We start from the raw sequence: 57,671 nt of genomic DNA, 5'->3' as shown, positions 1-57,671 counted from the left end.
AGTGGGACACGGAGGCGACAAATTGCTTCTGGTCACGTCGGACGCGGAGGGCACGGACGGCATCCCGGTCGTCGTCGGTGATCTCCCGTAGGTGCACGCTCGGGGATCTCATGCCACACCCCTTCCGTCCGGCAGCTGCGCCGTCCCGGCCTACGTGAAGAGCCGCTACCGGGCGGCATTCCCGCGCATCCGCGTTGTCGAGGCCGCCAGGTCGGACGTCTTCGCAGCGTATTCGACCCAGGCGATCTGAGCGGGACTGGCACGCCGGGCTGTGACCGCGCCCAAGGCAGCTCCTGGGAGAGCAACCTGGCCTGACGCGGCGATGCGCATGCGTAGGCCCCTTCGTCATTTAGATGGGCTGACCTGGGTAATCGCTCGGCCGCGATCGGCTCCCCGTCGACCCGCGGACGAGCCGGATGCCGCACGAACGTGATCGCGAGAGGTTTCCTTCAAAACTTACCGAAAGGCTATTGACTTATGACATCTGGCGTGCATCGTGATTAGTAGGCCATAACACCGAAAGAGTTGCAAAGTCGATGAGGACGTCTAGCCGGCTAGTGACTTGGACAGGATGTGGTTCAGGCCCCCAGCAAGCCGGCGCGATACCGAGGCAACAGTGACGACTGAAGCTTCAGGACACGAGCAGTACTACTGGGGACTGTTTTTTTGCCCTCAAGGCGCGGCCACTGCACTGTGCTCTACCGCCACAGTCAGCCGACCGAGATCGGCTACTGCGGGGCACCGCCGATGAACCGACCCTCAGGCCCCTGGACTTGTCCCGGGGCCTCGCCGTGTGTCGGGGCTGACCTGGGCAGACGCCTCAAGATCCCGTCCACGCCTCGTCCACAGACCCTGGCATACGCCCGCTCCGGGCGACACACGCCTGCACATACGCGAAGACCCCGGCCTCAGCGTTTCCGCTGGTGACGGGGTCTTTGGGCACCTCATGTTGGGTGCCCCCGGCAGGATTCGAACCTGCGCACACGGCTCCGGAGCCCAGGTGAGGCAGTGAGGGCATTGGCGCCCTGACCTGCGGCGGAGACTTCGTCCGGGCAGAGGCTGAGCAAGATCATTACGCCCCTATTACGTGGGCGGCCTGTCGGGCGGTCGGTCCGGCCCGTATGGTCGAGGCATGATCTCGGGCAGCAACGGGGGACCGGACGGCGGCGGCACGGAGTTCACGGCGGACGGCCTGGCGCCCGTCCTCCAGGAGGCATGCGCGACGGCCGGAGTCGACGCCCGCGGTGCCGAGCTGATACGCCTCGGATCGAACGCGGTCTACCGCCTGACGTCGTTACCGATCATCGTCCGCATCGCGCGTGACCCGGCGGTGCTCGAAGCGATGGACCGGGCCGTGGGGGTGGCCCGCTGGCTGGAGACGCAGGACTTCCCTGCCATGCGCGTGCCGGCGTCGGTCGCGCAACCGCTCGTCATCGGCGGCCTGGTGGTGACCTTCTGGGAGAGCGTCCAGGAGAACGAGGAATACGCGACGGTCGCCGAACTGGCCGATCTCCTACGACGCTTGCACTGGCTCGAGGAACCCGAATCCCTACGCCTCCCGTACTTCGACCCGCTGGCCAAGCTGGCTGCGTCGCTGGAAGGCCTGGACGGCATCTCCGGGGAGGACCGGACGTTTCTGGAGGAGCGAGCAGCGAGCCTCGGCAAGGACTACGACCGGCTGGACTTCGTCCTTCCCTTTGGCATGATCCACGGTGATGCCAGCATCGGAAACATCCTCCGTCATCGGGACGGGCACGCGGTGCTCATCGACCTGGACGGCTTCGCGCTCGCCCCGCGTGAGTGGGATCTGATCCAGACGGCGATGTTCTACGACCGGTTCGGCTGGCACACCAAAGCGGAGTACGCGGAGTTCGTGCACCGGTACGGCTTCGACGTGATGAACTGGCCGGGGTACGAGACCCTGGCGGACCTGCGCGAACTGATGATGGTCGCCTGGCTCGGTCACCAGGTCACGACCAGTGACTCGGCCGCCGCGGAGTTCGCTCGTCGGGTGCGGTCCCTCCGCACGGGGGAGGGGCGAGACGAGTGGGGCCCGTTCTGAGGGCGCGGCGATCTGTGTTCAGACAACGACATGATCGCCTGAGGCGATCCACAGCCTGTGCTCTCTGACCTGCTCGGTAAACGTCCGCACGTCCGCACTCCCGCCGGCCACTGCGAGGTTCTGCCGGAACTCGGCAAGGTAGCTGACGCATCGTGCCGATTTGAGCTGTTCGCCCAGGTCAAGCGCGTCGAGTGCTACGCGACAAGCCTCTTCGATGTCCCCGGCGCGTAGGTGGGCGTCGGCGAGAACCATGGTCGCGAAGAAGTCGCTCCGGACGTGGCTGCCGCTCATAGCGTTCTCCGCGTGGGCGACGGCCTGCCAGGCGCTGTTGACGTCACGGAAGCAGTGGGCGGCCTCGGCAGCAAGCTCGGCCTCGTCGAAATAGCTGATCCACTCGGGCTCGTCGTCGTTGTTCCGGCTCTCCAGTGCCTTCGTGGCGGCACTCAAGGCGGCTTCGCACGCCCGAACATCTCCGGTCCGAGCAAGCGCGCGTGCCTCCATGGCGTGAAACTGGGCGCGAAGCGTGGGCGTGGCCACGGGAGAGATACCCATGAGAGCAGCACGGGCGAGTGTCGCCGCCTGCGTATATCGGCCGAGAAACGTCGCCTGATGGCTCATGGCCGACAGAATGCTTCCGGCGAGCCGGCGGTCATTGGCGTCCTGGGCCAACCGGAGAGCCTGGAGAAAGTACCTCTGTGCCAAGCCGTGCCGACAGGCGTCGTAAGACATCCAACCAGCGAGGAGCGTCGCTTCCGCCACGGTGGAGAACAGGGCCCGGCCAACCTGCTCGTTGTACTGCCCGCGTAGGAGCGGCGTCACTTCGGCACTGAGGTACTGGATAGCCGCGTGCCGGGCGTGGTCGCCGCCGAACCGGTCGTCTAACTCGGCGAACATGTCGGCGGTGGTCTTGATGGCGGCTACGTCTCCGAGACCGACACGCATTCCGTCCTGACGTTGCCGGGGAACGGCTGGCTCGGGCGCCACCAACCACCGGAGCGAAGCTTCGTTCCAGGCTGGTTCGGAGGGCTCGGCCTGGAGCAGGGGCTCATACCGGTTGAGATCTGCTCGCCACAGCTGACCGACGGCTTCGACGGCGTCCTCGGGGCTTGCCGGATAGCCGGCGTCCAAGAGCCCTGTGTCCCGCTCCCCTTCGTGGTTCAGCCCGAGTTGGGCGGCACTGAGGTCGTACGCCTCGCACAGCAGCGGACCGTAGAAGTCGTCCGGTGCGCTGTGCCCGTTCTCCCAGCTGGCGATACGGCGTTTCACGCTCGCATCCGACGGGAGTTGGTGGCCACGGCGTGTTGCGACCTGGCGCAGTTCGCGCACCAGCCGCGGCTGACTCCAGCCGCGACCCACACGGGCTTGCCGTAAGCGAACGCTGGTCGGCTCCATCGAAGACGTGACCGTTCCCTCCCCAGTGGCCCACGAGTGCGACTTTTGGGACGCGTGACTCCCTGTCCTTACGACCGAATGTACGCGCTGCTCATCGCTGAGCGCTGCCAGTAATGGGAGATCGCGAGCGGTTGCAACGTGACGGGGGATGACGCGTGCGCGGGTAGCGCGTCATCCCCCGTCACCTCTCGTCATCTGTCCTGGCCTGGGTGGTGACCCTGAGTCTGGACACAGGGCGGCATCGCGGCCGCAACTGAGTCTGACGGAGGTGAGATGACGTGCAGAGGATGACCAGGAGAGGCATTGAATGGCTCTCCGCGGCAGCTGACGATCCGGTGGGGTGCCGCGCTACGTGGGCCGACGACCCCCGTGCACCGTACATGCTGCCCACCGGCCGCTACTTCGACGTGGTGACGGTGGACCAGCGGATCGGCATCGAGGCCTTCGACCAGCTGCTCCGCCGGGGGCTGCCGTTCGGCCCCACCGTCCTCGATCACAAGGCACAACGTGTGGGCTTCTTCCTGGGCTCGCGGAGCCAGGAGACCTTCCTCCACTACCTCGCCCAGGAAGAGGGCACTGCACCCGCTTACCGCTACCTGAGCCGCGGATCGGCAGTCGTCGTCCCTGGCCCCATTCCCCTGCGCGGTGACCGTTACGAGTGGCTACGCGCCCCGGCCCGGCGGCCGATGGCCAACCCGCTCCGTCCAGTAGCCCTGGCGACCATGCTCGTTGCCTCCGCCGAGTTGCTTGCCCGGGTGGACCGGTACGGCGAGCGCTACCGGTCCGCGGACACCTTCGGCCTCTCCGCGATTGACGGGGCTTCCCTCGATGCGCCGGGATGACGCCACCGACCGGCACGACGCTGCTACCTGGTCACCGTTGGACAGCGACGGCTGGTACGCCGCGCGTAACGCGACCTCCGCTCTGAGGGACGCTTTGATCCGGGCGGGCCTGGAGAAGGACTTCCCTTATCTACGTGCGGAATTGAATGCCTTCGGCCACGGCTTGGTCGAACTCGGGCGCGTGTCGCCGGCCACCGCGGAGCGACTGGCGGAACTGCTGCGGTTGGCGCTGGCTTCGGGCTTGCAGCGTCTTGAGGAGAGTGGCGACGAAACGACCGAATTTCGTGAAGAAAAGGGCTGAACCATGACCGACCGATGGGGCGTAGTCGCCAAGCGTGCGGAGAACCTGATGCCCGGCGTCCCCTACGTCCGCGGCTGGGCCCAGGCTCGACGCAGCGCCGGCACCTTGGCTGAGCAACTGACAGCCCTGGGCCTGGAGTCGGACTTCTCCGGCCTCACGGCCGACGTGAACGTCTCGGGCGACGGCCTGGTACGCCTCGGCAGCATCCGTCCCGAGGCGGCGCTGATGCTGGCCGAACTGATCGTGTCGGGCCTCACGGCGGAGACGGCCACCCACGCTGATACGACGGCGGAGGGCGCAATGACTGCCCGCCGAAGTTCGTCCGCTGCCTGATCACTTCGACTCGGAATCTCCGGTTGGTTGCGGTCAGAGCGTGCTCCTGTGACCGGTCGGCTCGCCCCGTACGTCGCCGTTTCCCCCGGCGGATGACGTGCGGGGCCACTTGCTACGCGCTATGCCTCTTCGCCGTCAGTCTGCCGCTCGGCCGGGACCGGCGCCCCAGCGCCGCAGCCCGGACGAAGCGGCAGACCAGTATGTTCGGTGGATGGGCAGAGGAGGCAGGGCTCGTCCTCACGTGAGGACATCAGCTTGGGAAGCTGCGGCACTTCGGGACCTGTTAGGGCGTTGACCTCGGTGAACGGCTGGGCTGCGGCCGTGTCGGGCTTGGCTGCTTTCACCGTGATTCCCCGCTGTTCCCCGCTGGAACTGGTGCGGTTGTGGTGCGGGCCGAACTTGCCCGCTGCTCGACGGCGGCGGATGGACGGCGCGGCAAGTAAGCTCTGGCCCCGGGGGGAATCACTCCACCAGGGCCACCCCGTTGCCCGGCCATTGTGTCTCGGTGAGCGCGAGCGATAGGTGTGCGCAACTCCATCCGCTAGGTGTTCACCGGGGCAACGCTCGCGCCTGCGGTCCTGCCCGTCGAGTCTGCCCTGGGGGAAGAACGTGCTTCGCCTGATAGTGCCTTCGCTAACACCCCTAGATCCGACGGTTGACCCTCACGGCAGGCCCTGCCACGGTTGGGCGCCCGGAATGACGGATTCGATGGCGTTCGAGCTGAATCGCTACGACTGGGACGTGGCCCTGACACTACCGTTCAGCGCGTACCCCAACACAGAGCGGCGTACTTATGCGTTGTTTTGCTCCGACGGCATTGGGCGCTTCGCTGCCGAGATCCTCGGTACTGAGGAAGCGGCTGGACAGCAGGCACTCCAGGGAGTAGAGCTCCATTCAGGGCATCCCATCTTCGATGCCTTCGTAGGCGTACGAGCTCCCGTTGTGGCGGGGAGCCCGGTTGGATATTTCACGCCCAAGATCGCATGTTCCGAGCGCCGTCAGAGTGATGGAGTGCCATGCACGCGGGCCGCTCGCTGGGTTATCGCCGGGTGGGGACAGGAGGGTCTGGAACACGTCGCCGCCTGTGGCTACCACGCTGGCGATGCCCTAGATCACGTCACTGCCTTGTCAGTGAGTGACGTTACGGCACTCTGACGCCGCCCTTGCCAGCGCAGCCACTCTCATCTGGTGCCCGGCAGATTCGGATCTGCCGGGCACGTCTCCGGAGGGCGCTTGCGCCTCATTCTGGAGCGTAGGTCAGAGCTCCTCCATGACCGTGCACGGCGGGGTTACTGGCCCACAGGTAGTCCACGATGGTCCGGCCCTGGTTCGCCCGCCGCGCTACAAGGTGGGCTGCTGACCACTATCCGGTTGAAGTGTGATCGCAGCTTGTTCGTCCTGATACCTCAGTGGAGCGCTCCCGGGCCCAGCGACGCGCGGCCCAGTCAGACGAGGTGCAACGACTTCATTCCTGCCCCCTTGTCCCGCATCGGGTGATGACCGGCGCGACGCTGGCATCGCGCAACGGCCAACAGGGCAACGGTTTGGATACAGATGATCCTCAAGATCTTTACATGCGTGCCGCATCTTCACTTAACTGATGAGCCGTCTGGCGTATCAGACGGAACTAGGCTGGGAGACCTAGGGCCTGAGTGAGCGTTAGTTTCTGGGGTGGGATGTTCGTGACACGTTTGGTGTCGCTGCGTAGCGCGTGCGTGGCTCGTGATGATGTCCTTGAAGGTCTGTCGGCGGACAATCACTTCGCCGCACAACCGGACAAGGTGGTCCGGTGCGGAGCACTACCCGGTGTGCAGCAATGCGGCGGTGCCAGGGAGCAGGAGCTTCCGGTGCCGTTGACGCTTGGGGAGTTGGAGTCGTACCTGGCGAAGGCAGCTGACCTACTGCGGGGCAGTATCGATCAGGCGGACTTCAAGGCGTACATCTTCCCGTTGATGTTCTTCAAGCGGATCAGCGACGTGTACGACGAGGAGTACGCCCGCGCGCTGGAAGAGTCCGGCGGCGACCACACGTATGCGACGTTTGAGGAGAACCACCGGTTCGCCATCCCTGAAGGCTGCCACTGGGCAGACGTGCGCGAGCGCACCGAGAACGTCGGTGAGGCGCTCAAGGCCGCCTTTCGCGGGATTGAGCAGGCCAACCAGGGCACGCTGTACGGCATCTTCGGTGGCGCGACCTGGACCAACAAGGACAAGCTCCCGGACCGCAAGCTGATTGACCTGATCGAACACTTCTCGACCAAGACCCTTTCGATCTCCCAGGCCGCCCCCGACGTGCTGGGGCAGGCGTACGAGTACCTGATCAAGCGGTTCGCCGACCAGTCCAACAAGAAGGCCGGTGAGTACTACACCCCGCGCGAGGTGGTCGCGCTGCTGGTCAACATCCTCGACCCCCAGGAGGGCGAGACGGTCTACGACCCGGCCTGCGGCACCGGCGGCATGCTGATCGAGGTCATCCAGCACATCAAGACCCGCGGCGGTGACCCGAAGACCGTGCTCGGCAAGCTGTACGGCCAGGAGAAGGTACTCACCACCTCCGCGATAGCCCGGATGAACCTGCTGCTGCACGGCATGGAGGACTTTCACATCGAGCGTGGCGACACGCTGCGCGACCCGGCCTACTTCGACCACGGTCGGCTGGCCAGGTTCGACTGTGTGATCGCCAACCCGCCCTTCTCCTTGGAGAACTGGGGCCACAAGCATTGGGCCTCCGATCCGTGGGGTCGTAATGAGTTGGGTGGGGTGCCGCCGAAGGGGTATGCCGACTGGGCCTGGGTCCAGCACATGCTCACCTCCGCTGCACCCGCCGGAGGAAGGGTCGCAGTCGTTCTCCCAGGGGGCGCCCTGTTCCGCCAAGGCGCTGAAGGCCGCATCCGTGAGCACATCCTCAAAGGCGGCTTCGTGGAGGCCGTCATCGGCCTGGCACCCAACCTGTTCTACGGCACCGGCCTGGCCGCTTGCGTGCTGATCCTGCGTCGCCAGCGCCCCGTCGAGCAGCAGGACAGGGTGCTCTTCGTCAACGGAGAGATGCTCTTTAAGCGCGGCCGCAGCCAGAACACCCTTGAGCCCGACCACGCCGAGACTCTCCTGAAGGCATATCAGCAGTACGCCGACCAGCTCGGCCTGGCCGCGGTCGCCACCTTGGATGACATCAAGGCCAACGGCTGGAGCCTGAACATCCCGCTCTACGTCGAGCCGGCCGAGGTCGGCGAACAGATCACCCTGGAGCAGGCCTTGGCCGACCTGGAAACCGCACACGTGAAGGCCCGCGAGACCCGCGCAGCGCTGGAGGTCGAGCTGGCGAAGTGGGGGCTGGGCGCATGACCACGCCGAGCTCGAAGCGGATCACCCAGCGGGAACTGGAGTCCTACCTGTGGGGTGCCGCGGTGCTGCTGAGGGGGCTGATCGACGCTGGCGACTACAAGCAGTACATTTTCCCGCTGGTCTTCCTCAAGCGCCTCTCCGACGTCTACGACGAAGAGCACGCCGCCGCCCTGGAGGTGTACGGCGACGAGGAGTTCGCCGACCTCCCGGAGAACCACCGCTTCGCCATCCCCGACGGCGCCCACTGGGCCGACCTGCGCAAGATCACCAGCAACGTCGGCTCCGCGCTTAAGGCCGCCATGCGGGCCATCGAGTCCGCTAACCCCGACACCCTCACCGGCGTCTTCGGCGACGGCGAGTGGACCAACAAGGACCTGCTACCCGATTCGACGCTCTCGGACCTGATCGAGCACTTCTCGACCAAGACGCTGTCGGTGGCGAACCTGCCCGAGGATGAGCTCGGGCAGGGCTATGAGTACCTGATCAAGAAGTTCGCCGACGACTCCGGCCACACCGCCCAGGAGTTCTACACCAACCGCACCCTCGTGCACCTGATGACCAAGATGCTGGAACCTCAGCTGGGGGAGTCGGTCTACGACCCCACCTGCGGCACCGGCGGCATGCTCATCTCCACCGTCGTCGAGCTTAAGCGCCAGGGCAAAGAGTGGCGCAACCTGCGCCTGTACGGCCAGGAGCTCAACTACGGCACCTCGGCGATCGCGAAGATGAACCTCTTCCTCCACGGCATCGCCGACGGCCACATAGCCCACGGCGACACCCTCGCCAAGCCCGCCTTCCTCGACGCCCACGGCCGGCTGCGGACCTTCGACGTCGTCCTGGCGAACCCGCCCTACTCCATCAAGACCTGGAACCGCGCCGCCTTCACCAAGGACCCCTATGGCCGCAACATGTGGGGCGTCCCGCCCCAGGGCCGCGCCGACTACGCCTTCTTCCAGCACATCGCCAAGTCCCTTGACCCGAAGACCGGCCGCGCTGCGATCCTCTTCCCCCACGGCGTCCTCTTCCGCCATGAGGAGGCTGCCCTGCGCGAGGCCTTGGTCAAATCCGATCTGCTTGAGGTCGTACTCGGTCTCGGCGCCGGACTCTTTTACAACTCGCCGATGGAGGCCGTTGTTATCATCCTGCGCGCCACCAAGCTTGCTGAACGCCGCGGCAAGGTGCTTTTCATCAACGCCGTCGCTGAGGTCGCCCGCGAGCAGTCCCAATCCTTTCTCCGCGAGACCCACCAGGCCAAGATTCTCGATGCCTACCGATCCTTCACCGACACCACTGGCCTCGCCGCCGTCGCCACCCTTGACCAGATCGCCGAGAAGGGGCACAGCCTGGCCATCCCGCTGTACGTCGCGGTAGCACCATCTGCGAGGGAGACGACCGTCGAGTCGATCGACGTCGTCCTCGGCAACTGGCGAGCGTCCCAGGCTGCCGCGGACGCCGCGATCGACGACGTATTGGCCCTTGTCCGGCAGAAGGTCGCCCAGTGAGTCTTAACCTCGACAAGTCTACCTGGAAGCGCGTCACTTTTAACGACGTGGCGAAGAATCACAATAACTACTTCGTCCCCGAGCGTGATGGCGCGTTGCCCTTCGTTGCTGGCCCGCACATTGACCCCGGCGACATTTCGATCGTCCGGTACGGCTCGACCACTGATGACGACTTTCCGCCGACGTTCAAGCGCATGTTTCAGCCTGGCGACGTGCTGCTGCACTCGCGAGGCATTGAGAAGGTCGGCGTCGTAGATCGGAGTGGAGTCACCGGCGAGAAGCTTTTCGTGCTTCGTACACTCGATTCTGATGTTCTTGACCAGCGATTCCTGCCGTGGTTGCTGGCTTCCCAGACCGCGGCTGACTACTTTACGGCTAACTTCTCGGGCTCCGTCAATAAGTTCCTGAACTGGCGGCCACTCGCGGCCATGGAGTTCGACCTCCCACCCCTCGACGAACAGCAGCGCCTCGCCGACCTCCTCTGGGCGCTGGAGAGGTACAGGTTGAGCATCCGGGAGCGAGCTGCCCGCGCTTGGGATGCGGCGGCCGTGGCGTTTCGCCATGCTTGGGAGGCTGAACGCAAGGTTCCCGTCGGAGACATCGGCAAGTGTGTTACGGGTTCAACGCCTTCGAAGGCGAACGCCGACTACTGGAATAGTGCGGATGTTCCTTTCTACACGCCATCCGAGATCGATGGTGAGTTCATCGCGTCCGCTAGGCAGCGAGTGAGTCTCGCTGGCGCGAAAGCGGGCCGGATGCTGCCAAAGAATGCAGTTGCTGTCGCGTGTATCGGTGGCGATCTTGGCAAGTCTGCGGTCGTTATCGATCCGGGCATCTCAAACCAGCAGATCACGTCCGTCATCGGTCTACCGGCCGACGACGCTGAACTTCTGCAAGCCGTCCTGGCTCATCCACTTGGCCGTGCAGCGCTGAAGGCTCGGGAGACCACGACAATCGTGCGTAAGCTCAACAAGAGCGATCTCGTGAAGGTCAAGGTTCCATGGCCTGCGGATCGCACAACTCTGCACGCGGTGATCCGGGCAAGACGTACCGCAATCGTGAGTGCCAATGTTGAGGCATCTCGACTCGCCAGCCTTCGCAGTGGGCTCACCGCTGAGATCTTCGGAGGTGCCGAGTGACCTTCAACGAGGCGAACACGGTGCGCGACTTCGTCCGAGATCTGGTGGAGTCGGTCGATGTGGCGTTCGTGCCGGGAAGCCATCTGCCGCGGCGCACCGACGAGGTCCTGCTGGAGCCGCAGGTGCGGGAGGCGTTAATCCGCCTCAACCCGACCATCGAGGCGGATCCGCGGCTGGCCGAAGAGGTGATCTACCAGCTGCGCGCGATCCTGATCCCCGCGCGCTACACGCCGAATCCGGTGGTGGCGAACGAGGAGTTCGCGGCCTGGCTCATGGGGCAGAAGTCGATGCCGTTCGGGCCTGACGGTGAGCATGTGACCGTCAAACTGATCGACTTCGACCACCCCGGCGAGCGCGGTGCGAACAACTGGATCGTCTCCACCGAGGTGACCTACCGGGTCGGGCGGCTGGAGCGGCGCTTCGACCTGGTGATCTGGTGCAACGGCTTCCCGTTGGTCGTGGGGGAGGCGAAGTCGCCGGTGCGGTCGGCGTACTCCTGGATCGACGCGGCCGCGCAGGTCAAGGAGGACTACGAAGTCAACGTGCCGGCGTTCTTCGTGCCGAACGTGCTCAACTTCGCCACCGAGGGAAAGGACTTCCGCTACGGGTCGGTCGGGATGCCGGTGGAACTCTGGGGGCCGTGGCGGGCGGATGAGTCCAGTGACGACCACACGCCGGTGAAGGTGGGCCTGGCGGCGGTCAAGGAGGCGGTCGAGGGCGTTCTGGATCCGGATGCGATCTTGAACTTCCTGCGGTTCTTCACGCTGTTCGCGACCGATAAGAAGCACCACAAGATTAAGGTGATCGCGCGGTTCCAGCAGTTCCAGGCGACCAACCTGATCGTGGAGCGGGTGCTGCACGGGCGGATCAAGCAGGGGCTGATTTGGCACTTCCAGGGGTCGGGGAAGTCGCTGCTGATGGTGTTCACTGCGCAGAAGCTGCGCGCGATGGCGGGGCTGACCTCGCCGACGGTCATCATCGTGGTCGACCGGATCGACCTGGACACCCAGATCACCGCGACGTTCAACGCCTCCGACGTACCGAACCTGGTCTCCACCGAGTCCCGCAGGGAGCTACAGGAGCTCCTGGCGGCGGGGGCGCGGAAGATCATCATCACCACGATCCACAAGTTCGGCGAAGCACCCGGTGTACTGGACGCGCGCGCCAACATCATCGTGATGGTCGACGAGGCCCACCGCTCCCAGGAGGGCGACTATGGCCGCAAGATGCGCGAGGCGCTGCCCAACGCGTTCCTGTTCGGGCTGACCGGGACGCCGATCAACAAGCGCGACCGCAACACGTTCATGTGGTTCGGCTCCGAGGCCGACGAGCACGGGTATCTCTCGCGCTACTCCTTCTCCGACTCCATCCGCGACGGCGCCACCCTGCCGCTGCACTTCGAGCCACGCCTCTCGGAAATCCACCTGGACGAGGAGGCGATCACCACGGCCTTCGACGAGCTCGCCGCCCGTCACGGGCTCACCGAGGAGGAACGCACCACCCTGTCGAAGAACGCCGCCTCCCTGGAGGCACTGATTAAGGCCCCTGACCGGGTCCGCAAGATCGCCGCCGACATCGCCGAGCACTTCACCACCAAGGTCGAGCCGCAGGGCTTCAAAGCGCAGGTCGTGGTCTACGACAAGGCCACCTGCGTGGCGTACAAGGAAGAGCTCGACCGCCTGCTCGGCCCGGACGTGTCCACGGTCGTGATGTCCACCAGCCGCAGCGACAAGCCGGCGTGGAAGCAGTGGACGCCCGGTCGGGAGGAGCTGGAGCGGATCACCGCCCGCTTCAACGACCCGGCGGACCCATTGAAGATCATCATTGTGACCGCGAAGCTACTCACCGGCTTCGACGCCCCGATCCTCTACGCCCAATACATCGACAAGCCCCTGCGCGAGCACACCCTGCTCCAGGCAATCTGCCGCACCAATCGGGTCTACCCGCCCGCGAAGACCCACGGCCTGATAGTGGACTACCTCGGCATCTTCGACGACGTCGCCAAGGCCTTCGAGTTCGATGACAAATCCGTCCAGCAGGTCATCTCCAACATCGCTGTACTCCGCGAGCAGCTCGGCCCCGCGATCGAGGCTGCTCTGGCGTTCTTTCCGGGAGCCGACCGCACCGTCGGCGGCTTTGAAGGCCTGATCCAGGCGCAGACCGCGATCGACTCCGACGAGTCCCGCGACGCCTTTGGAGCTGCGTACAGTGTCGTTGCCCAGCTGTGGGAGACCCTCTCCCCGGACCCGATCCTGTCCGAGTACGAGTCGGACTACCGCTGGCTGACCGACGTCTACCAGTCCGTGCAGCCCACCGACGTCACCGGCCGGCTGGTCTGGCACACGCTGGGCGCCAAGACCCTCGAGCTCATAAACGAGCACGTCACCGTCGAGGTCCCCCGCACCGACCTGGAGACCATCGTCCTCGACGCGCAGGTCATCGAGGACCTGATGACCGGCAAACGCAAGGACATCGACCCCTTCGAGGTCGAGAAGTGGATCACCGCCCGCATCGCCAAGCACGTCGGCAACCCGGCCTTCATCGAGCTCGCCCAGCGGTTGAATGCTCTGCGGGAGAAGTACGCCCACTCCCAGCAGGCATCGCTGGAGTTCCTCAAGGAACTCTTCGCGCTGGCGCGAGACACAGTCGCAGCGGAGAAGGCCGCCGCCGAGGTGCCCCGCGAGGAGCGCGGCAAGGCCGCCCTGACCGACCTCTTCGAGTCACTCAAGAGTGAGGAGACCCCGATCATTGCCGAGAAGGTCGTCGACGAGGTCGACTCCGTCGTCCGTACCGTCCGCTTTGACGGCTGGCAGGGCACCAACGAAGGCGATCGCCTCGTCCAGCAGGCGCTCCGTAAGGCGCTCTACATCAAGTTCCAGATCCGCGACCAGGATGTCTTCGGGAAGGCACTGGGATACATCCGGGAGTACTACTAGCTGCTCCTAGTCCTGGTCGGGAAGGACCCATTCCGAGGGGTAGTCGGCGGACAGAGGGAGCGTCGCCAGCCCTCCTCTCCCCCTGTCTGGGCCGGACGGCGCTCTGTGCAGCCACAACTGATCATCGGGCGCCGTGACCTGCGGCCGCCTGAGCGATCAGCGTCCTGACCTGCTGTCGAGCTGTCGGCAGTTGTCGACGTTGGTCATCGCTGAGCGCCCTTCCACGGCCGGAGGACAGCCCGGGCGGGCGCTCTTCAGTTGAACTGGTGATGGCCTCCGATGCGTCGGGTCGCGCAGGGTTGTCGCACAACCACTCGGAGGTACTATTCTCTTCTTGCCAGACACGTAACTTCGGGGCGGGGAAAACGCGTTGAGCTCTACCTCTGAACAGAAGTCCAGCGAACACATCCTTCGGCAGCTGGTTTTCCCGGCCCGCTATGAGTCGTTGATCGAGTACGTGGGTGCAGAGGTGGCAAGGCTTGTAGTCGCTCCGCCTCGAACGACTTCTGACATGTTCGAAACCGCGGCACAGAGTATTCATGCCCGAGGAGAAGGGCTTTTCGTTCCCCTGTACGCCATCTCGGGAACGGGGAAAACCACCCTGGCAAACAGTCTCCGATCTTTCTTCCCTGGAAACTTCACTCCGACTGCTGCACACCTGGGTGAGGTGACCTTTGAAGCTCTCAAGGAAACGGCTCAGGAAGTTAGGCGTAATTCTGCGGCAAACGAGGATAAGATCATCCCGATCAACGTTGACCATCGCGAGAGTGATCCTGCTTCGTCGACAGAATTGGCAGCGATCAAAAGGTTCCTGCGCGAGCCAACCGTGGGTAAGAGGGCGCTCATTCTCTGGCCGGAGACCACGGAGTCTGTTGCGGCGGCTATGTCGCGGGACTACGAGGCAATTGCCGGACGCTCGTCCATTCCGCTGCCGGCGCATGTTGAAGGGCCGGTGCGTGACACCTGGACGTCGATCGCGAATCATACTTTGCAGCTGTCAAACGATGTTGATTCTCTCGAATTGATGGGCGTTGACCCCAAGGATTATGATCCCGCCGAGTTCCGCAGCATCGGTGAGTACCTGCGCCAAATCTCTGATGATTTCACACAGCAGCGACTCAGGCTTCTGCGAGCGACGAGGAAGCCTATCCGTCTGGCTGTCGTGATCGTGTCTTCAAGTGAGAACGCGGGCGTTCTCATGCATCTCACGAATAGCAGCAAGTTCGGCCTTCTTGACAGTAACGCACTCCTAGATGCCACTAAGGCGAGCGTCGTGGGTCGTTGGTGGCGAGAGCATCGCGGCCTCCTGACGCAGATGATCGTGCAGTTGGATGCCAGGGTATTCGGTATGCCGCCAGCGGTTAGCATTCCGGTCCTCCGTCGATTCGGCCCTGCCGACGTTCAGCGCGATCTTGAGACCCTTGGTGTGCGCGACCACGGGGCTACTTCGATTTCCAAGGCGCTCAGGCGCAGCGACTTTGGCAAGTACCTCAACGGCACGGTCACGCCAACGTACGAAACGCGTGGGACTCCGTCGGCGGTTTCCCTCCCGGCGTTTCAGCTCCTCGGTGAGCGCGGATTCACGGCTGGAAAGGACAAGGAGCTCAATAAGGCTGTTCTTGAAGGGATTAAATCTTTCCTTGATGAGGATAAGGTCGAGGCGTCTGCTTTTGCAGCTGAAACCAGTCTCGGGTTCGTTCCGTTGATCCCGGATAACTCCTTCACTGTGGGAGATGACTGCGTCTGTGTGGAATACACGTGGCGCAAGGGTGAGTTCCTGGCTAACGGGAAGCGCGGGGATATTGCAGCGTACATTCTTCAAAAGCTGCAAAACTATGCGCGTGAACTAGGGTATGTCGCCGAGTGAGACGCCCGCAGTTTTGATACCAAGGTCGGCGGAGTCTCAATGGCCGAGGCAACCCGCCTGCCGAATCGACGCCTCTCGATGCGAACTACGGGCGGTGCGGTCGTTGAGGGCTGTTCGGCTGACCATCCGTGTTCCTGTGGTCGGTGAAGGCTGGCTGCGGTCAGGTTGGTTGCTGTACTTCGCTGCTGTACCGTCGCTCCATTTCCCAGTGGGCCCACGGCCTGGCCTATGAGGTCCAACTCTGCCTCTGTGCTGCTCGTGTCGTGCTTGCGCATCAGCTGGTAGTGCCAGGTGTTCGGTGTCGGCGGCGTTAGGACGACGAGCGTGGGCAGGAGTGCATTTTGAGGTCTGATCGCGGTGTACCCGGCCGAGTGCCGCGAGTGAAGAGATGGTCGCAGCGCTCCGACGTGTGCCCGGGCTTTCGGCCGGGTGGTAGTCACCCCTCCTTCGCTGGGTCAATCCCGTAAAGGCCAGCGGCGGCCACGGCCTGCATCACGCCACAAGCCTCTTGTTCGTCGGCCGGGGCGGCCCACAGTGGTATCAAGCGTGACGCGGTGGACGAGGAGTCCATACGCAGGTAGTGGCAGGCACCGTTGATACGCAGAGCGAGAACATATACGTCGCCGCCGTCAGCCTTGCCGGAGACGGCGCTTACAGCGTCCCCGGCGGCAACCAGGCGCTTGTCCTTCAAGAAATCCACGGCGCCCTGTGGGGTATGCGCATACCCTGCGGTCGTCATCTGCCGGTACGCGAATGCGCCGGTGGGCTGCCGCGTGAGCAGCACGCCCATCTGCGCCGCGAGGCTGCCAGGCTTGCCGTCGGTCCGTGAAGCCGGGCACGTCATGTTGGACTGTTTCACGCTGTATGTGCCGACGCCGAATGTGTAGCGGTAGCAGCGGACCGGATAGGCATCCGCGGCGACAGTCCCCGTGCCCGGTGGTACCAGCCCCAACATCACCTCTGCCGTGTGGACGTTGCTGGCGGCCTGACTCTGCTCCGTGCCGGCACTCAGCAGCGCTCCGCCGTGTGCCTGGACCTGGGCGACGAGCGTGCCCTCGGTGAACTGCCCCCCGTAGGTCTGGCCCCCCGAGTAAAAGCCCGCGTTCAGGTCTCCACGTAGGCCCTCGGCAATCTCGGCGGCCTGTGCGTCGACGGCGGACGTGTCCGGAGCAGTGATCCTCTGATAGAGCAAGGTGCCGGCCACCCCCATGGCCCCGGCAACGAGTGCGGTCACCGTGAACGCCAGGACACGCAACTGGGCGCCGCGCTCCCACGCCCGCCCGGAACCGGGCCGTCTGTCCCGCTGGGCTCTCACAGCCTGCGTCGTCATGTCTCTTCCCCCTGTCGGCAGGGCGGCTCCGGATGCACCGGAGCCGCCGATATTCGCCCCTCCGGCGCCTTCACAGGGCGTCTGTGACACGCCGCGTTCTCCCTCGGAACCGATACGGACCGTTGCTGGCTGTAGCCAGGACACAATGGGCACCTCATCGGCCGTAGCCCGACGAACCTAGAGCCACCTGGTGACCGACAAGGCTGATCTCGACGCCATCCGCAGTGGCGCGGGGTCATTCACCGTGCAGTAGCGGTCCCGTCCTCCAGTCCCGTGATGCTCGGCATGGAAGACCGTGGCGGGACGCTGGAGCCCTCGGACAGATCACTTCGGCATCGTGTCCTTGCAGCTCTCCGAAGTTTTCACCACGTAGAAGACCACCGGGTAATCGGTGATCTGCTGGTACGGGCGCGGCTGGGAGCTGCAGATCTTCCACACATCGGGATCGTCCACCGGACGGCCCTGTCCGCTCGCGTCCTTGAAGGTCATGTCGAGTTCGGAGCTCATCTGCTCGTACGCCCCCCCGGCATTACCGCCGGTTACATCGGGCATGACGGCGGCGACCGGCTCACGGGCTGCTGAAGGACGCGTCTCGGCGGACCCCGAGGCGGGCGTGGTGCTCACCGCGACGTCCGGCACGGACGATGCGCCGCAGGCCGTGACTGATGCCAGGAGTGTCGCGGCGAGGGCGGGTCTCAGAAGCTTGGTGACGGTCATGTTTTCCCAACGTGGTGGCAGTTCGGAACAGTCTCCAATGACGAGACAAGAAGAAGCACCGCATTTTGATCAACTGTGATCCGGTGGCCGTATCCGGTCACAGTTCGGTCGGCGGAAGGGCTCGGAACGAGTGATCGCGGCCGGACTGTTCCTGTCGCCCTCCCCACCACTCACCCCAGCTTCCATCCCGTCTGCCGTCGACCCACACACCGTGGAGCGGGCGTGGTTCAGGGCGTCAAGGTGGAGCGCGCCACTGTACGAACGACCTTGACGCCCTGGGCCGCGTCCGCTCGGCTCTGCCTGGGTCGACGGCAGACGGGATGGAAGCTCCCGCACCAGCCATTCACGGCTGGCACTCGCGGACGGCGCCCCGCCATCCTGGACCCTGAGCGCCCCCGCCGGAGGCATGTCCTTGACCTGCGGGTGACTCCCTCGCTCTACCCGCAGCACGTAGCGCGCCGCCGGGCGCGGCCAGCCGGGGCGGAGACAGGAGGCAGGCCGCGCCGCAGAGGCGGCGCGCGCCCGCGCCGTGCGCGGGCCTTGATCACGTGAAGAAAGTCTGAGCCACCCGAGGTCTGACTACAGCCTGAACGACAGCTCCAACTCGTCACCCGGCAGGTGAATTTCCTCCAGGGCCAAGGGCTTCTCCGCCTCCGTGAGCGTCACACGGAGGACGTGCAGGAGGGGGACTCCATCCGTCAGTCGGAGGGCTTGGGCCTGGTCTGGTAGGGGCATCCGCGTACGTACGTACTCCGTGAAGTGGAGTTCGTGGCCCAGGTCGGCGAGCGCGGAGTAGAGCTCCGGTGCCGGCGGCGGTGCCTCTTCCTCGTACTTGGTGTCGATGAGAATCGAGAACGGCACGTACGTGCGGTGGAGTTGGCGGAGGTGGCCGTTGTCCGCCGTCTGTAGGGCGTCGTACGTGTACATCGGCTCGCCCGGCGGGATGCGGAGTAGGTCCGCCAGGGCCAACGGGGCGTCGGTGCGGGTCGCGACCGGTGGTTCGGCGTCGGTCCAGCGGATGCCGTCGGCCTCGATGTAGCGGCCGTCCGAAGCTCGGCGCACACCGCGTGGGCGCGTGAGGCCGGGGCGGCTGTGCGGGGAGCGGGCGAAGGTGCCGCGGCCCATGATGGCCTCGACGAGACCGGATGCCCTCAGCTCGGCCAGGCCCTGACGGACTGTGGGACGCGTCACGCCGAACTGTTTCGCCAACGCTTCCTCGGACGGGAGCGGTTGGCCGGCTGGGAAGGTGCCGTCCAAGATGCCATCGCGCAGGTAGTCGGCGATCTGCCGGTACTTCGGCTGCGTGTCCTTCGGCGGCATGTGGGCCCTCCGTGGCCGTGGCCTCTGCGGCTGTGCGTCGTCGTAGACGGCTTGCCCACGATCGTGGACAGCTTCTCCCATCGCTAGGGCGGTTGACAACCCGTACTACGGGTCGGCACTCTTGTCTGCGTCACCCGTACTACGGGTGGTCTAGCAACCCGAAGGGTAGGCCTTCGGGTGCCTGAGATGAGGAGAAACGAACAGTGGCAAGCCTTCCGATCGACACCGCGAAGTTCACGGGGATCATCTGCGCCGTACCCCCGGCTCCGCGGGTCGCCAACCGAGAGACCGGTCAGCTGCGGGTCGACCGCGAGACCGGCAAGACCATGTACCAAGTCGGCCTCTGCCTGATGGCCGGGGCATCGGCGGACGTCGTGACCGTGAGCGTGGCCGGGGAGCCGGCCGGTGTGCAGCTCGGCATGCCGGTCGCCGTACGCGACTTGGTCGCCACGCCGTGGGAGAACGAGGGACGGCACGGCATCGCCTTCCGCGCGGCGGAGATCCGGCCCCTGAGCGCTCCCGCTTCGGCGGGTAAGGGGGCCGGGCAGTGATGAACTTCGCCGCCACCACCTCGGCCGGTTCCGCCGGGCCGAGTTGGGTTCTGGTGGTGGCCGCAGTGCTGGTGTCGGGCCTGCTTCTGGCGGGCCCGGCCCTGCGCCGCCGCTACCCCGTCGCCTGGTGGCTGTTACTCGGCTTCCCGGCTGCCGCCTTCCGGGTCATGCGGACCTGGCGGCCTCTGATGGCCGGGTGCGGTCTCGCCGTGAGCCGGCGACCGGCGTTGACCGTCGTGTCCGGGCTCGTCGGCAACGGGGCGCCTCCGCCTCAGCCGCGCGTACCCCGGCACGGCCTCATACGGCCGACCTCCGGCGGCTTCGTCACGCTGGTACGGCTGTTACCGGGCCAGGTGCCCGAGGACTTCGTCAAGGCCGCGCCTGCTATGTCGGAGGACTGGCAGGTTCACGGGGTGCGGGTGACCTCCTGGAAGCCGGGGGTCGTACGGGTCGTCGCTTCGGCGGCCGATCCGTTGGCCGATCCTCGGGTTCCGAAGCAGCGGGGGCCTGGTCATCTGCTTCGGGTGGCCGTGGGGGTGGTGGAGACCGGGTCCGCGTGGGTGGTCGACCTGCGGCGCGTGCCGCACTGGTTGATCGTGGGGGCCACCCGATCCGGCAAGTCCACGTTGATCAATGCGCTCGTGGCCGGTCTGGCTCCGCAACACGTCGCTCTCGTCGGTATCGACTGCAAGGGCGGCATGGAACTGTCCCTCTACGAACCGCGCTTGTCGGCCCTCGCGACCAACCGTGAACAGGCGGTCCGGCTGCTGACCGCGCTCGTGGACATGACCCTCGACCGGATGACCGTCTGCCGGGCGGCTCGCGTCCGCAACATCTGGGGTCTGCCGGACAAGGAACGTCCGGTCCCCGTCGTCGTGATCGTCGATGAGCTGGCGGAACTGTTCCTCGTCGCGAGCCGGAACGAGAAGGACGAGGCACAGGCGGCCGGAACCGCACTCATCCGGCTGGCCCAGCTCGGCGCGGCGCTCGGGGTGTTCCTGGTTGTCGCCGGCCAACGTGTCGGTTCCGACCTGGGGCCCGGAGTCACCGCCCTGCGGGCGCAACTCGGCGGCCGGGTCTGCCACCGCGTCGCCGACCCCGGTACGGCCGAAATGGCGCTCGGCGACCTCAACCCCGACGCGCTCAAGGCGGCACAAGCCATCACCCCGGAACAGGCCGGTACGGCCGTCCTCGCCTCCGGCGACGGCTGGGAACGAGCCCGGTCACACCTGATCACGGAAGCCGAGGCGGAAGCCGTCGCCGCCGAGTACGCGCACCTGACTCCCGTCCTGTCCGAACTGCACGTCGAAGCGCCGTGAAAGGGGCCTGCCGTGCTGGTGTCCATGTCCGCCGTTCTGCTGCTGGGCCTGCTGATCTGGTTCCTCCTGCGCATCCGCTATCTGAGGTGGGCGGACACGCTGCTCTGCGGAGCCTTCGGCTTCCTGCTCGCCAAGACCGTGGCCGCGCCGTTCGTTCAGACGCCATGAACGGCTTCCTCGGCCAACTCCGCTTCTGAAACGACCCGTTGATCCGAGAAGGGGACAACCCGTGTCCACGTACGTCATCCGCTCCGGTGACCGTGCCGCGTTTCTGGCCGGTCTGCGGGAGCTGGTCGACTTCCTGACAGCCAACCCCGCGGTCGTCGTACCGCGCCATGCATCCGTCGCCGTCCTGGTCGACGCATCCGACTCCGCCGCTCGCCGAGAGGGCGTGGAGTCCCTCGCCGCTCCGCTCGGCGTGCCGACGGAGGACCTCGGCCAGGGCTACTACGGCGCTCGCCGCGAATTCGGACCGATCGCGTACGTCGTCGTCGCGATTCCGCCCGAGGAGCGGCAGTGATCGCCCGTACGAAGGGCTCCCGACGGGGCGCGAAGTCGCCAAACCCGACCCCGTCAGGAACCCACTCCATCCGCCACATGAGCAGTGAAAGGAGCACTCACACTTTGTCCACCGCGCATCATTCGCGCAAATCCCTGCTGCCCGACTGCGAACTCAGGCAGCACGACTCGGAGGTCTCGACCTGCGCCGGACGGGAACAGGCCGTCCTCGTCGGGCTCGACGACACCGAGTACCGTCTGTGTCCCGCGCACGCTGCGGCGCTCTGGCTCACGGACCCGACGCTCCGCTTCAGTGCCAAGAGCCGGCCGGAGGGTATTTCGGCCGTGATGGGGCACGCGTTCGGCGGCGGGGGTGGTCGCCGATGACCACCACCCTCGTACCGGGCAGCGCTGCGGCTCTGGTCGCCAGGGCCTCGGAACCGGAGTTCGCGGCCTGGCGCCGGAACATCGTCCGCCTCGGCGGCTGTACCAACCCGATTCACCTGGTCGGCACGGCGACCGTCTTCGATACGACAACGGGCGCGGCCCTGCTCTCGTACGGGTCGGACGTCTACGGCGGTCGCCTGCTCACCGCATGCGGCAACCGGCGGGCGACGGTCTGCCCGGCCTGCTCGGCGCTGTACCGGGCGGACACGTACCAACTCGTCCGGGCCGGACTCGTCGGGGGCAAGAACGTCACGGAGGCGGTGAGTGGGTATCCGCGCGTGTTCGCCACGCTCACCGCTCCCAGCTTCGGCCCGGTCCACACTCGCCGTGAGCGCGATGGGCGCGTACGGGCCTGTCGTCCCCGCCGGCCGGGGGAGTGCTGCCCCCATGGGCGGCCGGCCGGATGCCGTGCGCGCCACGGCGTGGACGATCCCCGCCTCGGCGAACCACTCTGCCCGCGCTGCTATGACTACGCGGGCGCGGTTCTCTGGCACGCGTTCGCCGGTCGGCTCTGGCACCGGTTCGGGTTGGAGCTGCGGCGGGAGGTCGCACGCAGGGCTGGGCTGTCGCGTACGGAGTTCGGGGAAGTCGCCCGACTTTCATACGCGAAGGTCGCCGAGTACCAGCGGCGCGGCCTGGTCCACTTCCATGGCGTGATCCGCCTCGACGGACCGGACGGGCCCGGCTCCTCGCCGCCCAACTGGGCGACCGTGCCGCTCCTGACGGACGCCGTGCGGGAAGTGGCCGGTCGGGTGCGGCTGGCCGCTCCGGGGGCGAACGTCGTCGGTCCGCGGGAGCTCCGCTTCGGCACGCAGGTCGACGTACGGCCGGTCACCTCGTACGGACGGAATGCCGGGGAGCGGCCGGCATCCACGGCGGCCGTGGCCGGCTACATCGCCAAGTACGCCACGAAGGGAGCGGAGTCCGCCGGCGCGGTGGACGGCCGGATCTACCACGCGCGGGACATGGTCATGCTGCCCGTCCGGGCGCACGTGCTGCGCATGATCGGCACGTGCTGGTGGCTCGGGGGCTTGCCTGAGTTCGAGCCGCTTGGGCTGCGTCGCTGGGCTCACATGCTGGGGTACGGCGGCCACTTCTCCACCAAGTCACGCCGCTACTCGACCACGCTGACCGCCCTCCGGCAGGCCCGTGCCGACCACCGCGCGGAGCAGCAGCGGACGTCGCTCGGCCTGGCAGACGTCCCTACCGTCACGATCGGTCAGTGGCGCTATGCGGGCCGCGGTTACTCGCCGGAAGCGGCTCTCCTGGCCGCCTCCGTGCGGGAGGGCGGTGGTCGGCATGGCGCGTGAGAACCGCAGTAGGACTGCCGAACTGCTCACTGTGCGGCAGGTGCTCGACGAACTGGGCGGCATCTCCCGGCGCACCTTCTACCGCTGGCGGGAACTGCGCATCGCGCCGGCCTGCATCCGGCTGCCCAACGGGGAGCTCCGGGTTCGGCGGGACGTGCTGAACGACTGGTTGGAGGAGCGGGCGGAGGGGGCGGCGTCGTGAAGTCGTACAAGGTCGTTATCTGGAAGCTGAGCATCAACCGCTCCGCGAAGAAACCGACGTACCTCGTCCGCTGGTCCGTGGACGGCGAACCGTTCCACGAGTCGCACAAGACGAAGGCGCTGGCCGACCGCTTCCGCGCGAAGCTGCTGCGGGCGGCGGACAAGGGCGAGCCGTTCGACACAGTAAGCGGCCTGCCCGACTCCCTGCGCGGGGGCAAGGTCGCCCTCTCCTTGCTGGAGCTGCGCTGAAGTACATCGATGCCCGGTGGCCCGATGCGTCGGCGAAGCAGCGGGACAGCATGACCGATGCCCTGGCAACGGTCATGCCCGCGCTGGTCAAGTCAGTGCGCGGGCGTCCTACCCCGGCCGATCTGCGGCGGGCACTTCGCTCCTACGTCCTACCTCCGCCCCGGAGGGAGCGCGAACGGCCTGAGGAGATCGTGGCGGCGGTGAAATGGATCGAGAAGGCGTCGCTGCCAGTGGCAGAACTCCAGGAGATCACCCGCGCCCACGACCTGGTCGACGCGCTCACGCGGAAGCTCGACGGCAAGCCCGCGGCGACGCAGACGTACCGTCGGCGGCGTGCGGTGGCCTTCAACGTCCTCGAATACGGGGTGGAGTTGGAGGCGCTGACCTCGAACCCGCTGAGCCGCGTGCGGCGCAAGCGGGGGAAGCGAGCCGTGCAGGAGGTTGACCGGCGAGTGGTGGTCAATCCTCGGCAGGCCCGGGAGTTGCTGGCGGCGGTCACGTACGTCGGTGGCTACGAGCGGGCGAGCGGCCGGCGGTTACGGGCGTTCTTCGGCTGCCTGTACTACGCGGCCATGCGCCCCGGTGAGGCACTCGGTCTGCGCCTCTCGGACTGCACACTTCCGGAGAAGGGCTGGGGCCGGATCGACCTGGCGGAGACCCGACCCACCGCCGGGAAGGCATGGACCGACTCCGGCGAAGCGCACGACCGGCGCGGCCTGAAGCAGCGGGCGGATGGTGAGGTGCGCATCGTGCCGATTCCGCCACCGCTCGTGAGGCTGCTTCAGGACCACATCAAGGAATTCGGCACGGCGGAGGACGGCCGGCTGTTTGCGAGCGAGCGGGGCAACGTCGTAGCCGCGTCGTCGTACTCGCGTGCGTGGAAGCAAGCCCGGACCATGGGGCTCCCGCCCGAACAGGTCGCCTCCGTCCTGGCGGCCCGCCCGTACGACCTCCGGCACGCGGGCGTCTCCCAGTGGCTCAACTCTGGAGTTCCTGCGCCGGAGGTGGCGGCTCGTGCTGGCCACTCGGTCGACGTGCTGCTCAAGATCTACGCGAAGTGCATCGACGGCCAGGAGCAGGAGATGAACGACCGGATCCTGAAGGGTCTGGGGGAGGACGACGACACAGAACCGTGAGACGGCCCACGCGCCGCTCACGCGAAAGCCCCGGAGCGATCTCCGGGGCTTTCGCCGTGTCGGACAAGGGTCGCAGCGCTACGCCAGGTCATTCAGGTTGCAGACCGACTTGTAGTCGACGTGCTCGGTCTCTCCTCGTTGCTGCAGGTGTCGACGGTCAGCTAATTCCCCACCCCGAACGTCACGTAATTCCCCACCCTCGTCCGGGCTGCGGTGTTCGGCTGGGGAGCGCAGGGCTGGCGAGCTCATGGGTTTCTGATCGCTCGTACGGGATGATCTTGATCAGGGTGAGGACGCCTGTTCGAGTTCGAGTCGGGCGCGACGATGTTCTTCGCTGTCTTCGCCGGAGCCGGCATCCGACGCAGGTCTGCTCATCTCATAAGCTGATCCTCGCCCATGCCCTGGACAGGAAGCGTGAGATGACAGACGACGTGCGAGCACTCGCAGAGCGCATGTATGAGGCATTCAACGCGCGTGACCTCGCCGCGGCAGAGACCATCTTCGCGGCCGACTTCGTGAGCCATCCGCTGGGCACCGTTGGCGTCGACAGCGTTGTAAAGGCGTGGAGCGGGCTCCACGCCATGTTCCCGGATATCCAGGTCATCGTTGAGGACATGCTCGTGGATGCGGACAAGGCCGCAGTCCGTACAAGCCTGCACGGCACCCCGGCAGGCGCGGAGGAACAGGCTCTCCCTTCGATGATGGAGATCTTCCGGGTGCGAGACGGCCGCATCGCCGAGTTGTGGGGCCTGTCTTCACTCAGCCGGCCCGGGCGCTGAGTTCAGCGTTCGGCCTCCCTGGGAACGGTGCGCGGGACAGGCGATGTCTGGCGAACGTCAGCGGTCCGTTCTCAGCACAGGACTCAAGCCGATGGTCATCGCCAGGGTGGGGAGTCGTGACCGCGGGGGTGGGGAATTACCTGACGCTGATCATGCAGATCGTGGGGAATTACGTGACCGCTGACACTGCAGGAGCAACTGCAGAGTCTCCTCGCTGACGTCCGGTGCGGCCACGGGTTGCAGCGGTCCTCATCAGCCATCGCCGCCTGACACGCTGAGATGCAAGGTCAGTCAGCCATCGAGGCCAGAGGGTCCGGTCGGGCCAACGTCTCGGACAGCGGCAGCCTGTCCCTTGCGGCAACGCTCCGACGTACTCGCAGTTCGGCACGCGTCCGCGGACGGTACTTCGGCTCCTTGCCACATCCGCAGACCGATCGCCCTTCGTAACGCAGCCCTTCACCCAACACGGCAGCCACCACAGACCACCCGCGGACATCACGCCTGGGCGGCGGAGCAAAGTCATGACCAGCGCAAATGAGGGGCCGAGCACAGTTCGGGCACGGGTGCTCCCGCCGCGGATAGGCGTGCTGCTTGAAGCTGACGCGGCACGAGACGCACGCGTAGTGCAGCTTGTAGTAGGTCATGGCGTAGAAGCACACCGGGTCACCGTACCGAGCAGCCCTCCAGACAGACCACCCGTTTCTATGGGCCAACGATCTGCCATCAGAATCTGCGTGTAAAGCGCCGCAAGCAGCCGTTGACCTGCCAGAACGCCCGGCAAGATCATTACGTCGTCATTACGTGATCACTGGCAAACGGCTGCTTCCGGCGGCATCCGCCTGCACATGCAAGAAGACCCCGCACTCAGCTAACGCGCTGATGGCGGGGTCTTTGGGCACCTATCTCAAGGTGCCCCCGGCAGGATTCGAACCTGCGCACACGGCTCCGGAGGCCGTTGCTCTATCCCCTGAGCTACGGGGGCGTCTGGCGTTGAGCTGTTCGCTCGCGGCGACGGGTAGAACACTACCAGCTCGCCCAGGGTGTTCATGAACGGGTTTCCTGGGGGTCGCACCCCCGCAGGGGCGGAAGTCGGGAAAACCCGGACGCGGTGGCCGGTCCGGACCTACTCTCGAGTTGTGCCAGGGGCGTCGGGCCGGGTTCTTGTTGTGGACGACAACAAGGTCATCCGGCAGCTGATCAGGGTCAATCTCGAACTTGAGGGTCTCGAGGTCGTGACCGCGGCCGATGGTGCCGAGTGTCTGGATGTCGTTCACCAGGTGCGGCCCGATGTGATCACTCTCGATGTCGTGATGCCCCGGCTCGACGGTCTGCGGACGGCCGCTCGGCTCCGTGCCGATCCCCGCACCCGCGACCTTCCCCTCGCCATCGTCAGCGCCTGTACCCAGTACGAGGTCGAGACCGGCCTCGATGTCGGCGTCGACGCCTTCCTCGCCAAGCCCTTCGAGCCCGCCGAACTCGTGCGGCTCGTAACGGAGTTGATGGAGCGGCGCCGAGGGCCCGAGGACCGGCAGCGCGGGGGAGAGGGCGGCGAGGTCGAGTTCTCCGGGGAGCGGGCCGAGGGCAACCCCGTCTGCTCGTGAGTCCGCAAACCCCGCAACCGGTCTGCCCGTGAGCCCACGAGTCCGGCAACCGCGTAACTCGTCTGCCCGTGAGTCCGGAAACCCTGTAAACCGCTGACCTCGCAGGCCGCACGTCAAACGCGTAACCCGTGGCTGGCCACCCGCAGCCCGCACCCCCCACCCACACCGAACGCGTAACCCGTCGCCGACCCGCACCCCCCACCCACACCGAACGCGTAACCCGTCGCCGACCCGCACCTCCCACCGACACCGAACGCGTAACCCGTCGCCGACCCGCACCCCCCACCGACACCGAACCCCTAATCCCGTCGCCGACCCGCACCCCCCACCCACACCGAACGCGTAACCCGTCGCCGACCCGCACCCCCCACCCCACATCGACCCCCCACCCCCCGTCCACATCCCGCCCCGCTCCCAAAACGCCTCGCCTACCCACCCCCCTCCTCCCCTACGCTTGTCCCGTGACCCCCGTCGAGCTCTCCCGTACCGTGCTGCGCGCGGTGCGTCGCGCTGTCGACGAGGGGGAGCTGAGCGTGAGCGTGCCTGAGCGGGCCGTGGTCACGCCGCCTGGGCCCGGTGGGTGTGGGGACTACGCCACCAACATCGCGCTTCAGCTCGCCCGCCCGGCCGGGCAGCCGCCGATGCGTGTCGCCGAGATCCTGCGGCCCCACCTCGCGAACGCCGCCGGTGTCGGTGACGTCGTCGTCACCGGACCGGGGTTCCTCAACATCAGCCTCAGCCCCGCCTCGTCGCCCACGGCGGCCCTGGTCGCGGAGATCCGCGCGCTCGGGCCCGGCTACGGTCACGGCGATGCTCTCGCCGGGCAGGTGGTCGCGCTGCGGGTGCCGTACGACGTCCGGGCCGAGGTCGTCGCCGACGCCGTCGTACGGATCGTCGCGGCCCAGGGCGGGCGCGGTGAGGTCGGTCACGGTGAGCCCGTCAGTGTCCGGCCCGTTCCGGCGCCCGAGGACCCGGCCCCGCTCGGGCCCGACGCCGCCCAGTGGGCCCTGCTCTATCCCGCCGCCCACGACCGGCCCCGGATCACCGCCGACCACTTGGTGCAGCGCGAGAGCAACCCGCTCTTCCGGGTGCGGTACGCCCACGCCCGGGCGCGAGCCGTAGGGCGTGGTGCCGGACGGCTCGGTTTCGGTGCCGAACCCGGTGATGTCCCGGATGCCCCGGGCGCCCTCGTCACCGCCCTCGCGGACTACCCCCGCATCCTCACCGCGGCGGCCACCCACCGCGCTCCCGACCGGCTCGCCCGGCATCTCGTCACCGTCGCCGATGCCGTCCTGCCGTTCCTGCCGACCGTGCTGCCCCGCGGCGAGGAGAAACCCTCGGCCGCCCACCGTGCCCGGCTAGCCCTCGCCGAAGCCACCGGGACGGTGCTGGCCGGCGGCCTGTCCCTGCTCGGCATCGACGCACCCGATCACCTGTGAGAGAGCCCAAAGAGAAATGAGCCGTTCCGCGCACCCCGCCGGGCCCCGGCACGCCGATGTCCTGCCCGAGGGCCACTACGCCGCCCCGCCCACCGACCTCAACGCCCTCGACCCCAAGGTGTGGGCCCAGACCGTCGACCGTGACGCCGAGGGGGTCGTCACGGTCGGTGGTGTCGACGTGAAGACCCTCGCCGAGCAGCACGGCACCCCGGCCTACGTCCTCGACGAGGCCGACTTCCGGACCCGGGCGCGGGCCTGGCGCACCGCCTTCGGCCCGGACGCCGACGTGTTCTACGCCGGGAAGGCCTTCCTGTCGCGGGCCGTCGTGCGCTGGCTGCACGAGGAAGGCCTCAACCTCGACGTCTGCTCCGGCGGCGAACTCGCCACCGCCCTGTCCGCCGGCATGCCCGCCGACCGCATCGCCTTCCACGGCAACAACAAGTCCGCGGAAGAGATCCGGCGGGCGGTCGAGGCCGGTGTGGGGCGGATCGTGCTCGACTCGTTCCAGGAGATCGTGCGGGTCGCCCACACCGCCTCGTCCCTCGGCAGGCGGCAGCGTGTGCAGATTCGTATCACCGTCGGGGTCGAGGCACATACGCACGAGTTCATCGCCACCGCGCACGAGGACCAGAAGTTCGGGATCCCGCTCGCCGGGGGGCAGGCCGCCGAGGCCGTACGGCGGGCGCTGCAGCTGGACGGGCTGGAGGTCATCGGCATCCACTCGCACATCGGGTCGCAGATCTTCGACATGTCGGGCTTCGAGGTCGCCGCGCACCGGGTCGTGGGCCTGCTGAAGGACATCCGTGACGAGCACGGGGTCGAGCTGCCCGAGATCGATCTGGGGGGTGGGCTCGGTATCGCCTACACCACCGACGACGACCCCCGCGAACCCCATGAGATCGCCAAGGCGCTCACCGAGATCGTCACGCGCGAGTGCGAGGCCGCCAGGCTGCGGACTCCGCGTATCTCCGTCGAGCCGGGGCGGGCCATCGTCGGGCCGACCGCCTTCACTCTCTACGAGGTCGGCACCACCAAGCCCCTCGACGGGCTGCGCACCTATGTCTCCGTCGACGGCGGCATGTCCGACAACATCCGGACCGCGCTGTACGACGCCGAGTACAGCGTCGCTCTCGTGTCGCGGACGAGCGACGCCGAGCCGATGCTCACCCGTGTCGTCGGCAAGCACTGCGAGAGCGGGGACATCGTGGTGAAGGACGCCTTCCTGCCGGGCGACCTGGCGCCCGGTGACCTGATCGCCGTACCCGCCACCGGCGCCTACTGCCGGTCCATGGCGAGCAACTACAACCACGTGCTCCGGCCTCCCGTCGTCGCGGTGCGCGACGGCGAGTCCCGGGTCATCGTCCGCCGGGAGACGGAGGAGGACCTGCTCCGTCTCGACGTCGGCTGACACCGGGGGACACAGACGGAAGATCTCCTGTCTGCCACCCCCACAAAATGAAATAGACGTCTCACGATCCGGACGAAGGGTAGAAACTGCCGTCCGGTGAGTGAGACTGGTCCAACCGTAGACGGTATGAGGAAACGAGGTCGGATGATGCGTACGCGTCCGCTGAAGGTGGCGCTGCTGGGCTGTGGGGTTGTCGGCTCAGAGGTTGCGCGCATCATGACGACGCACGCCGACGACCTCGCGCAGCGCATCGGTGCCCCGATCGAGCTGGCCGGTGTCGCCGTACGACGGCCCTCCAAGGTGCGTGAGGGCATCGACCCGAGTCTGGTCACCACCGACGCCACCGCCCTCGTGAAACGCGGTGACATTGATGTCGTGGTGGAGGTCATCGGGGGGATCGAGCCCGCCCGCACCCTCATCACCGCCGCCTTCGAACACGGCGCGTCCGTCGTCTCCGCCAACAAGGCGCTGCTCGCCCAGGACGGCGCGGCTCTGCACGCGGTCGCCGAGCAGAACGGCAAGGACCTCTACTACGAGGCCGCCGTCGCCGGCGCCATCCCGCTGATCCGGCCGCTGCGCGAGTCCCTCGCCGGCGACAAGGTCAACCGGGTGCTGGGGATCGTCAACGGGACCACCAACTTCATCCTCGACAAGATGGACTCCACGGGGGCCGGCTATCAGGAGGCCCTCGACGAGGCCACGGCCCTCGGGTACGCGGAAGCCGACCCGACCGCCGACGTGGAGGGGTTCGACGCAGCAGCCAAGGCCGCCATCCTCGCCGCGATCGCCTTCCACTCGCGCGTGCGTCTCGACGACGTCTACCGCGAGGGCATGACGGAGGTCACCGCCGCCGACTTCGCCTCCGCCAAGAACATGGGCTGCACCATCAAGCTGCTGGCCATCTGCGAGCGGGCCGCGCACGGGGGATCGGTGACGGCCCGCGTGCATCCCGCCATGATTCCGCTGACCCACCCCCTCGCCTCCGTGCGCGGCGCGTACAACGCCGTGTTCGTGGAGTCGGACGCGGCCGGCCAGCTGATGTTCTACGGGCCCGGCGCCGGCGGTGCGCCCACGGCCTCCGCGGTACTCGGCGACCTGGTCGCCGTCTGCCGCAACCGGCTCAGCGGGGCAACGGGGCCCGGCGAGTCGGCGTACGCCGCCCTGCCCGTGTCGCCCATGGGTGACGTCGTCACGCGCTATCACATCAGCCTTGACGTCGCCGACAAACCGGGTGTTCTCGCCCAGGTTGCCACCGTGTTCGCCGAGCACGGGGTTTCCATCGATACGGTTCGCCAGCAGGGTAAGGACGGCGAGGCATCGCTCGTCGTCGTCACCCACCGCGCGTCCGACGCCTCCCTCTCCGGGACCGTCGAGGCGCTGCGCAAGCTCGACACCGTGCGGGGTGTCGCCAGCATCATGCGGGTTGAAGGAGAGTAACCAGCAATGACCCACCAGTGGCGCGGAATCATCGAGGAATACCGGGACCGGTTGCCGGTGTCCGACACCACACCGGTCGTGACGCTCCGCGAGGGCGGCACGCCCCTCGTGCCCGCGCAGGTGCTCTCCGAGCGCACGGGCTGCGAGGTCCACCTGAAGGTGGAGGGCGCCAACCCCACCGGGTCCTTCAAGGACCGCGGTATGACCATGGCCATCACGCGGGCGAAGGAGGAGGGCGCGCAGGCCGTCATCTGTGCCTCCACCGGCAACACCTCCGCGAGCGCGGCCGCCTATGCCGTACGGGCCGGGATGGTCTGTGCCGTCCTCGTCCCGCAGGGCAAGATCGCGCTCGGCAAGATGGGCCAGGCGCTGGTGCACGGCGCCAAGATCCTCCAGGTCAACGGCAACTTCGACGACTGCCTCACCCTCGCCCGCTCGCTGAGCGACAACTACCCCGTGGCGCTGGTCAATTCGGTCAACCCGGTGCGTATCGAGGGGCAGAAGACCGCCGCCTTCGAGATCGTGGACATGCTCGGCGACGCGCCCGACATCCACGTCCTGCCGGTCGGCAACGCGGGCAACATCACCGCGTACTGGAAGGGGTACAGGGAGTACGCCGGTGACGGCATCTCCACCAGGACGCCCCGGATGTGGGGATTCCAGGCCTCCGGCAGCGCGCCGATCGTGCGCGGCGAGATCGTCAAGGACCCCTCGACCATCGCCACCGCGATCCGGATCGGCAACCCCGCCTCCTGGCAGTTCGCGCTGTCGGCCCGGGACGAGTCCGGGGGCCTCATCGACGAGGTGACGGACCGTGAGATCCTGCGCGCCTACCGACTGTTGGCCGCGCAGGAGGGCGTCTTCGTGGAGCCCGCCTCCGCCGCCTCCGTGGCCGGTCTGCTCAAGGCCGCCGAGCAGGGCAAGGTCGACCCCGGTCAGCGGATCGTCTGCACGGTCACCGGCAACGGTCTGAAGGACCCCGACTGGGCCGTCGCCGGCGCTCCGCAGCCGGTCACCGTGCCCGTCGACGCGGCCGCCGCGGCCGAGCGGCTCGGGCTCGCCTAGAGGACCGCTGGAGCGTCGCTCGAGGACCGTGCGAACGGGGCCCGGGCAACGCCCGGCCAACCCTCGCCGGGCAACCGGTGAACACATCGTGGCGTCCTCGGCAGCGAACTCCCTGGGGAGTCCTCGGCAGGGAACTCCCTGAGGAGGGAGCACAGGGGGCTTACGACACGCATCGTGCGCCTCCTGTGCGCCCTATGTCGCCACAGAACCTTCCTTCGATAGGCTGTACCGAACCCGCCCGCTGCATATGCCTCCGCATATGGCGCGGTGCCGTGCCGCCTCCGCGGCCCGAGGTTCTCTCACGTACCTATCGAGTGTCATTCGACCATCACGCAGCTCAAGGAGAGTCATCGAGCGATGGCCGGTCCAGCGTTCCGCGCCGCCGCCGTCCGGGTGCGCACCCCCGCCACCAGCGCCAACCTCGGCCCGGGCTTCGACGCCCTGGGCCTCGCGCTGGGGCTCTACGACGACGTCGTAGTCCGGGTGGCCGACTCCGGGCTGCACATCGACATCGCGGGTGAGGGCAGCGAGACGCTGCCGCGTGACGAGAGCCATCTCCTCGTACGCTCCCTGCGCACCGCCTTCGACCTGCTGGGCGGACAGCCCCGCGGCCTGGAGATCGTGTGCGCCAACCGCATCCCGCACGGCCGTGGCCTGGGCTCCTCCTCCGCCGCCATCTGCGCCGGCATCGTCGCCGCGCGCGCGGTGACCATAGGCGGCGAGGCCAGGCTCGACGATGCCGCGCTCCTCGAACTGGCCACCGAGATCGAGGGCCACCCCGACAATGTCGCGGCCTGTCTGCTGGGCGGCTTCACGCTCTCCTGGATGGAGTCCGGCGCCGCCCGGGCCATCAGGATGGAGCCCGCCGATTCCATCGTTCCGGTGGTTTTCGTGCCCGGGAAGCCGGTCCTCACGGAGACCGCGCGCGGACTGCTCCCGCGCACCGTGCCGCACGTCGACGCCGCTGCCAACGCGGGCCGTGCCGCCCTGCTCGTCGAGGCCCTCACCAGGCGTCCCGAGCTGCTGCTGCCCGCCACCGAGGACCGTCTGCACCAGGAGTACCGCGCCCCGGCCATGCCGGAGAGCACCGCGCTGGTGGAGCGGCTGCGCGCCGACGGGATCCCGGCCGTGATCTCCGGTGCCGGACCCACCGTCATGGCGCTGGTCGATGCCGCCAGCGCCGACAAGGTAGAAGCCCTGGCCGGCTCGGAGTGGTCCGCCAACCGGCTGAACCTCGACGTCCAGGGGGCGAGTGTGCTGCCGCTTGCGCCCTGACACTCGGTTGCCGGATTTGGAGAGGGGGAATGTTTGTTGGATCCGGTAGTGTTAATCTCAAGTCTGCACCCGACCCCACCATGGCGAGGTGCTTCGTGTCCCCGTCCGGGACAGACATTCTTCCGGGAGTCTCCCAAGCCACTCAGCGTTTCGTATGTCGTACCTGGGCAGTACGTCGTACGCGGGCACTGAGCGGGCCGCTGGGCACGCTCCGGAATTGGTGCTACCACGCCACGTGACACCGGGTGCCACGGCTGAGGAAGCGCCGTCATCAGAAATTCTCTCCGCCGCTTTGGCGGACCACCGCCCCGGCACGGTCCACACAGCAAGGACCGCAGCCGGACAGCACAACCGGTCGCCGAGCCAGACAGGCCGACGTCCGCTCCAGGGAAGGACCCTTCGTGAGCGACACCACCGATCTGATGGGCGCACGTGTCGAGGAGACCGCTGCCGCGCCCGCCACGGACGCCTCCGCGCCTGCCACCGGTGCCGGCTCCCGGCGGCGCCGCGGTACCGGCCTCGAGGGCATGGTGCTGGCCGAGCTTCAGCAGGTCGCATCCGGCCTCGGTATCAGGGGCACGGCGCGCATGCGCAAGAGCCAGCTGATCGAGGTCATCAAGGAGGCACAGGCCGGCGGCGGAGCCGCCCCCAAGGCCGAGACCGCCACCGAGACCAAGCCGAAGCGCCGGGCCACCTCCAAGGCCCGTACGGGCGACGAGGCCGCCGAGAAGAAGGCGGAGCAGGCCGCCGAGGCCCCCGCCGAGAAGGCCGTGGCCCAGCAGCAGATCGAGATCCCCGGCCAGCCCGCCAGCGACGACACGTCGGCCGAGCGCCGCCGTCGCCGGGCCACCGCCGAGGCCGGCAGCCCCACCGCGAGCGGCGCCGACACCGTCGTCGCCGAGGCGAAGAGCGAGCCGAAGGCCGAGACGCCCGCCGCGCAGCCGCAGACGCAGCCGCAGGGCGACGCCGACGGCGAGGGCCGCGGCCGCCGTGACCGCCGTGAGCGCGGCCGGGACCGTGACCGGCGTAACAAGGGCGACGAGCAGCAGGGCGGCGGCCAGGGCGGTCGTCAGGACCGCCAGGACCGCCAGGACCGGGACCGCCCGGACCGGGACCGTCAGCAGCAGCCGCAGCAGCAGGGCGGCGGCCGTCAGGACCGCAACGCCGGCCCGCAGGACGACGACGACTTCGAGGGCGGCCGTCGTGGCCGTCGTGGCCGCTACCGGGACCGCCGGGGCCGTCGTGGCCGTGACGAGATGGGCGCCGAGCCGCAGCTGGCCGAGGACGACGTCCTGATCCCCGTCGCGGGCATCCTGGACATCCTCGACAACTACGCGTTCATCCGGACCTCCGGCTACCTGCCGGGCCCGAACGACGTGTACGTCTCCCTCGCCCAGGTCCGCAAGAACGGCCTGCGCAAGGGTGACCACGTCACCGGCGCGGTCCGCCAGCCCAAGGAAGGCGAGCGGCGCGAGAAGTTCAACGCGCTGGTCCGCCTCGACTCCGTCAACGGCATGGCGCCCGAACACGGCCGTGGCCGCCCGGAGTTCAACAAGCTGACCCCGCTCTACCCGCAGGACCGCCTCCGCCTGGAGACGGACCCGGGCGTGCTGACCACCCGCATCATCGACCTTGTGTCGCCGATCGGTAAGGGCCAGCGCGGTCTGATCGTGGCCCCGCCGAAGACCGGCAAGACCATGATCATGCAGGCGGTCGCCAACGCGATCACCCACAACAACCCCGAGTGCCACCTGATGGTCGTCCTCGTCGACGAGCGTCCGGAAGAGGTCACCGACATGCAGCGGTCGGTCAAGGGCGAGGTCATCTCCTCGACCTTCGACCGTCCGGCCGAGGACCACACCACGGTCGCCGAGCTGGCCATCGAGCGCGCCAAGCGTCTCGTCGAGCTGGGCCACGACGTGGTCGTGCTGCTCGACTCGATCACGCGTCTTGGCCGTGCGTACAACCTCGCCGCGCCGGCCTCCGGCCGCATCCTGTCCGGTGGTGTCGACTCGACCGCCCTGTACCCGCCGAAGCGCTTCTTCGGTGCGGCCCGCAACATCGAGGACGGCGGCTCGCTCACCATCCTCGCCACCGCCCTGGTGGACACCGGGTCCCGCATGGACGAGGTGATCTTCGAGGAGTTCAAGGGCACCGGCAACGCGGAGCTCAAGCTCGACCGCAAGCTCGCCGACAAGCGCATCTTCCCCGCGGTGGACGTCGACGCGTCCGGCACCCGTAAGGAAGAGATCCTGCTCGCCCCCGACGAGCTCGCCATCGTCTGGAAGCTGCGCCGGGTGCTGCACGCCCTCGACCAGCAGCAGGCGGTCGAGCTGCTCCTCGACAAGATGAAGCAGACGAAGTCGAACGCCGAGTTCCTGATGCAGATTCAGAAGACGACGCCGACGCCCGGTAACGGCGACTGACCGTTCGGCCGTTGTCCTTGGGCAAGGACGGTCCCCCGCGATTGCGGGGGACCGTCCTTTTCCGTTTCTCTCCGCGGTGTACGATCTCGCCCTTCGGTCAGTTGACCGAATTACGAACTCCTAATCCTGAGGGGGGACTTAGGTGGGTACACCCACGTCCGGGAGCGGTCGCCACAGACGCCGGATACGTTTCGCCCTGCCCGTGGCCGCGGCGGGAATCGCCGCCGCCGTCACGGCCGCACTTATCTCGACCTCCGCCAGCGCGGCCACCCAGCCGGTGCCCACGGTCAAGCCGGCTGTCAGCGCGCCGTCGCAGGCCGTCCTGAACAAGCGGATCGCCCGTGCGATCGCCGCCGACAACGGGACGACGACCACGAAGAAGCCGGCCGCCGCCGCGAGCGGTCCGGCCGTGTCGCCGAAGATCATTGGTGGCAGTACGACCACCATCTCCTCGGCGCCGTGGATGGCCCAGCTCTGGTACTACGACGACAAGGGCACCACCAGCGCGAGCGACGACGAGAGCTTCTTCTGCGGTGGCTCGGTCATCTCGCCCACGAAGATCCTCACTGCCGCGCACTGCGTCAAGGGCTTCAAGTGGAGCACCACCGACTCCGCGGTCATCACCGGCACCGCCTCGCTGCCCACCACCAACAGCGACGGCAGCGCCAACCTGCACGGCGGCACCGCCACCGGCGTTCTGCGCCAGTGGAACCACCCGTCGTACAGCGTGTCGACCCAGGGCGTCCCCAACAACGACATCGCCGTGCTCACCCTGGCCGCCCCGGTCAAGGCCACGCCGATCAAGCTGACGACCAGCACCGACACGGCCTCGTACAAGGCCGGCACCAGCGCCAAGCTGTACGGCTGGGGCCGCACCAGCTCGACGTCGAACGACCTCTCCGAGACGCTGAAGACGGCCACGCTGCCCGTCCAGTCCGACACCACCTGCACGAACGCCTACGGCAGCCTGATCGTCAAGGGCCACATGGTCTGCGCCGGCAAGCCCGCCACCGGCTCCGACACCGGCACCACCTCCGCCTGCAACGGCGACTCCGGCGGCCCGCTGGTCGTCGGCGGCCGGATCGTCGGCGTCGTCTCCTGGGGCGTCCAGGACTGCGTGGAGAAGGGCGCCTACAGCGTCTTCACGAAGGTCAGCACCTACGTCGGTGCCGCCTACGCGCAGATCGCCGACACCAACCTGAGCTACACCGACGGCAAGGCCGACCTGTTCGCCCGCAAGTCGTCGACCAGGGTCGGCTACGAGCTGGACTCCAAGGGCACCTCGCTCGCCTCCCGTGCCTCCTGGGGCGACTGGACCGGCGTCAACGTCATCCTGCAGGCCGACCTCGACCGGGACGGCTTCCAGGACCTGGTCTACCGGGTGGCCTCCACCGGTGACGTCTACTGGGACCACTTCGTGCTGAACAGCGCCCAGACCAGCGGCTCCTGGGCCACGAAGAAGATCTTCTCCGGCTGGAAGACCCGCAAGGCCACCGTCATCCCCGGTGACCTCACCGGCGACTACCTGCCCGACGTGCTCTCCGAGGACTCCGGTGGCACGCTGTGGCTGTACCCGGGCAAGGGCGACGGCACCTTCGCCGCCCGCGTCAAGGTCGGCACCGGCTGGAGCCAGTACAACCAGCTGCGCGGCGTCGGCGACTTCAACGGCGACGGCAAGGCCGACCTGCTGGCCCGCAAGAGCAGCGGCGGCGACCTGTACCTGTACAAGGGCACCGGCAAGTCCGGCACCGGCCTCTTCTCAGCCCGAGTGAAGGTCCGTGCCGGCTGGACCGGCTTCAACACCCTCGCCGCGGTCGGCGACATGACCGGCGACGGCAAGGCCGACCTGCTGGCCCGTACGACGGGCGGCACGCTGTACCTCTACCCGGGCACCGGGAAGGCGACCAGCGAGATCTTCGCCACAAGGAAGTCGCTCGGCACCGGTTTCCAGCAGTACGACATCTTCGGCTGAAATACCTGGTGAGCGGGGTTCGCCCCCACTTGCCCGGTAACGCAGTGTGCCCATCGTCCTACGCGGTGGGCACACTGCGTTGTGCAACCCTTTCCCGAGTTTCGCCGTCTGACCAGGCGGAGCGACGATGGTCCGGTACGTGCCGATGATCCGGGTGCGCCGGGCCTGACCCTGAAAGCAGGGGGTAACCGAGCAGTCGTACGAGAACGAGGAGCCCATGTCCGCCGAGAGCACGCCCGAGCCCGGTATACCCGAGGCCGACCCGAACTTCCCGGGCCGCCGGGGTAAGGGCCGCCGCCGCAAGGCCCCCGGCAGGGGACACAGGGCGCTCCTCGTCACGGCCTGGACGGCGGCCGGCATCCTCGTCCTCGGCGGCACCGGCCTCGGCTACGTGTACTTCAAGCTCAACGGCAACCTCAGGACCGTCGACATCAACCAGGCACTCGGCAGCGACCGGCCCACCAAGGTCGACAACGGCTCCGAGAACATCCTGGTCCTCGGCTCGGACACCCGCTCCGGTTCCAACAAGAAGCTCGGCGGTGGCGCCGACGACGGCAGCGCCCGCTCCGACACGGCGATGATCGTCCACGTCTACAAGGGCCACAAGAGCGCCGGCGTGGTCTCCATCCCCCGGGACACCCTGATCAACCGCCCGTCCTGCACGGACGCGAACGGTGCCACGCACGGCGCGGCGACCGACGTGATGTTCAACTCGGCGTACTCCACGGGCGGCGCGACCTGCGCGGTCAAGACCGTCGAGTCGATCACCGGTGTCCGCATGGACCACTATCTGGAGGTCGACTTCTCCGGCTTCCAAAATCTCATCGACGAACTCGGCGGGGTCAAGGTCACCACGACCAAGAACATCGACGACCCGCAGAGCCACCTCGACCTCAAGGCCGGCACACACACGCTCGACGGCGAGCAGGCCCTGGGCCTGGTCCGCACCCGGCACGGCGTCGGCGACGGCTCCGACCTGGGCCGCATCCAGCTCCAGCAGGCCTTCGTCAAGGCCCTGATCAACCAGGTCAAGCAGGTCGGCGTCTTCACCAGCCCCAAGAAGCTGTACAACCTGGCCGACACCGCGACGAAGACGGTCACCACCGACTCCGACCTGGGCTCGGTGAACTCCCTGGTCGACTTCGCGAACGGCCTGAAGTCCATCGGCTCCAAGAACATGCACATGGTCACGATGCCGGTCGCGTACGACCCGTCGAACCCGAACCGCGTGATCGTGGCCGAGGCAAAGGCGAAGCAGGTCTGGACGGCTTTGAAGAACGACAGGCCGATCCCCGCGTCAGCGACCAAGGGCACGGCGACAGGGCAGGCCAAGGGGGTCGTGACGTCGTCGTAAGGCCGCGGGGAATAGATCACCCGTGCCCCCGGTTTTGGCTACGCGGCCAGCCCTGGCAGACTGGTACGTCGGCCCCGGTTCACGTTCCCGCAGCCCGCGGCAGCGACCCGGTGCCCTCCCGAAATCTAGGAGACACCTTGAAGCGCGAGATCCACCCCCAGTACGTCGAGACGCAGGTCAGCTGCACCTGTGGCGCGTCGTTCACCACCCGTAGCACCATCGAGTCCGGCACCATCCGGGCCGAGGTCTGCTCCGAGTGCCACCCGTTCTACACGGGCAAGCAGAAGATCCTCGACACCGGTGGCCGTGTGGCCCGCTTCGAGGCCCGCTTCGGCAAGGCTGCCGCCGGCTCCAAGAAGTAGCGAGCCCCATTTCGCCGGTCCACGGCCGTGTCCCCACGGGGGCACGCCCGGGACCGGCGTTTTTGGTCGCCCGCCTTCCCTTCCGTACGCAGTATCAGGAGCCAAAAATGTTCGAGGCCGTCGAGGAACTCGTCGTCGAGCACGCCGACCTGGAGAAGAAGCTCGCCGACCCGTCGGTCCACGCCGACCAGGCCAACGCGCGCAAGCTGAACAAGCGCTACGCCGAGCTCACCCCGATCGTCGCCACGTTCCGCTCCTGGAAGCAGACCGGCGACGACATGGAGACCGCGCGTGAACTGGCTGCCGACGACCCCGACTTCGCCGCCGAGGTCAAGGAACTGGACAAGCAGCGCGACGAGCTGACCGAGAAGCTGCGGCTGCTGCTCGTACCCAGGGACCCGTCCGACGACAAGGACGTCATCCTGGAGATCAAGGCGGGTGCGGGCGGCGACGAGTCCGCGCTGTTCGCCGGTGACCTGCTGCGCATGTATCTGCGGTACGCCGAGCGCGTCGGCTGGAAGACCGAGATCATCGACTCCACCGAGTCCGAGCTCGGCGGCTACAAGGACGTCCAGGTCGCCGTGAAGACCAAGGGCGGCAACGGCGCGACCGAGCCCGGGCAGGGCGTCTGGGCGCGGCTGAAGTACGAGGGCGGTGTGCACCGCGTGCAGCGCGTCCCGGCGACCGAGTCGCAGGGCCGTATCCACACCTCCGCCGCCGGCGTCCTCGTCACGCCCGAGGCCGAGGAGGTCGATGTCGAGATCAATCCGAACGACCTCCGGATCGACGTCTACCGGTCCTCCGGCCCCGGCGGACAGTCCGTCAACACCACCGACTCCGCCGTGCGCATCACGCACCTCCCCACCGGAGTCGTCGCCTCCTGCCAGAACGAGAAGAGTCAACTGCAGAACAAGGAGCAGGCCTTGCGTATCCTGCGGTCCAGGCTGCTCGCCGCGGCGCAGGAGGAGGCGGAGAGGGAGGCCGCCGACGCCCGCCGCAGCCAGGTCCGCACCGTCGACCGCTCCGAGAAGATCCGTACGTACAACTTCCCGGAGAATCGCCTTTCGGACCACCGCGTCGGCTTCAAGGCGTACAACCTGGACCAGGTCCTGGACGGTGACCTCGACGCGGTGATCCAGGCCTGCGTCGACGCGGACTCGGCCGCCAAGCTCGCGGCCGCGTAAGTCATGCACGACTGAGTACGACACGGAGGACCAGCGTGAACCTGCTGCTCGCCGAGGTGGCCCAGGCCACCCAGCGGCTGGCCGACGCCGGCGTGCCCTCGCCGCGCAACGACGCGGAGGAACTCGCCGCGTTCGTGCACGGCGTGAAGCGGGGCGCGCTGCACTCCGTCGCGGACTCCGACTTCGACGCCCGCTACTGGGAGGTCATCGCCCGGCGGGAGCAGCGCGAGCCGCTCCAGCACATCACCGGGCGCGCCTACTTCCGCTACCTCGAACTCCAGGTGGGTCCGGGCGTCTTCGTACCGCGCCCGGAGACCGAGTCCGTCGTCGGCTGGGCCATAGACGCCGTACGCGCCATGGACGTGGTCGAGCCCTGCATCGTCGACCTGTGCACCGGCTCCGGCGCCATCGCGCTCGCCCTCGCCCAGGAGGTCCCGCGCTCGCGCGTGCACGCCGTGGAGCTGTCCGAGGAGGCGCTCCGGTGGACCCGCAAGAACATGGCGGGCTCCAGGGTCGACCTGCGCCAGGGAGACGCCCTGGACGCCTTCCACGACCTCGACGGCCATGTCGACCTCGTCATCTCCAACCCGCCGTACATCCCGCTCACCGAGTGGGAGTACGTCGCCCCGGAGGCGCGTGACTACGACCCGGAGCTCGCCCTGTTCTCCGGCGAGGACGGCCTCGACCTCATCCGGGGCATCGAACGGACCGCGCACCGGCTCCTGCGCCCCGGCGGTGTCGTCGTCATCGAGCACGCCGACACCCAGGGCGGCCAGGTGCCGTGGATCTTCACCGAGGAGCGGGGCTGGGCCGACGCCGCCGACCACCCGGACCTCAACAACCGCCCCCGCTTCGCGACCGCCCGCAAGGCGCTGCCGTGAGCACCCCGCAGACCGATCCCCGGATGTCCCGGAAGTACGTGTACTTCGTGTACGAGGAGGCCCGCTAGACATGGCACGGCGATACGACACCAACGACGCGACCGACCGCGCGACGGGTCTGCGCGAGGCCGCGTCCGCCGTCCGCCGGGGCGAACTGGTGGTGCTGCCCACGGACACGGTGTACGGCATCGGCGCCGACGCGTTCACCGCGGAGGCGGTCTCCGACCTGCTGGAGGCCAAGGGCCGGGGCCGCAACATGCCCACCCCGGTGCTGATCGGCTCCCCGAACACGCTGCACGGTCTTGTCACCGACTTCTCCGAGCTGGCCTGGGAACTGGTCGACGCGTTCTGGCCCGGCGCCCTCACGCTGGTCGCCAAGCACCAGCCGTCCCTGCAGTGGGACCTCGGGGACACCCGGGGCACGGTCGCCGTGCGCATGCCACTGCACCCGGTCGCCCTCGAACTGCTCACCGAGGTCGGCCCGATGGCCGTCTCCTCCGCCAACCTCACCGGCCACCCGTCCCCGGAGACCTGTGACGCCGCGCAGGAGATGCTCGGCGACTCCGTCTCCGTGTACCTCGACGGCGGTCCGACCCCGGGCAACGTCCCCTCGTCGATCGTCGACGTCTCCCGTGAGGTTCCGCTGCTGCTGCGCGCGGGCGCCATCTCGGCCGAAGAGCTGCGGAAGGTCGTACCCGACCTCGAGGTGGCGAATTGACAGCCCCTGACGCGGGGCGTGGCATAGGCAACGGGGAGCGCGCAGCGGAGATCACGACCACGTTCGTCGGGCTCCCGCGCGACAGCTTCCGCATCCTCCACGTCAGCACCGGCAACGTGTGCCGCTCGCCGATCACCGAGCGGCTGACCCGCCATCTCGTGACGGACCGGCTCGGCACCTTTCTCGGCGGCGGGCTGATCGTGGAGAGCGCGGGCACCTGGGGCCACGAGGGCGCTCCCATGGAGGCCAACGCGGAGGCGGTCCTCGCCGACTTCGGCGCGGACCCGACCGGATTCGTCGGGCGTGAGCTGCTCGACGAGCACGTCATCAGGGCCGACCTCGTGCTCACCGCCACCCGTGACCACCGCGCCCAGGTCATCTCCATGGGCCACTCGGCGGGCCTGCGCACCTTCACACTGAAGGAGTTCACCCGCCTGGTCCGCGCGATCGACCCGGCGACACTGCCCGCGCTGGAGGAGGGCGTGGTCGTCCGCGCCCGCGCGCTGGTCCGCGCGGCGGCCGCGCTGCGCGGGTGGCTGCTGGCACCCACGGCGGAGGCGGACGAGGTCTACGACCCGTACGGCGCCCCGCTGCCGTTCTTCCGCTCCATCGGCGACGAGATACACGAGGCACTGGACCCGGTGGTGACGGCGCTGACGGGTGTGCCGGCGCGGATGTAGCCCGAGGCGCCGTACACATCGCGCGTCCCCTATGCCCCCGGCCTACATTGGATTCACGTCACCGTCGACCGCCCGGAGTGCGTCATGTCGGTCAGCCCTACCCTCGTCGAGGCCGATCCGCTGCGGCGCCAGGATCCGGAGCTGCTGGAGATCCTGCTGGGGGAGCTGGCGCGGCAGTCGACGTCGTTGCAGCTGATCGCCGCCGAGAACTTCACCTCCCCGGCCGTGCTGGCCGCCCTCGGCTCGCCGCTCGCCAACAAGTACGCCGAGGGGTATCCGGGCGCCCGGCACCACGGCGGCTGCGAGATCGTGGACGTCGCCGAGCGGCTCGCCGTCGACCGCGCCAAGGCCCTCTTCGGCGCCGCGCACGCCAACGTGCAGTCCCATTCCGGCTCGTCCGCCGTACTGGCCGCCTATGCCGCCCTGCTGCGCCCCGGTGACACCGTGCTCGCCCTCGGGCTGCCCTACGGCGGTCATCTCACGCACGGCTCGCCGGCCAACTTCTCCGGCCGCTGGTTCGACTTCGTCGGGTACGGGGTGGATGCCGAGAGCGGGCTCATCGACTACGACCAGGTGCGGGCGCTGGCCCGGTCCCACCGGCCCAAGGCGATCGTGTGCGGATCCATCGCCTATCCACGCCACATCGACTACGCCTTCTTCCGTGAGGTCGCCGACGAGGTGGGCGCGTATCTGATCGCCGACGCGGCCCATCCCATCGGGCTCGTCGCCGGGGGAGCGGCGCCGAACCCGGTGCCGTACGCCGATGTCGTGTGCGCGACCACGCACAAGGTGCTGCGCGGGCCGCGCGGCGGGATGATCCTGTGCGGTTCTCCCGAGCTGGCCGAGCGTCTGGACCGGGCTGTGTTCCCTTTCACACAGGGCGGCGCGCAGATGCACACCATCGCCGCCAAGGCGGTCGCGTTCGGGGAGGCGGCAACTGCGGCGTTCACCACGTACGCCCATCAGGTGGTCGCCAATGCGAGGGTTCTCGCGGCCGGGCTGGCGGACGAGGGGCTGGTGGTCACGACGGGTGGCACGGACACCCATCTGATCACCGCCGACCCCGCCCCGCTCGGTGTCGACGGGCGTACCGCCCGGGGCCGGCTCGTCGCGGCCGGGATCGTCCTGGACAGCTGCGCCCTGCCGCACGGCGATGCGCGCGGCCTGCGCCTGGGCACCGCCGCCGTGACCACCCAGGGTATGGGAGAGGCGGAGATGCCCCGGATCGCGGCTCTGCTGGCGGGTGTGCTGCGCGGGGCGACGGACGTGGGGAGGGTGCGTGAGGATGTGCGCGAGCTCACCGGTAGATTTCCGCCGTATCCCGGTTGAGGCAGGGTAGGCGCAGCGTCGTACAGCCGTTGTACGCCCGGCTCACAGCTCCGCGTGCAACCATCGACGCTACCCGGAAGTCCCCATACATATGCGTCCATCGCTAGGGTGTGGGGCTGTGATGGTTCAGCGAGACCTGTGGGGAAGCCTGTGCGTGAATACCTGCTGACGCTCTGCATCACGGCCGCGGTGACGTATCTGCTGACAGGGCCGGTGCGGAAGTTCGCGATCGTGGCCGGGGCCATGCCGCAGATCCGGGCCCGTGACGTGCACCGGGAGCCCACTCCGCGGCTCGGCGGGATCGCGATGTTCTTCGGCCTGTGCGCGGGTCTGCTGGTCGCCGACCACCTGACCAACCTCAACCAGGTCTTCGCGAAGTCGAACGAGCCGCGGGCGCTGCTCTCCGGGGCGGCGCTGATCTGGCTGATCGGCGTCCTGGACGACAAGTTCGAGATCGACGCCCTGATCAAGCTGGGCGGTCAGATGATCGCGGCGGGCGTCATGGTCATGCAGGGTCTGACGATCCTGTGGCTGCCCATCCCGGGCGTCGGCACGGTGGCCCTGACCCCCTGGCAGGGCACCCTGCTGACGGTGGCCCTCGTGGTCATCACCATCAACGCGGTCAACTTCGTCGACGGCCTGGACGGCCTGGCCTCCGGCATGGTGTGCATCGCGGCCGCGGCGTTCTTCATGTACGCCTACCGGATCTGGTACTCGTACGGCATCGAGGCAGCCGCCCCGGCCACCCTGTTCTCGGCGATCCTGATGGGCATGTGCCTGGGCTTCCTGCCGCACAACATCCACCCTGCGCGGATCTTCATGGGCGACTCCGGCTCGATGCTGATCGGCCTGGTGCTGGCCGCCGGTGCGATCTCGGTCACGGGCCAGGTCGACCCGGACGTGATGAACCTGTTCGCCGGGTCCGAGCGCAACGCCGTGCACCAGATGGTTCCGGTCTACATCCCGCTGCTGCTGCCGCTGACCATCATCGCGGTGCCGGCCGCCGACCTGGTGCTGGCGATCGTGCGGCGCACCTGGCGCGGCCAGTCGCCGTTCGCCGCGGACCGCGGGCACCTGCACCACCGGCTCCTTGAGATCGGCCACTCGCACAGCAGGGCCGTGCTGATCATGTACTTCTGGTCGGCGCTGATCGGCTTCGGGGCGCTGGCGTACTCGGTGAACTCCGCGTCCATGTGGATCGTGCTGGGCGTGGTCTTCTTCAGCGCGATCGGCCTGGGGCTGCTTCTGCTGCCGCGGTTCACTCCGCGCGTGCCGGTGTGGGCCGAGCGGTTCGTACCGCCGCGCTACCGGCGCCGTGAGCCCGTCCCGGAGGCCGCGGCGACGGCCGCGACTCCCCAGGCGGTCACCCCCGTGGTGCTGGAGAAGGCGGAGGAACCGTGCGACGGACACCGCGCTCCGGTGACGGCCGGCGTGGGCCGGGTCAATGGCGCGACCGCCGTCGGCCCCGGTTCACGGGTCCTGGACCGTCACACTTCCGAAACGTCGCGCTGACTCGCAAGGTAAGAATCTGACTAGAGCATTGCCAAATCGTGGGGGAGCAAAGCCCCCTAATACCAGACACAACGGCTCAGTTTTCGCTCAGACGGGCAGGTTCACTCTCGTGTGTGACAGCGAGCACACCTACCAGGTAAAGACCTCATCAAATAGTTTGTGATACGGTTCACGAGAACCCCGGACAGAGCCGAAGGACCCAAGTGCGATGGTCCATTGGCGTGAGGTCTTCGACCCTCCGGCCGGGACTACGCTCGTCCATGACGACACCCTGCCCCCTGCGAAAGCGGAGTTGCCGCCATGCCGTCCAATGACGCCCGGATCCTGGCCCAGGCCGCCGTACCCACGGCTGTCGTCGGCGTACTCGCCGCCGTCGTCAGCGGGGTCGTCGCGGGCGGCAAGGGGGCGATCGGGGCCGTCGTCGCGACGGCGGTCGTGATCCTCTTCATGGGGGTCGGTCTCTACGTTCTGCAGCGCACCGCCAAATCGCTTCCCCACCTGTTCCAGGCCATGGGGCTGATGCTCTACACGGCGCAGTTGCTGTTGCTGTTCGTCTTCGTCGCCGCCTTCAAAAACACGTCGCTGTTCAACCCCCGGGCCTTCGCCGTCGCGATCGTGGTCTGCACCGTGACATGGATCGCCGCACAGGCACGCGCCCAGATGAAAGCCAAGATCCTCTACGTGGAGCCCGAGAAGACCGGGCAGCCGTCGTGAGAGGTAGGCCCGGGATAAAGGCGCACGAGAGATGCTGCTATCGTCCGGTGCCAACTGCGGCATCGCGGGCGCGGGCATCTGAGCTGACGCCTGCTCAATCGCGAGGCGAGATGCCCCCCGGCCGCCCCCACATCCGTAACACCAGTCCCGTGCCGAATTGCGGCCACGCGCCGCGCCGACACAACGAGGTTGCCGTACCTATGCGCCACGCTGAAGGAGCCCGCGGTGAGTGCTGACCCGACGCAGGTGCTCGCCTTCGAGACCGACTGCCACATCTTCACCGGCTGTGGCTTCCCGGCTCCCGGCCTGCACTCGTTCATGTTCAAGCCCCTGTGGGGTGACGCCAACAGCAACCTGTACTTCAACAAGCCGATGCTGCTGGCGCTGCTCGGCTCGATCATCGTCGTCGGCTTCTTCTGGGCCGCCTTCCGCAAGCCGAAGGTCGTCCCCGGAAAGCTGCAGATGGTCGCCGAGACCGGATACGACTTCATCCGCCGGGGCGTCGTCTACGAGACCATCGGCAAGAAGGAGGGCGAGAAGTACGTCCCGCTGGTCGTCTCGCTGTTCTTCTTCATCTGGATGATGAACCTCTGGTCGATCATTCCGGTCGCCCAGTTCCCGGTGACGGCGATCATCTCGTACCCGCTCGTCCTGGCGCTGATCGTCTACGTCCTGTGGGTCTCGCTGACGTTCAAGCGGCACGGCTTCGTCGGCTTCTTCAAGAACGTCACCGGCTACGACAAGTCGCTCGGCGCGGTGCTGCCGCTCGCCATGCTCATCGAGTTCTTCTCGAACCTGCTGGTGCGGCCCTTCACCCACGCGGTCCGGCTCTTCGCCAACATGTTCGCCGGGCACACCCTGCTGCTGCTCTTCACGATCGCCAGCTGGTACCTGTTGAACGGCATCGGCATCGCCTACGCCGGCGTCAGCTTCATCATGACCATCGTGATGACGGCCTTCGAGCTCTTCATCCAGGCACTGCAGGCGTACGTCTTCGTCCTCCTGACGTGCACCTACATCCAGGGCGCCCTCGCCGAGCACCACTGAGCGCCGCCCCACCCACCCCCTGATCGTCCGGTGGCCAACCCCCACCGGTCCGTAAAGAAGAAGGAAGAATCGGCATGTCCGCTCTGCAGACCCTTGCTGCCGCCGGCGTCCACGGCTCCCTCGGCTCCATCGGCTACGGCCTCGCGGCCATCGGTCCCGGCGTCGGCGTCGGCATCATCTTCGGTAACGGCACCCAGGCCCTGGCCCGTCAGCCCGAGGCCGCCGGTCTGATCCGCGCCAACCAGATCCTCGGCTTCGCCTTCTGTGAGGCGCTCGCCCTCATCGGCCTGGTCATGCCGTTCGTCTACGGCACCTGATCCCCCGATCAGCGATAGCCCCCTAGACGAAAGGCACTGACATGAGCCAGCTGCTCATCACGGCGGCCGAGAGCGGGGAAAACCCCCTCATCCCGCCGATCCCCGAGCTCGTCATCGGCCTGCTCGCCTTCGTCATCGTCTTCGGCTTCCTCGCCAAGAAGCTCCTTCCGAACATCAACAAGGTTCTGGAGCAGCGCCGCGAGGCGATCGAGGGCGGTATCGAGAAGGCCGAGGCCGCGCAGACCGAGGCCCAGAGCGTCCTTGAGCAGTACAAGGCGCAGCTGGCCGAGGCTCGGCACGAGGCCGCGCGACTGCGCCAGGAGGCTCAGGAGCAGGGCGCCGCGCTCATCGCCGAGATGCGCGCGGAGGGCCAGCGGCAGCGTGAGGAGATCATCGCCGCCGGTCACGCCCAGATCGAGGCCGACCGCAAGGCCGCCGCGCTGGCGCTGCGCCAGGAGGTCGGCAAGCTCGCCACCGAACTGGCCGGCAAGCTCGTCGGCGAGTCCCTTGAGGACTACGCCCGGCAGAGCCGCGTGATCGACCGGTTCCTCGACGAGCTTGAGGAGAAGGCAGAGGCGGCTCGATGACCGCGCACGGAGCGAGCCGCCAGGCACTGGCAGCCGCACGCGAGCGTCTCGACGCGCTGACGGACTCGACGTCCGTGGACGCGACGCAGCTCGCGGACGAGCTGGCGGCCGTCACCGCGCTGCTCGACCGCGAGGGAGCCCTGCGCCGGGTCCTCACCGACCCGGCGCAGTCCGGCGAGGCCAAGGCCGAGCTGGTCCGGCGCCTGATCGGCGGCAAGGTCGGCGAGGCCACCGTCGACCTGCTCTCCGGCATGGTCCGCTCCCGCTGGTCGCAGCCCCGCGACCTGGTGGACGCGCTGGAGGAGCTGGCGAACATCGCCGACCTCACGGCCGCGGAGAAGGCGGACACGCTGGACGAGGTCGAGGACGAGCTGTTCCGGTTCGGCCGGATCGTCTCCTCGAACACCGAGCTGCGCGCCGCGCTCACCGACCGCAAGGCCACCGCCGCCGCGAAGACCGAACTGCTGCACCGGCTGCTCGGCGGCCGCGCCAACCCGGTCACCGAGCGTCTGGTCACGCGCCTTGTGACCGCGCCGCGGGGACGTAGCCTGGAAGCGGGCCTCGACGCCCTCACCAAGCTCGCCGCGGAGCGCCGCAACCGCGTCATCGCCGTCGTCACCTCGGCGGTACCGCTCAGCGACTCGCAGAGGCAGCGCCTGGGCGCCGCCCTCGCGAAGCTCTACGGCCGCCAGATGCACCTCAACCTCGACGTCGACCCCGCGGTCATCGGCGGGATCCGGGTGCGGGTCGGTGACGAGGTCATCAACGGTTCGATCGCGGACCGGCTGGAGGACGCGGCCCGCCGTATGGCGAGCTAGCGCGAACTCAAAAGCAGTACGTACTCACGACGGCCCGGGTTGGGCCGTACATGAAGAATCCTGGGGGTCGCCCCCAGACCCCCCAAGTGAAACTTCGGGCCCAACAAGGAGAGCAGGGAACCCAGATGGCGGAGCTCACGATCCGGCCGGAGGAGATCCGGGACGCGCTGGAGAAGTTCGTCCAGTCGTACAAGCCGGACGCGGCCTCGCGCGAGGAGGTCGGTACGGTCACCCTTGCCGGCGACGGCATCGCGAAGGTCGAGGGCCTGCCCTCGGCCATGGCCAACGAACTGCTGAAGTTCGAGGACGGCACCCTCGGCCTCGCGCTCAACCTGGAAGAGCGCGAGATCGGCTGCGTCGTCCTCGGTGAGTTCAGCGGCATCGAGGAGGGTCAGCCGGTGCACCGCACCGGTGAGGTCCTCTCCGTCGCGGTCGGCGAGGGCTACCTCGGCCGCGTCGTCGACCCGCTCGGCAACCCGATCGACGGCCTCGGCGAGATCGAGACCGAAGGCCGCCGCGCCCTCGAACTGCAGGCCCCCACGGTCATGCAGCGCAAGTCGGTGCACGAGCCGATGGAGACCGGCTACAAGGCCGTCGACGCCATGACCCCGGTCGGCCGCGGTCAGCGTCAGCTGATCATCGGTGACCGCCAGACCGGCAAGACCGCCCTGGCCATCGACACGATCATCAACCAGCGTGACAACTGGCGCTCGGGCGACCCGAAGAAGCAGGTCCGCTGCGTCTACGTCGCCATCGGCCAGAAGGGCTCCACCATCGCCTCCGTGCGTGGTGCGCTCGAGGACGCCGGCGCGCTGGAGTACACCACCATCGTCGCCGCCCCGGCGTCCGACCCGGCCGGCTTCAAGTACCTGGCGCCGTACACCGGTTCGGCCATCGGCCAGCACTGGATGTACGCCGGCAAGCACGTCCTGATCATCTTCGACGACCTGTCGAAGCAGGCCGACGCCTACCGCGCCGTGTCGCTGCTGCTGCGCCGCCCGCCGGGCCGCGAGGCCTACCCGGGTGACGTCTTCTACCTGCACTCCCGTCTGCTGGAGCGCTGCGCCAAGCTCTCCGACGACATGGGCGCCGGTTCGATGACCGGTCTGCCGATCGTGGAGACCAAGGCCAACGATGTCTCGGCGTTCATCCCGACCAACGTCATCTCCATCACCGACGGCCAGTGCTTCCTGGAGTCGGACCTGTTCAACGCCGGTCAGCGCCCCGCGCTGAACGTCGGTATCTCCGTCTCCCGAGTCGGTGGTTCCGCGCAGCACAAGGCGATGAAGCAGGTCTCCGGCCGTCTTCGCGTGGACCTCGCCCAGTTCCGTGAGCTGGAGGCGTTCGCCGCCTTCGGGTCCGACCTGGACGCCGCGTCGAAGGCGCAGTTGGAGCGCGGTCAGCGCATGGTCGAGCTGCTCAAGCAGGACCAGTACCAGCCGATGCCCACCGAGGACCAGGTCATCTCCATCTGGGCCGGTACCACCGGCAAGATGGACGACGTTCCGGTCGCCGACATCCGCCGCTTCGAGAAGGAGCTCCTGGAGTACCTGCACCGCAAGGAGCCGGGCCTCATGACCTCCATCCGCGAGGGCGGCAAGATGTCCGACGACACCCTCACGGCCATCGCGGACGCCATCGCCGAGTTCAAGAAGCAGTTCGAGACCTCGGACGGCAGGCTGCTCGGCGAGGACACTCCTGCCGCTGCCGCCAAGTGACGTAAGGAAGGGACCTGACTCATGGGAGCCCAGCTCCGGGTCTACAAGCGTCGCATCCGATCCGTCAGCGCGACCAAGAAGATCACCAAGGCGATGGAGATGATCGCCGCCTCGCGCGTCGTCAAGGCGCAGCGCAAGGTGGCGGCCTCCACGCCGTACGCGACCGAGCTGACGCGCGCGGTCACGGCGGTCGGTACGGGGTCGAACACCAAGCACCCGCTCACCACGGAGGCGGAGAACCCGACCCGTGCCGCGATCCTGCTCCTCACGAGCGACCGCGGTCTGGCCGGTGCCTTCAACTCCAACGCCATCAAGGCGGCGGAGCAGCTGACCGAGCGCCTGGACCGCGAGGGCAAGCAGGTCGACACGTACATCGTCGGCCGGCGCGGTGTCGCCCACTACAACTTCCGTGAGCGCAAGATCTCGGAGTCGTGGACGGGCTTCACCGACGAGCCGTCGTACGCGGACGCCAAGACGGTGGCGGCGCCACTGATCGAGGCCATCGAGACGCCGACCGAGGACGGCGGTGTGGATGAACTCCACATCGTCTTCACCGAGTTCGTGTCGATGATGACGCAGACCGCGCTCGACGCGCGGCTGCTGCCGCTGCGCCTCGAAGAGGTCGCGGAGGAGAAGCCCCAGGGCGAGATCCTTCCGCTGTACGACTTCGAGCCCTCGGCGGAGGACGTCCTCGACGCCCTGCTGCCGCGCTATGTGGAGAGCCGTATCTACAACGCGCTTCTCCAGTCGGCCGCTTCGAAGCACGCCGCCACGCGGCGCGCGATGAAGTCGGCGACCGACAACGCGGGCGAGCTGATCAACACGCTCTCCCGTCTTGCCAACGCGGCCCGCCAGGCCGAAATCACCCAGGAAATCAGCGAGATCGTCGGTGGCGCGAGCGCCCTCGCCGACGCGACCGCGGGGAGTGACCGCTAATGACCACCACTGTTGAGACCGCGACGGCCACGGGCCGCGTCGCCCGGGTCATCGGCCCGGTCGTCGACGTGGAGTTCCCCGTCGACGCGATGCCGGAGATCTACAACGCCCTCCACGTCGAGGTCGCCGACCCCGCCAAGGACGGCGAGAAGAAGATCCTGACCCTGGAGGTCGCCCAGCACCTGGGTGACGGCCTGGTCCGCACCATCTCCATGCAGCCCACCGACGGTCTGGTCCGCCAGGCCCCGGTGACCGACACCGGCTCCGCCATCTCGGTGCCGGTCGGCGACTTCACCAAGGGCAAGGTGTTCAACACCCTCGGTGAGGTGCTCAACGTCGACGAGCAGTACGACGGCGAGCGCTGGCCGATCCACCGCAGGCCCCCGAACTTCGACGAGCTCGAGTCGAAGACCGAGATGTTCGAGACCGGCGTCAAGGTCATCGACCTGCTGACCCCGTACGTCAAGGGCGGCAAGATCGGTCTGTTCGGCGGTGCCGGCGTCGGCAAGACGGTGCTCATCCAGGAGATGATCTACCGTGTCGCCAACAACCACGACGGTGTCTCCGTGTTCGCCGGTGTCGGTGAGCGCACCCGTGAGGGCAACGACCTCATCGAGGAGATGACCGAGTCGGGCGTCATCGACAAGACCGCCCTGGTCTTCGGTCAGATGGACGAGCCCCCGGGCACCCGTCTGCGCGTCGCGCTGGCCGGCCTCACCATGGCCGAGTACTTCCGTGACGTCCAGAAGCAGGACGTGCTGTTCTTCATCGACAACATCTTCCGCTTCACGCAGGCCGGTTCCGAGGTCTCCACCCTGCTCGGCCGGATGCCCTCCGCGGTGGGCTACCAGCCGAACCTGGCCGACGAGATGGGTCTCCTCCAGGAGCGCATCACCTCGACCCGCGGTCACTCGATCACCTCGATGCAGGCGATCTACGTCCCCGCGGACGACCTGACCGACCCGGCCCCGGCCACCACCTTCGCCCACCTCGACGCGACGACGGTTCTCTCCCGTCCGATCTCGGAGAAGGGCATCTACCCGGCCGTGGACCCGCTGGACTCCACGTCCCGGATCCTGGACCCGCGCTACATCGCCGCGGATCACTACAACGCGGCCATGCGCGTGAAGACGATCCTGCAGAAGTACAAGGACCTGCAGGACATCATCGCGATCCTCGGTATCGACGAGCTCGGCGAGGAGGACAAGCTCGTCGTCCACCGTGCCCGTCGCGTGGAGCGCTTCCTGTCCCAGAACACCCACGTCGCCAAGCAGTTCACCGGCGTGGACGGCTCGGACGTGCCGCTCGAGGAGTCGATCGCCGCGTTCAACGCGATCTGCGACGGTGAGTACGACCACTTCCCCGAGCAGGCGTTCTTCATGTGCGGTGGTCTTGAGGACCTCAAGGCCAACGCCAAGGAGCTCGGCGTCTCCTGAACTCGGCCTGAGTTCGTCCGAGGGGGCGGGCGCGTCCCGCCCCCTCATTCACGCCCCTTAGAATTGACCCCAACACCCGGCACCCCCGCCGGGTGGTGACCCGAGGAGCCACCCTTGGCTGCTGAGCTGCACGTCGAGCTGGTCGCCGCGGACCGCCAGGTCTGGTCCGGCGAGGCCAACCTGGTCGTCGCGCGCACCACGTCCGGCGACATCGGCGTCATGCCCGGCCACCAGCCGCTGCTCGGTGTGCTGGAGTCGGGCCCGGTGACCATCCGTACGAGTGAAGGTGGGACGGTCGTCGCCGCGGTGCACGGCGGTTTCATCTCGTTCGCGGACGACAAGCTGTCGCTGCTGGCCGAGATCGCCGAGCTCTCGGACGAGATCGACGTCCAGCGCACGGAGCGGGAACTGGAGCGCGCGAAGGCGGAGGGCGATGCCACCGCCGAGCGACGCGCCGACGTCCGTCTGCGGGCGGCGACAGCGCGCTGACACACTGCGCGTATGCGTTGACGTAACTCAGCCGCGGCTGGGACCGGAGCCATCCGGTCCCAGCCGCGGCTGAGGCAGATCTGGGTCTTTTTACGTTCCATTACCTAGGAGACGGGGAGGTCGGTGCCGATGGTCCTCGCTCTGACTGTGTGCGGAATCGTGGTCGCGCTCGTGGTGGTGGGACTCTTCCTGTTCGGACTGCGGCGCAGACTGATCCAACGCTCCGGCGGCACCTTCGACTGTTCCCTGCGCTGGGACGTCCCCGAGAAACCGGACACCAGCGGAAAAGGCTGGAGCTACGGCGTCGCCCGCTACAACGGCGACACCGTCGAGTGGTATCGGGTCTTCTCCTACGCCTACCGCCCCCGCCGGGTCCTGGAACGCGACCGGATCGAGGTGACCGGCCGCCGCCTCCCCGAGGGCGAGGAGGAACTGGCGCTGCTCTCCGACGCCGTGATCCTCGCCTGCACCCATCGGGGCACCCGCCTCGAACTCGCCATGAGCGACGACGCGCTGACCGGATTCCTCGCGTGGCTGGAAGCAGCCCCGCCCGGACAGCGAGTGAACGTGGCGTAGCCACGTTCACTCGCTGGGTGGGGTCCCCCCCGGACGGAAGTCCGGGGGGAGCGTCAATGTTGCTTGGCGACTCTTTTACGACATACCCGAGTTGATGGCACTCACCAGTTCGCCGTCGGTGGTGTCACCGCTGAACTCCCAGAAGAACGCGCCGCCGAGGCCCTGGGACTTGGCCCAGTTCATCTTGCCCGCGATCGTCGCCGGTGTGTCGTACGACCACCAGTTGCTGCCGCAGTGCGCGTACGCCGTGCCCGCGACGGTGCCGGTGGCCGGGCAGGACGTCTTGAGGACCTTGTAGTCCTCGATGCCCTGCTCGTAGGTGCCCGGCGCCGGGCCGGTGGCCGTGCCGCCCGGTGCGTCCTGCGTCACGCCCGTCCAGCCGCGGCCGTAGAAGCCGATGCCGATGAGCAGCTTGCTCGCCGGGACGCCCTTCGACTTGAACTTGGCGATCGCGTCGGCCGTGGTGAAGCCAGGCGTCGGGATGCCGGTGTAGGTGGTGAGCGGGGAGTGCGGGGCGGTCGGGCCGTTGGCGTTGAAGGCGCCGAAGAAGTCGTACGTCATCACGTTGTACCAGTCGACGTACTGGGCCGCGCCAGCGTAGTCGGCGGCGTCGATCTTGCCGCCGGAGGTGCCGTCCGCGGTGGTGGCCGCGGTGACCAGGTTGTTCGAGCCGAACTTGGCGCGAAGAGCGGCCATCAGGTTCTTGTAGGCCGCGGCCCCGCTGGTGTCACAGCTCAGCCCGCAGGCGTTCGGGTACTCCCAGTCGATGTCGATGCCGTCGAAGACATCGGCCCAGCGCGGGTCCTCGACCAGGTTGTAGCAGGACTGGGCGAACGCGGCCGGGTTGGCCGCCGCCTGGGCGAAGCCGCCGGACCAGGTCCAGCCGCCGAAGGACCACAGCACCTTGATGTTCGGGTACTTGGCCTTCAGCTCGCGCAGCTGGTTGAAGTTGCCGCGCAGCGGCTGGTCCCAGGTGTCGGCGACACCGCTCACCGACTGGTCGGCGGTGAACGCCTTGTCGTAGTCGGCGTAGGAGTCGCCGATCGCGCACTGGCCGTTCGTCACGTTGCCGAAGGCGTAGTTGATGTGCGTGATCTTGGCGGCGGAGCCGGACGTCACCAGGTTCTTGACGTTGTAGTTACGGCCGTAGATGCCCCACTCGGTGAAGTAGCCGAGCTTGACCTTGGAGCCGGTGGGCGGGGGAGTGGTCGTACCGCCGGTGGTGTGCACGGCGACCGCTCCGCTGGCCGGGCCGGTCTGGTCGGCGGTGTCGCGGGCCTGGACGGTGTAGGAGTAGTCGGTGCCGGCCATGAGACCCGTGTCGGTGTACGACGTGGTGGTCACCGTGGAGACGACCTTGCCGTCGCGGAGCACGTCGTAGTTCTTGACGCCCTTGTCGTCGGTGGCGGCGGACCAGCTCAGCTTCACCGAGGTGTCGGTGATGCCGGACGCGGTCGGGGTGCCGGGCGCGGAGGGCGCCGCGTCGCCGGGGACGGTGGTGCCGCCGTCACAACTGGCGCCGTTGAGCAGGCAGTTGCTCGGGGAACCGGAACCCGCGCCGTTGAAGCCGAAGGAGACCGAGGCGCCGGGGGCGATGGAGCCGTTGTATGACTTGTTCTTGGCGGTCCAGCGGGTGCCGGAGGAGGTGACGTCCGCGTCCCAGGCCGAGGTGACCGAGGTGCCGGAGGGGAAGTCCCACTGGACGGTCCAGGAACTGATCGTGGCGGTACCGGTGTTCTTGACGGTCCACTGGCCGCCGAAGCCGGTACCCCAGTCCTGGGTCTTGGTGTACGAAGCGGTGGCGGTCGTCGCTGCCTGGGCGGGGGCCGCGAGGCCGACGAGACCGGCCAGGGGGAGCAGCAGGGTCGCGAACGCTGCCGCGGCTCTGTGTCTGAAGCGCATGCTGCGCCTCCTATGGGGAGTTGGGGGGCACGACTGAGCCTTCGCACCCACAGTGCCGCGAGAATAGAAAGGTCTGGACCACCGGTCAATAGGTCTGGACCACTCTCTGAAAGCGGGCCTAGATCCCCAACTCCTTTGCCAGCACCGCCGCTTGCACCCGGCTGCGCAGCCCCAGCTTCGCCAGCAACCGGCTGACGTGGGTCTTCACCGTGGCCTCGGCCATGTCGAGCCGGGCCCCGATGTCCGCGTTGGACAGCCCCTCACCCAGACACCCCAGCACCTCGCGCTCCCGCGGGGTCAGCGGCTCGAGAACCGCCGGATCGGCCCTCGGCCCGCGCACCGGCCGGGCCGCGAACTCCGCGATGAGCCGCCGGGTCACGGCAGGGGCGACGATCCCCTCGCCCCGCGTCACCGTCCGCACCGCCGCCAGCAGATCCCGCGCGTCCGTGTTCTTCAGCAGAAACCCGGCGGCGCCGGCACGCAACGCCCCGAACACATATTCGTCGAGGTCGAAGGTGGTCAGCACCAGGACGTCCGCGAGGCCCTCCGCGACCACCTCCCGGGTCGCCGACACCCCGTCCAGGCGCGGCATCTGTACATCCATCAGCACCAGATCCGGCCGTAGCTCCCGGGCCAGCGCCACCGCCTGCTCCCCGTCCGCCGCCTCCCCGACCACCTCGACATCGGGCGCGCTGCGCAGGATGAGGACGAGTCCGGCCCGCACGGCCAACTGGTCCTCGGCGACCAGGACACGGATCATTCGCTCGCTCTTTCGCTCAGGGGCTCAGGGTTCAGGGGGAGGGTGGCGTGTACGGCCCACCGCGCTCCGTCCGGCCCGGCCTCGAAAGTGCCGCCGAGCAGCGCGGCCCGCTCCCGCATACCGATCAGACCGGCGCCGGAGCCGGGCACCCGCGGC

Annotated in this window: 50 protein-coding genes, 1 tRNA gene and 2 pseudogenes (2 of these 53 only partly in view); 44 read left to right on the top strand and 9 right to left on the bottom strand. The window is 67.8% G+C overall.

The genetic code is table 11. From position 1 onward, the window contains the following. Nucleotides 1–112, bottom strand: partial view of a GNAT family N-acetyltransferase gene (locus tag ABZ396_RS00525; RefSeq protein WP_358922419.1) — the start only. The gene continues 359 nt to the left of window position 1, outside the view; only the first 112 of its 471 coding nucleotides appear in the window; it begins with the start codon at nt 110–112; the stop codon falls past the left edge of the window. 1,020 nt (nt 113–1,132) lie between these two features. Between ABZ396_RS00525 and ABZ396_RS00520 the strand changes: the two genes are divergently transcribed. Continuing rightward, nucleotides 1,133–2,062, top strand: coding sequence for an aminoglycoside phosphotransferase family protein (locus tag ABZ396_RS00520; protein WP_358922417.1), 930 nt, complete (start codon nt 1,133–1,135; stop codon nt 2,060–2,062). Between the two features lie 18 nt (nt 2,063–2,080). On the opposite strand, the gene ABZ396_RS00515 is transcribed toward ABZ396_RS00520, so the two are convergent. Then, a complete protein-coding gene (locus ABZ396_RS00515) occupies nt 2,081–3,328 on the bottom strand; it encodes a hypothetical protein (RefSeq protein WP_358922415.1) in 1,248 nt (415 codons plus the stop codon). A gap of 404 nt (nt 3,329–3,732) precedes the next feature. Here ABZ396_RS00515 and ABZ396_RS00510 point away from each other — a divergent pair, with 404 nt between their 5' ends. From ABZ396_RS00510 to ABZ396_RS00475, 8 genes are all read left to right on the top strand, one after another. After that, the gene (locus ABZ396_RS00510) at nt 3,733–4,296 is read left to right on the top strand and encodes a bifunctional DNA primase/polymerase (RefSeq protein ID WP_358922413.1); all 564 of its coding nucleotides are present in this window, start codon (nt 3,733–3,735) and stop codon (nt 4,294–4,296) included. Next, nucleotides 4,283–4,597 (top strand): hypothetical protein, encoded by a 315-nt coding sequence (locus tag ABZ396_RS00505; RefSeq protein WP_358922411.1) that lies wholly within the window; start codon nt 4,283–4,285, stop codon nt 4,595–4,597. The genes ABZ396_RS00510 and ABZ396_RS00505 overlap by 14 nt, the downstream gene beginning before the upstream one ends. A gap of 3 nt (nt 4,598–4,600) precedes the next feature. Further along, nucleotides 4,601–4,930, top strand: a complete 330-nt coding sequence (locus ABZ396_RS00500; RefSeq protein WP_358922409.1) for a hypothetical protein — start codon at nt 4,601–4,603, stop codon at nt 4,928–4,930. 1,847 nt (nt 4,931–6,777) lie between these two features. Then, on the top strand, nt 6,778–8,271 hold the full coding sequence (locus ABZ396_RS00495) for a class I SAM-dependent DNA methyltransferase (protein ID WP_358922408.1): 1,494 nt from the start codon (nt 6,778–6,780) through the stop codon (nt 8,269–8,271). Beyond that, nucleotides 8,268–9,773, top strand: coding sequence for a class I SAM-dependent DNA methyltransferase (locus ABZ396_RS00490; RefSeq protein WP_358922406.1), 1,506 nt, complete (start codon nt 8,268–8,270; stop codon nt 9,771–9,773). Before ABZ396_RS00495 ends, ABZ396_RS00490 begins: the two co-directional genes overlap by 4 nt. After that, on the top strand, nt 9,770–10,912 hold the full coding sequence (locus ABZ396_RS00485; protein ID WP_358922404.1) for a restriction endonuclease subunit S: 1,143 nt from the start codon (nt 9,770–9,772) through the stop codon (nt 10,910–10,912). Before ABZ396_RS00490 ends, ABZ396_RS00485 begins: the two co-directional genes overlap by 4 nt. Continuing rightward, a complete protein-coding gene (locus ABZ396_RS00480; RefSeq protein ID WP_358922402.1) occupies nt 10,909–13,848 on the top strand; it encodes a type I restriction endonuclease subunit R in 2,940 nt (979 codons plus the stop codon). Before ABZ396_RS00485 ends, ABZ396_RS00480 begins: the two co-directional genes overlap by 4 nt. 511 nt (nt 13,849–14,359) lie before the next feature. Continuing rightward, nucleotides 14,360–15,715, top strand: a complete 1,356-nt coding sequence (locus ABZ396_RS00475; RefSeq protein ID WP_358922400.1) for a hypothetical protein — start codon at nt 14,360–14,362, stop codon at nt 15,713–15,715. A 436-nt stretch (nt 15,716–16,151) separates the two neighbouring features. Here ABZ396_RS00475 and ABZ396_RS00470 read toward each other — a convergent pair whose 3' ends face one another. From ABZ396_RS00470 to ABZ396_RS00460, 3 genes are all read right to left on the bottom strand, one after another. Next, nucleotides 16,152–17,045 (bottom strand): hypothetical protein, encoded by an 894-nt coding sequence (locus ABZ396_RS00470; protein ID WP_358922399.1) that lies wholly within the window; start codon nt 17,043–17,045, stop codon nt 16,152–16,154. Between the two features lie 324 nt (nt 17,046–17,369). Beyond that, nucleotides 17,370–17,762 (bottom strand): hypothetical protein, encoded by a 393-nt coding sequence (locus ABZ396_RS00465; protein WP_358922397.1) that lies wholly within the window; start codon nt 17,760–17,762, stop codon nt 17,370–17,372. A gap of 579 nt (nt 17,763–18,341) precedes the next feature. Beyond that, nucleotides 18,342–19,082, bottom strand: coding sequence for a GntR family transcriptional regulator (locus ABZ396_RS00460; RefSeq protein WP_358922395.1), 741 nt, complete (start codon nt 19,080–19,082; stop codon nt 18,342–18,344). 203 nt (nt 19,083–19,285) lie between these two features. Between ABZ396_RS00460 and ABZ396_RS00455 the strand changes: the two genes are divergently transcribed. The 9 genes and pseudogenes from ABZ396_RS00455 (at nt 19,286) to ABZ396_RS00415 (ending at nt 25,572) form a co-directional block, all read left to right on the top strand. After that, complete coding sequence (locus ABZ396_RS00455) at nt 19,286–19,633, top strand: hypothetical protein (protein WP_073948797.1); 348 nt, start codon at nt 19,286–19,288, stop codon at nt 19,631–19,633. After that, the gene (locus tag ABZ396_RS00450) at nt 19,633–20,952 is read left to right on the top strand and encodes an FtsK/SpoIIIE domain-containing protein (RefSeq protein ID WP_358922393.1); all 1,320 of its coding nucleotides are present in this window, start codon (nt 19,633–19,635) and stop codon (nt 20,950–20,952) included. Before ABZ396_RS00455 ends, ABZ396_RS00450 begins: the two co-directional genes overlap by 1 nt. A gap of 12 nt (nt 20,953–20,964) precedes the next feature. Then, a pseudogene (locus tag ABZ396_RS00445) lies at nt 20,965–21,149 on the top strand (hypothetical protein). A 32-nt stretch (nt 21,150–21,181) separates the two neighbouring features. After that, entirely contained in the window at nt 21,182–21,472 is a 291-nt protein-coding gene (locus ABZ396_RS00440; protein ID WP_358922391.1) for a hypothetical protein, read from the top strand. Between the two features lie 104 nt (nt 21,473–21,576). Further along, nucleotides 21,577–21,837: a hypothetical protein gene (locus ABZ396_RS00435; RefSeq protein WP_358922389.1), complete on the top strand. Its 261-nt coding sequence runs from the start codon at nt 21,577–21,579 to the stop codon at nt 21,835–21,837. Continuing rightward, nucleotides 21,834–23,207, top strand: a complete 1,374-nt coding sequence (locus ABZ396_RS00430; RefSeq protein ID WP_358922387.1) for a replication initiator — start codon at nt 21,834–21,836, stop codon at nt 23,205–23,207. The genes ABZ396_RS00435 and ABZ396_RS00430 overlap by 4 nt, the downstream gene beginning before the upstream one ends. Continuing rightward, nucleotides 23,197–23,409 carry a helix-turn-helix domain-containing protein gene (locus ABZ396_RS00425; protein ID WP_358922385.1) on the top strand — a complete coding sequence of 71 codons (213 nt, stop codon included), beginning with the start codon at nt 23,197–23,199 and terminating at the stop codon, nt 23,407–23,409. The genes ABZ396_RS00430 and ABZ396_RS00425 overlap by 11 nt, the downstream gene beginning before the upstream one ends. Continuing rightward, nucleotides 23,406–24,793: pseudogene (locus ABZ396_RS00420) on the top strand (site-specific integrase). Before ABZ396_RS00425 ends, ABZ396_RS00420 begins: the two are co-directional and overlap by 4 nt. A 419-nt stretch (nt 24,794–25,212) precedes the next feature. Then, nucleotides 25,213–25,572, top strand: a complete 360-nt coding sequence (locus ABZ396_RS00415; RefSeq protein ID WP_358922383.1) for a nuclear transport factor 2 family protein — start codon at nt 25,213–25,215, stop codon at nt 25,570–25,572. Nucleotides 25,573–26,482: 910 nt separating this feature from the next. Here ABZ396_RS00415 and ABZ396_RS00410 read toward each other — a convergent pair. Continuing rightward, nucleotides 26,483–26,554: transfer RNA gene (locus ABZ396_RS00410), tRNA-Arg, on the bottom strand. Nucleotides 26,555–26,618: 64 nt separating this feature from the next. Between ABZ396_RS00410 and ABZ396_RS00405 the strand changes: the two genes are divergently transcribed. The 26 genes from ABZ396_RS00405 (at nt 26,619) to ABZ396_RS00280 (ending at nt 54,853) form a co-directional block, all read left to right on the top strand. Further along, entirely contained in the window at nt 26,619–27,173 is a 555-nt protein-coding gene (locus tag ABZ396_RS00405; protein ID WP_358922381.1) for a response regulator, read from the top strand. 461 nt (nt 27,174–27,634) lie between these two features. Then, nucleotides 27,635–28,612, top strand: a complete 978-nt coding sequence (gene nrtL, locus ABZ396_RS00400; protein ID WP_358925512.1) for an ArgS-related anticodon-binding protein NrtL — start codon at nt 27,635–27,637, stop codon at nt 28,610–28,612. Between the two features lie 16 nt (nt 28,613–28,628). Next, nucleotides 28,629–30,020 (top strand): diaminopimelate decarboxylase, encoded by a 1,392-nt coding sequence (gene lysA / locus ABZ396_RS00395; protein ID WP_358925510.1) that lies wholly within the window; start codon nt 28,629–28,631, stop codon nt 30,018–30,020. A gap of 147 nt (nt 30,021–30,167) precedes the next feature. Next, nucleotides 30,168–31,457, top strand: coding sequence for a homoserine dehydrogenase (locus tag ABZ396_RS00390; RefSeq protein ID WP_358925514.1), 1,290 nt, complete (start codon nt 30,168–30,170; stop codon nt 31,455–31,457). A 6-nt stretch (nt 31,458–31,463) separates the two neighbouring features. Then, on the top strand, nt 31,464–32,522 hold the full coding sequence (gene thrC / locus ABZ396_RS00385) for a threonine synthase (protein WP_358925508.1): 1,059 nt from the start codon (nt 31,464–31,466) through the stop codon (nt 32,520–32,522). Between the two features lie 357 nt (nt 32,523–32,879). Continuing rightward, nucleotides 32,880–33,797 carry a homoserine kinase gene (gene thrB, locus ABZ396_RS00380; RefSeq protein WP_358925506.1) on the top strand — a complete coding sequence of 306 codons (918 nt, stop codon included), beginning with the start codon at nt 32,880–32,882 and terminating at the stop codon, nt 33,795–33,797. Between the two features lie 401 nt (nt 33,798–34,198). After that, on the top strand, nt 34,199–36,223 hold the full coding sequence (rho, locus tag ABZ396_RS00375) for a transcription termination factor Rho (RefSeq protein ID WP_358925504.1): 2,025 nt from the start codon (nt 34,199–34,201) through the stop codon (nt 36,221–36,223). A gap of 202 nt (nt 36,224–36,425) precedes the next feature. Continuing rightward, on the top strand, nt 36,426–38,195 hold the full coding sequence (locus tag ABZ396_RS00370; protein ID WP_358925502.1) for a trypsin-like serine protease: 1,770 nt from the start codon (nt 36,426–36,428) through the stop codon (nt 38,193–38,195). Nucleotides 38,196–38,412: 217 nt separating this feature from the next. Next, nucleotides 38,413–39,549: an LCP family protein gene (locus ABZ396_RS00365; protein WP_358925501.1), complete on the top strand. Its 1,137-nt coding sequence runs from the start codon at nt 38,413–38,415 to the stop codon at nt 39,547–39,549. Nucleotides 39,550–39,686: 137 nt separating this feature from the next. Continuing rightward, nucleotides 39,687–39,911 (top strand): 50S ribosomal protein L31, encoded by a 225-nt coding sequence (rpmE, locus tag ABZ396_RS00360; protein ID WP_358925499.1) that lies wholly within the window; start codon nt 39,687–39,689, stop codon nt 39,909–39,911. 107 nt (nt 39,912–40,018) lie between these two features. Continuing rightward, nucleotides 40,019–41,095 carry a peptide chain release factor 1 gene (gene prfA / locus ABZ396_RS00355; RefSeq protein ID WP_358925497.1) on the top strand — a complete coding sequence of 359 codons (1,077 nt, stop codon included), beginning with the start codon at nt 40,019–40,021 and terminating at the stop codon, nt 41,093–41,095. A 35-nt stretch (nt 41,096–41,130) separates the two neighbouring features. Further along, complete coding sequence (prmC, locus tag ABZ396_RS00350; RefSeq protein ID WP_358925495.1) at nt 41,131–41,976, top strand: peptide chain release factor N(5)-glutamine methyltransferase; 846 nt, start codon at nt 41,131–41,133, stop codon at nt 41,974–41,976. Between the two features lie 70 nt (nt 41,977–42,046). Beyond that, nucleotides 42,047–42,694 carry an L-threonylcarbamoyladenylate synthase gene (locus tag ABZ396_RS00345; RefSeq protein WP_358925493.1) on the top strand — a complete coding sequence of 216 codons (648 nt, stop codon included), beginning with the start codon at nt 42,047–42,049 and terminating at the stop codon, nt 42,692–42,694. Further along, on the top strand, nt 42,691–43,374 hold the full coding sequence (locus ABZ396_RS00340; protein ID WP_358925491.1) for a protein-tyrosine-phosphatase: 684 nt from the start codon (nt 42,691–42,693) through the stop codon (nt 43,372–43,374). Before ABZ396_RS00345 ends, ABZ396_RS00340 begins: the two co-directional genes overlap by 4 nt. 84 nt (nt 43,375–43,458) lie before the next feature. Continuing rightward, nucleotides 43,459–44,703 carry a serine hydroxymethyltransferase gene (gene glyA, locus ABZ396_RS00335; RefSeq protein ID WP_358925489.1) on the top strand — a complete coding sequence of 415 codons (1,245 nt, stop codon included), beginning with the start codon at nt 43,459–43,461 and terminating at the stop codon, nt 44,701–44,703. Between the two features lie 150 nt (nt 44,704–44,853). After that, nucleotides 44,854–46,215: an MraY family glycosyltransferase gene (locus ABZ396_RS00330; RefSeq protein ID WP_358925487.1), complete on the top strand. Its 1,362-nt coding sequence runs from the start codon at nt 44,854–44,856 to the stop codon at nt 46,213–46,215. 300 nt (nt 46,216–46,515) lie between these two features. Then, nucleotides 46,516–46,929, top strand: coding sequence for a hypothetical protein (locus ABZ396_RS00325; protein ID WP_358925486.1), 414 nt, complete (start codon nt 46,516–46,518; stop codon nt 46,927–46,929). A gap of 225 nt (nt 46,930–47,154) precedes the next feature. Next, complete coding sequence (atpB, locus tag ABZ396_RS00320) at nt 47,155–47,976, top strand: F0F1 ATP synthase subunit A (RefSeq protein ID WP_358925484.1); 822 nt, start codon at nt 47,155–47,157, stop codon at nt 47,974–47,976. Nucleotides 47,977–48,050: 74 nt separating this feature from the next. After that, nucleotides 48,051–48,293 (top strand): F0F1 ATP synthase subunit C, encoded by a 243-nt coding sequence (locus ABZ396_RS00315; RefSeq protein WP_352224704.1) that lies wholly within the window; start codon nt 48,051–48,053, stop codon nt 48,291–48,293. Between the two features lie 41 nt (nt 48,294–48,334). After that, the gene (locus tag ABZ396_RS00310) at nt 48,335–48,880 is read left to right on the top strand and encodes a F0F1 ATP synthase subunit B (RefSeq protein WP_358925482.1); all 546 of its coding nucleotides are present in this window, start codon (nt 48,335–48,337) and stop codon (nt 48,878–48,880) included. Next, nucleotides 48,877–49,698 (top strand): F0F1 ATP synthase subunit delta, encoded by an 822-nt coding sequence (locus ABZ396_RS00305; protein ID WP_358925480.1) that lies wholly within the window; start codon nt 48,877–48,879, stop codon nt 49,696–49,698. The genes ABZ396_RS00310 and ABZ396_RS00305 overlap by 4 nt, the downstream gene beginning before the upstream one ends. 125 nt (nt 49,699–49,823) lie before the next feature. After that, complete coding sequence (gene atpA, locus ABZ396_RS00300; RefSeq protein ID WP_358925478.1) at nt 49,824–51,416, top strand: F0F1 ATP synthase subunit alpha; 1,593 nt, start codon at nt 49,824–49,826, stop codon at nt 51,414–51,416. Between the two features lie 21 nt (nt 51,417–51,437). Next, nucleotides 51,438–52,352: a F0F1 ATP synthase subunit gamma gene (locus tag ABZ396_RS00295; protein WP_358925476.1), complete on the top strand. Its 915-nt coding sequence runs from the start codon at nt 51,438–51,440 to the stop codon at nt 52,350–52,352. Further along, nucleotides 52,352–53,788: a F0F1 ATP synthase subunit beta gene (atpD, locus tag ABZ396_RS00290; protein ID WP_358925474.1), complete on the top strand. Its 1,437-nt coding sequence runs from the start codon at nt 52,352–52,354 to the stop codon at nt 53,786–53,788. Before ABZ396_RS00295 ends, atpD begins: the two co-directional genes overlap by 1 nt. 114 nt (nt 53,789–53,902) lie before the next feature. Continuing rightward, nucleotides 53,903–54,277 carry a F0F1 ATP synthase subunit epsilon gene (locus ABZ396_RS00285; protein WP_352224698.1) on the top strand — a complete coding sequence of 125 codons (375 nt, stop codon included), beginning with the start codon at nt 53,903–53,905 and terminating at the stop codon, nt 54,275–54,277. Between the two features lie 129 nt (nt 54,278–54,406). Next, a complete protein-coding gene (locus tag ABZ396_RS00280) occupies nt 54,407–54,853 on the top strand; it encodes a DUF2550 domain-containing protein (RefSeq protein WP_359183455.1) in 447 nt (148 codons plus the stop codon). 75 nt (nt 54,854–54,928) lie between these two features. On the opposite strand, the gene ABZ396_RS00275 is transcribed toward ABZ396_RS00280, so the two are convergent. The 3 genes from ABZ396_RS00275 to ABZ396_RS00265 all read right to left on the bottom strand — a co-directional run. Continuing rightward, nucleotides 54,929–56,755, bottom strand: a complete 1,827-nt coding sequence (locus tag ABZ396_RS00275; protein ID WP_358925472.1) for a glycoside hydrolase family 18 chitinase — start codon at nt 56,753–56,755, stop codon at nt 54,929–54,931. Nucleotides 56,756–56,873: 118 nt separating this feature from the next. After that, nucleotides 56,874–57,515: a response regulator transcription factor gene (locus ABZ396_RS00270; protein ID WP_358925470.1), complete on the bottom strand. Its 642-nt coding sequence runs from the start codon at nt 57,513–57,515 to the stop codon at nt 56,874–56,876. Next, nucleotides 57,512–57,671, bottom strand: partial view of a histidine kinase gene (locus ABZ396_RS00265; RefSeq protein ID WP_358925468.1) — the end only. It continues 1,085 nt past the right edge of the window; 160 of the gene's 1,245 nt are visible here — the last part of the coding sequence; the start codon falls outside the window, past its right edge; its stop codon occupies nt 57,512–57,514. Before ABZ396_RS00265 ends, ABZ396_RS00270 begins: the two co-directional genes overlap by 4 nt.

The sequence above is a fragment of the Streptomyces sp. NPDC005866 genome (assembly GCF_040629895.1).
Lineage (GTDB): Bacteria > Actinomycetota > Actinomycetes > Streptomycetales > Streptomycetaceae > Streptomyces.
This window is presented reverse-complemented; position numbering and strand designations above follow the sequence as displayed.

Bases quoted from the DNA above. Each gene is read 5' to 3' on its own strand.
- ABZ396_RS00430 (WP_358922387.1), top strand. From the start codon at position 21,834: ATGACCACCACCCTCGTACCGGGCAGCGCTGCGGCTCTGGTCGCCAGG.
- ABZ396_RS00460 (WP_358922395.1), bottom strand. From the start codon at position 19,082: ATGCCGCCGAAGGACACGCAGCCGAAGTACCGGCAGATCGCCGACTAC.
- ABZ396_RS00325 (WP_358925486.1), top strand. From the start codon at position 46,516: ATGCCGTCCAATGACGCCCGGATCCTGGCCCAGGCCGCCGTACCCACG.
- ABZ396_RS00405 (WP_358922381.1), top strand. From the start codon at position 26,619: ATGAACGGGTTTCCTGGGGGTCGCACCCCCGCAGGGGCGGAAGTCGGG.
- ABZ396_RS00270 (WP_358925470.1), bottom strand. From the start codon at position 57,515: ATGATCCGTGTCCTGGTCGCCGAGGACCAGTTGGCCGTGCGGGCCGGA.
- ABZ396_RS00470 (WP_358922399.1), bottom strand. From the start codon at position 17,045: ATGACGACGCAGGCTGTGAGAGCCCAGCGGGACAGACGGCCCGGTTCC.
- prfA (WP_358925497.1), top strand. From the start codon at position 40,019: ATGTTCGAGGCCGTCGAGGAACTCGTCGTCGAGCACGCCGACCTGGAG.
- ABZ396_RS00295 (WP_358925476.1), top strand. From the start codon at position 51,438: ATGGGAGCCCAGCTCCGGGTCTACAAGCGTCGCATCCGATCCGTCAGC.
- ABZ396_RS00425 (WP_358922385.1), top strand. From the start codon at position 23,197: ATGGCGCGTGAGAACCGCAGTAGGACTGCCGAACTGCTCACTGTGCGG.
- atpD (WP_358925474.1), top strand. From the start codon at position 52,352: ATGACCACCACTGTTGAGACCGCGACGGCCACGGGCCGCGTCGCCCGG.
- glyA (WP_358925489.1), top strand. From the start codon at position 43,459: ATGTCGGTCAGCCCTACCCTCGTCGAGGCCGATCCGCTGCGGCGCCAG.
- ABZ396_RS00500 (WP_358922409.1), top strand. From the start codon at position 4,601: ATGACCGACCGATGGGGCGTAGTCGCCAAGCGTGCGGAGAACCTGATG.
- ABZ396_RS00345 (WP_358925493.1), top strand. From the start codon at position 42,047: ATGGCACGGCGATACGACACCAACGACGCGACCGACCGCGCGACGGGT.
- ABZ396_RS00465 (WP_358922397.1), bottom strand. From the start codon at position 17,762: ATGACCGTCACCAAGCTTCTGAGACCCGCCCTCGCCGCGACACTCCTG.
- ABZ396_RS00450 (WP_358922393.1), top strand. From the start codon at position 19,633: ATGAACTTCGCCGCCACCACCTCGGCCGGTTCCGCCGGGCCGAGTTGG.
- ABZ396_RS00280 (WP_359183455.1), top strand. From the start codon at position 54,407: ATGGTCCTCGCTCTGACTGTGTGCGGAATCGTGGTCGCGCTCGTGGTG.
- ABZ396_RS00520 (WP_358922417.1), top strand. From the start codon at position 1,133: ATGATCTCGGGCAGCAACGGGGGACCGGACGGCGGCGGCACGGAGTTC.
- ABZ396_RS00415 (WP_358922383.1), top strand. From the start codon at position 25,213: ATGACAGACGACGTGCGAGCACTCGCAGAGCGCATGTATGAGGCATTC.
- ABZ396_RS00365 (WP_358925501.1), top strand. From the start codon at position 38,413: ATGTCCGCCGAGAGCACGCCCGAGCCCGGTATACCCGAGGCCGACCCG.
- lysA (WP_358925510.1), top strand. From the start codon at position 28,629: ATGAGCCGTTCCGCGCACCCCGCCGGGCCCCGGCACGCCGATGTCCTG.
- ABZ396_RS00315 (WP_352224704.1), top strand. From the start codon at position 48,051: ATGTCCGCTCTGCAGACCCTTGCTGCCGCCGGCGTCCACGGCTCCCTC.
- ABZ396_RS00505 (WP_358922411.1), top strand. From the start codon at position 4,283: ATGCGCCGGGATGACGCCACCGACCGGCACGACGCTGCTACCTGGTCA.
- thrC (WP_358925508.1), top strand. From the start codon at position 31,464: ATGACCCACCAGTGGCGCGGAATCATCGAGGAATACCGGGACCGGTTG.
- thrB (WP_358925506.1), top strand. From the start codon at position 32,880: ATGGCCGGTCCAGCGTTCCGCGCCGCCGCCGTCCGGGTGCGCACCCCC.
- ABZ396_RS00475 (WP_358922400.1), top strand. From the start codon at position 14,360: ATGTTCGAAACCGCGGCACAGAGTATTCATGCCCGAGGAGAAGGGCTT.
- ABZ396_RS00390 (WP_358925514.1), top strand. From the start codon at position 30,168: ATGCGTACGCGTCCGCTGAAGGTGGCGCTGCTGGGCTGTGGGGTTGTC.
- ABZ396_RS00275 (WP_358925472.1), bottom strand. From the start codon at position 56,755: ATGCGCTTCAGACACAGAGCCGCGGCAGCGTTCGCGACCCTGCTGCTC.
- ABZ396_RS00490 (WP_358922406.1), top strand. From the start codon at position 8,268: ATGACCACGCCGAGCTCGAAGCGGATCACCCAGCGGGAACTGGAGTCC.
- ABZ396_RS00310 (WP_358925482.1), top strand. From the start codon at position 48,335: ATGAGCCAGCTGCTCATCACGGCGGCCGAGAGCGGGGAAAACCCCCTC.
- atpA (WP_358925478.1), top strand. From the start codon at position 49,824: ATGGCGGAGCTCACGATCCGGCCGGAGGAGATCCGGGACGCGCTGGAG.
- ABZ396_RS00305 (WP_358925480.1), top strand. From the start codon at position 48,877: ATGACCGCGCACGGAGCGAGCCGCCAGGCACTGGCAGCCGCACGCGAG.